The sequence below is a fragment of the Flavobacterium tructae genome (genome assembly GCF_002217475.1).
Classification (GTDB): domain Bacteria; phylum Bacteroidota; class Bacteroidia; order Flavobacteriales; family Flavobacteriaceae; genus Flavobacterium; species Flavobacterium tructae.
Map to the genome: position 1 here is coordinate 1 of NZ_MUHH01000021.1, position 41,660 is coordinate 41,660.

Annotated in this window: 28 protein-coding genes; 16 read left to right on the forward strand and 12 right to left on the reverse strand. The window is 35.7% G+C overall.

Going from position 1 to position 41,660, the window contains the following annotated elements; genetic code table 11:
- Window positions 1-34: 34 nt before the first annotated feature.
- The 4 genes from B0A80_RS09450 to B0A80_RS09465 all read left to right on the forward strand — a co-directional run bounded on the left by B0A80_RS09450 (window position 35) and on the right by B0A80_RS09465 (window position 7,621).
- Window positions 35-1,462, forward strand: a complete 1,428-nt coding sequence (locus B0A80_RS09450) for a S41 family peptidase (protein WP_089077125.1) — start codon at window positions 35-37, stop codon at window positions 1,460-1,462.
- A 169-nt stretch (window positions 1,463-1,631) separates the two neighbouring features.
- Window positions 1,632-4,628 carry an amidohydrolase family protein gene (locus tag B0A80_RS09455; protein ID WP_089077126.1) on the forward strand — a complete coding sequence of 999 codons (2,997 nt, stop codon included), beginning with the start codon at window positions 1,632-1,634 and terminating at the stop codon, window positions 4,626-4,628.
- Window positions 4,629-4,668: 40 nt separating this feature from the next.
- Window positions 4,669-5,976, forward strand: a complete 1,308-nt coding sequence (locus B0A80_RS09460) for an amidohydrolase family protein (protein WP_089077127.1) — start codon at window positions 4,669-4,671, stop codon at window positions 5,974-5,976.
- 328 nt (window positions 5,977-6,304) lie between these two features.
- A complete protein-coding gene (locus B0A80_RS09465; protein WP_089077128.1) occupies window positions 6,305-7,621 on the forward strand; it encodes an ammonium transporter in 1,317 nt (438 codons plus the stop codon).
- A gap of 183 nt (window positions 7,622-7,804) precedes the next feature.
- On the opposite strand, the gene B0A80_RS09470 is transcribed toward B0A80_RS09465, so the two are convergent.
- From B0A80_RS09470 to B0A80_RS09480, 3 genes are all read right to left on the reverse strand, one after another.
- Window positions 7,805-9,907 carry a protein-disulfide reductase DsbD family protein gene (locus B0A80_RS09470; protein WP_089077129.1) on the reverse strand — a complete coding sequence of 701 codons (2,103 nt, stop codon included), beginning with the start codon at window positions 9,905-9,907 and terminating at the stop codon, window positions 7,805-7,807.
- A complete protein-coding gene (tilS, locus tag B0A80_RS09475) occupies window positions 9,907-11,217 on the reverse strand; it encodes a tRNA lysidine(34) synthetase TilS (RefSeq protein ID WP_089077130.1) in 1,311 nt (436 codons plus the stop codon). The genes B0A80_RS09470 and tilS overlap by 1 nt, the downstream gene beginning before the upstream one ends.
- A gap of 158 nt (window positions 11,218-11,375) precedes the next feature.
- Window positions 11,376-12,662, reverse strand: coding sequence for an anthranilate synthase component I family protein (locus B0A80_RS09480; protein WP_070907064.1), 1,287 nt, complete (start codon window positions 12,660-12,662; stop codon window positions 11,376-11,378).
- 277 nt (window positions 12,663-12,939) lie between these two features.
- Here B0A80_RS09480 and B0A80_RS09485 point away from each other — a divergent pair, with 277 nt between their 5' ends.
- The 3 genes from B0A80_RS09485 to B0A80_RS09500 all read left to right on the forward strand — a co-directional run bounded on the left by B0A80_RS09485 (window position 12,940) and on the right by B0A80_RS09500 (window position 15,653).
- Window positions 12,940-13,836, forward strand: a complete 897-nt coding sequence (locus B0A80_RS09485; protein WP_089077131.1) for a DUF4349 domain-containing protein — start codon at window positions 12,940-12,942, stop codon at window positions 13,834-13,836.
- 207 nt (window positions 13,837-14,043) lie between these two features.
- Window positions 14,044-14,418, forward strand: coding sequence for a DoxX family membrane protein (locus B0A80_RS09490; RefSeq protein WP_070907066.1), 375 nt, complete (start codon window positions 14,044-14,046; stop codon window positions 14,416-14,418).
- A 581-nt stretch (window positions 14,419-14,999) separates the two neighbouring features.
- Window positions 15,000-15,653 carry a hypothetical protein gene (locus B0A80_RS09500; protein WP_089077132.1) on the forward strand — a complete coding sequence of 218 codons (654 nt, stop codon included), beginning with the start codon at window positions 15,000-15,002 and terminating at the stop codon, window positions 15,651-15,653.
- A gap of 52 nt (window positions 15,654-15,705) precedes the next feature.
- Here B0A80_RS09500 and lpdA read toward each other — a convergent pair whose 3' ends face one another.
- A complete protein-coding gene (gene lpdA, locus B0A80_RS09505; RefSeq protein WP_017495487.1) occupies window positions 15,706-17,109 on the reverse strand; it encodes a dihydrolipoyl dehydrogenase in 1,404 nt (467 codons plus the stop codon).
- Between the two features lie 284 nt (window positions 17,110-17,393).
- Between lpdA and B0A80_RS09510 the strand changes: the two genes are divergently transcribed.
- Complete coding sequence (locus B0A80_RS09510; RefSeq protein WP_089077133.1) at window positions 17,394-17,852, forward strand: SRPBCC family protein; 459 nt, start codon at window positions 17,394-17,396, stop codon at window positions 17,850-17,852.
- A gap of 61 nt (window positions 17,853-17,913) precedes the next feature.
- Here the strand turns inward: B0A80_RS09510 and B0A80_RS09515 are convergent, their stop codons facing one another.
- The gene (locus B0A80_RS09515; RefSeq protein ID WP_017495489.1) at window positions 17,914-18,372 is read right to left on the reverse strand and encodes an Lrp/AsnC family transcriptional regulator; all 459 of its coding nucleotides are present in this window, start codon (window positions 18,370-18,372) and stop codon (window positions 17,914-17,916) included.
- A 288-nt stretch (window positions 18,373-18,660) separates the two neighbouring features.
- Between B0A80_RS09515 and B0A80_RS09520 the strand changes: the two genes are divergently transcribed.
- Window positions 18,661-19,887 carry an aminotransferase class I/II-fold pyridoxal phosphate-dependent enzyme gene (locus tag B0A80_RS09520; protein WP_089077134.1) on the forward strand — a complete coding sequence of 409 codons (1,227 nt, stop codon included), beginning with the start codon at window positions 18,661-18,663 and terminating at the stop codon, window positions 19,885-19,887.
- Window positions 19,888-20,285: 398 nt separating this feature from the next.
- On the opposite strand, the gene B0A80_RS09525 is transcribed toward B0A80_RS09520, so the two are convergent.
- From B0A80_RS09525 to B0A80_RS09550, 4 genes are all read right to left on the reverse strand, one after another.
- A complete protein-coding gene (locus tag B0A80_RS09525) occupies window positions 20,286-22,226 on the reverse strand; it encodes an amino acid permease (RefSeq protein ID WP_089077135.1) in 1,941 nt (646 codons plus the stop codon).
- A gap of 602 nt (window positions 22,227-22,828) precedes the next feature.
- A complete protein-coding gene (locus B0A80_RS09535; RefSeq protein ID WP_089077137.1) occupies window positions 22,829-25,735 on the reverse strand; it encodes an FAD-binding and (Fe-S)-binding domain-containing protein in 2,907 nt (968 codons plus the stop codon).
- Between the two features lie 886 nt (window positions 25,736-26,621).
- Window positions 26,622-27,035: a DUF6896 domain-containing protein gene (locus B0A80_RS09545; protein ID WP_089077139.1), complete on the reverse strand. Its 414-nt coding sequence runs from the start codon at window positions 27,033-27,035 to the stop codon at window positions 26,622-26,624.
- 74 nt (window positions 27,036-27,109) lie between these two features.
- Entirely contained in the window at window positions 27,110-27,346 is a 237-nt protein-coding gene (locus B0A80_RS09550; RefSeq protein WP_070907075.1) for a helix-turn-helix domain-containing protein, read from the reverse strand.
- 152 nt (window positions 27,347-27,498) lie between these two features.
- Between B0A80_RS09550 and B0A80_RS09555 the strand changes: the two genes are divergently transcribed.
- The gene (locus B0A80_RS09555; RefSeq protein WP_089077140.1) at window positions 27,499-27,732 is read left to right on the forward strand and encodes a hypothetical protein; all 234 of its coding nucleotides are present in this window, start codon (window positions 27,499-27,501) and stop codon (window positions 27,730-27,732) included.
- A 158-nt stretch (window positions 27,733-27,890) separates the two neighbouring features.
- Here B0A80_RS09555 and B0A80_RS09560 read toward each other — a convergent pair whose 3' ends face one another.
- The 3 genes from B0A80_RS09560 to B0A80_RS09570 form a co-directional block, all read right to left on the reverse strand.
- Window positions 27,891-29,327 (reverse strand): Fic family protein, encoded by a 1,437-nt coding sequence (locus B0A80_RS09560; protein WP_089077141.1) that lies wholly within the window; start codon window positions 29,325-29,327, stop codon window positions 27,891-27,893.
- Between the two features lie 337 nt (window positions 29,328-29,664).
- Window positions 29,665-30,339: a hypothetical protein gene (locus B0A80_RS09565; protein WP_089077142.1), complete on the reverse strand. Its 675-nt coding sequence runs from the start codon at window positions 30,337-30,339 to the stop codon at window positions 29,665-29,667.
- A gap of 254 nt (window positions 30,340-30,593) precedes the next feature.
- A complete protein-coding gene (locus B0A80_RS09570; RefSeq protein WP_089077143.1) occupies window positions 30,594-31,343 on the reverse strand; it encodes a DeoR/GlpR family DNA-binding transcription regulator in 750 nt (249 codons plus the stop codon).
- A gap of 225 nt (window positions 31,344-31,568) precedes the next feature.
- Between B0A80_RS09570 and B0A80_RS09575 the strand changes: the two genes are divergently transcribed.
- The 6 genes from B0A80_RS09575 to B0A80_RS09605 all read left to right on the forward strand — a co-directional run bounded on the left by B0A80_RS09575 (window position 31,569) and on the right by B0A80_RS09605 (window position 41,562).
- Window positions 31,569-34,628, forward strand: coding sequence for a SusC/RagA family TonB-linked outer membrane protein (locus B0A80_RS09575; RefSeq protein ID WP_089077144.1), 3,060 nt, complete (start codon window positions 31,569-31,571; stop codon window positions 34,626-34,628).
- Window positions 34,629-34,643: 15 nt separating this feature from the next.
- The gene (locus B0A80_RS09580; RefSeq protein WP_089077145.1) at window positions 34,644-35,921 is read left to right on the forward strand and encodes a RagB/SusD family nutrient uptake outer membrane protein; all 1,278 of its coding nucleotides are present in this window, start codon (window positions 34,644-34,646) and stop codon (window positions 35,919-35,921) included.
- A 259-nt stretch (window positions 35,922-36,180) separates the two neighbouring features.
- The gene (gene murQ / locus B0A80_RS09585; RefSeq protein WP_089077146.1) at window positions 36,181-37,002 is read left to right on the forward strand and encodes an N-acetylmuramic acid 6-phosphate etherase; all 822 of its coding nucleotides are present in this window, start codon (window positions 36,181-36,183) and stop codon (window positions 37,000-37,002) included.
- Window positions 37,003-37,335: 333 nt separating this feature from the next.
- The gene (locus B0A80_RS09590) at window positions 37,336-38,841 is read left to right on the forward strand and encodes a sodium:solute symporter (protein ID WP_089077147.1); all 1,506 of its coding nucleotides are present in this window, start codon (window positions 37,336-37,338) and stop codon (window positions 38,839-38,841) included.
- A 228-nt stretch (window positions 38,842-39,069) separates the two neighbouring features.
- Window positions 39,070-40,278, forward strand: coding sequence for an anhydro-N-acetylmuramic acid kinase (locus B0A80_RS09600; RefSeq protein WP_089077149.1), 1,209 nt, complete (start codon window positions 39,070-39,072; stop codon window positions 40,276-40,278).
- A 15-nt stretch (window positions 40,279-40,293) separates the two neighbouring features.
- The gene (locus B0A80_RS09605) at window positions 40,294-41,562 is read left to right on the forward strand and encodes an acyltransferase family protein (protein ID WP_089077150.1); all 1,269 of its coding nucleotides are present in this window, start codon (window positions 40,294-40,296) and stop codon (window positions 41,560-41,562) included.
- Window positions 41,563-41,660: the final 98 nt, after the last annotated feature.

The window sequence follows — 41,660 nt, forward strand, 5'->3', positions numbered from 1 at the left end:
TAAATTAGCGTTATAAATAAAAATCCGAAACATTATGAAATATCTCACTAAACCATTTTTACAACAGATTTTTATTTTTAACAGCAAACTCGTTTTTTTATTCGTGCTCACTTGTCTCATTCTCCCAAATGCCAATGGTCAGCAAAAGAAAATAACGGAAAAATTCAAAAAAGAAACTATCCTAAAAATAGATTCCCTCATTCAAAAGGAGTACATATTTCCTGATCAGGCAAAACTGATCGCAGCACATTTAAAAAAGAGTTATAAAGAAAATAAATTCAAAAAATACGATCTTCTGGATTCTTTCGCTGTAGCGCTAACGAAAGAAATTCGTTTAGTCAACAACGACAAACATCTTAGAGTCAAGCCTAAATTTGTTCCGGATAATAAAAACACAAATGCAGCTAAAGATTCCTACGAAATTTATCTTCATAATTTAACCGACAATCGCAAACTTGCCGATGGTTTCCGAGAGGTTAAGATACTTGACGGTAATATCGGCTACCTCAATTTTAAATATTTCATACACGAAACTAACCCCACTATTGATTCTTATATGCAATTGCTTTCTAAAACGGACGCCATTGTTATTGATTTAAGAACTAACGGAGGTGGAAGTCCTAAAACCGTACAGTACCTGTGCAGTTACTTTTTTAAAGAACCTCTATTGCTAAATACCTTATACTTTAGAAAAGACAACTTTACGGAAGAATTCAGAGTTACAGAAGTTAACGGTAAAAAAAGAATCGATGTTCCCCTATTTATTATCACAGGTGACAGAAGTTTTTCGGGTGCAGAAGAATTCAGTTATAACATGCAAACACAAAAAAGAGCAACCTTAGTTGGTGAAGTGACTGGTGGCGGAGCAAATCCCGGCGAAATTCTTGAAATTAACTCTCTTTTAGAAATATTTATTCCTACCGGAACTGCAATAAATCCAATCACTAAAACAAACTGGGAAGGAATTGGTGTAATCCCTGAGTACAAAACAACCAAGGAACTTGCCTACGACAAAACCATAGAATTGGCAAAAAAAGCAGCAGAGGACTACCGAAGTAAAATTGCAGCTGAATCAAAAAAACTTTATCTGGAATTGCAATCTACTGTTGACCAGCAAACAAAACCATCAAACGAAGCTGATTTAGCAAAAATGGATCAGCAAATTCAAACCGTTATAAAAAAACTAATTGAATCTGATTGGTTTACGGAAGAGGATATTACTAACCTGTCGTCTGATTATACTCCTACAAAACCATTTATTGCAGAATCAATTTTAAAAAGCAATGCAGAATTACATCCAAAATCTCCGATAGCCTTTTTAAAATATGGTGATCTTTTGGAACAAAACGGGAAAAAAGATACTGCAACGGCTGTCTTAAAAAAAGCGGTAGAACTCGCCACAGAAATCAAAGCGCCCTATCTGGAAGGGATAAAAAACCGATATGAGAAGATCCTAAAATAAAAAGAGATCTTTAAAAGTAGTACTCAAAAAAACAGTGTAAAACATCAAAATCAGAAGAATTACTAAATCGTTTTTGGTACTTAACGCGGAATATAAAAAATTAATTTTCATTAAAACTTGTTCAAATATTAATATTTCCTATTTTTAATGAAAATTTTATTAATTATCCATGAAAAGAAAACTACTACTACTGTTTTTGAGTGTTTTTTTAACAAAAACGTACGCTCAAGATTACTTTCCCGTTAATGAAAGTGTCCACAACAAAAACAACAATTACACTGTTTTTACCAATGCCACGATTTATGTAACCCCAACACAAAAAATCGAAAAAGGAACTTTACTTATTCAAGATGGCAAAGTAGTTGGTGTTGGAAATAACATCACCATTCCTAAAAATAGCGTTGCTATTGATCTTGCAGGAAAAACTATCTATCCTTCGTTTATTGATATCTACACCAGCTTTGGGGTTGAAAAACCTAAAGCCCCTGCCGGACGTGGACGTGACCGTAGCCCTTTATACGACACTAAAAAAGTAGGCTACTACTGGAACGAAAGTGTTCGTCCTGAAGTAAATACTTATGAGACTTTTAAATACGATCAGCCGAAAGCTGAGGAATTACTAAAAGCCGGTTTTGGAGTAGTAGGAACCCATATTGCTGACGGAGTTGCTCAGGGAACCGGAATTTTAGTAGCGCTGAACAACACCGAAAACAGCAAACAAATTATTGCCAATAAAGTAACCAACCATTTTGCTTTTACAAGAAGTGCTCTGACCAATCAGGCTTATCCAAGTTCTTTAATGGGTATGACAGCTTTGTTACGCCAAATGTACCTGGACTTAGACTGGTACAAAAAAGGAAATTCAGAAACTAAAGATTTATCATTAGAGGCTTTAGCTGATAACGAAAAACTGGTTCAGATTTTTGCTACAGAAGACAAACTAAACAGCTTAAGAGCTGCGAAAATTGCCAAAGAATTTGGATTAAACTATGTTCTGAAAGGAAGCGGAAATGAGTTTGAAAGAATCGAAGAAATTAAAGGTACCAATGCCAAATACATCATTCCAATTAGTTTCCCTGAAGCGTATGATGTTTCTAATCCTTATTTGTCCAATCAAATCGAATTGGCCGATATGCGTTTCTGGAATCAGGCGCCTACCAACTTAAAAGTTCTTTCGGATAATGGAGTTGTTTTTGCTTTAACAACAGACAAATTAAAAAAGACCGAAGATTTTAAAACTAATCTACTAAAAGCCATTAAATATGGTTTCGATAAAACAAAAGCTCTGGAGGCTCTAACCACAGTTCCAGCGGCTATTTTAGGAAAAAGTAATGAAGTAGGAAGTTTGAAAACCGGTGCTTTTGCCAACTTCATCATTACTTCAGGTGAAATTTTTGACGAAAAAACTGTTTTATACGAAAACTGGGTTCAGGGAACGAAATACGTTGTGAACGATGTTAACGCAAAAGACATTCGTGGTAACTACGACTTAACGGTTGGAAAAGATACCTACAAATGGAAAATCGAAGGAACGGTTGATGCTCCAAAATCTGAAATTACAACTGCAGATACAAAGAAAGTAAGCAGCACTTTTGCTGTTTCTAAAAACTGGATTACTCTTTTAATTAAACCAACCGATTCAATCAAATCAAATTTTTCACGTTTGACAGGATTGATCGAAAAACCGGAAAACTTATCCGGAAAAGCGGTATTGGCAAACGGAACGGAATTGTTTTGGACTGCTACTAGAACAAGCCCGTTTGTAGCGGTAAAAGATTCAACTAAAGTTGAAAAACTAAATCCGATTATCCCGATAACTTATCCAAATATTGCTTTCGGTGACTCAAAAAGACTAACTGCTCAAACTTTACTTTTCAAAAATGCTACGGTTTGGACCAACGAAAAGGAAGGTATTTTAACTGAAACTGACGTTTTAATTAAAAACGGAAAAATTGCTGCTGTAGGTAAAAATCTTTCAGATGCTTCCGCTACAGTTATTGATGCTAAAGGTAAACATATCACAAGCGGAATTATTGACGAACACTCCCACATCGCCATTTCAAAAGGGGTGAACGAGATGGGACATAACTCGACTGCCGAAGTTACGATTCAGGATGTTGTAAACTCTGAAGACATCAATATCTACAGAGACTTAGCAGGAGGTGTAACCACTTCGCAATTATTACACGGATCTGCAAACCCAATCGGAGGACGTTCTGCCATTGTAAAATGGAAATGGGGTGCTGCACCAGACGAAATGTTATACAAAAACCAGCCAAAGTTCATCAAATTTGCTTTGGGAGAAAATGTAAAACAAGCGAATTGGGGAATTGATAATCCTACCCGTTTTCCACAAACCAGAATGGGAGTTGAACAGGTTTTCACTGATTATTTTCAACGTGCAAAAGAATACGATGAAAGCTGGAAAAAATTCAACGCAGGTTCTAAAAAAGGAAAAGCGCCAAGAGTTGATTTAGAAATGCAAACGATAGCTGAAATTCTAAACAAAGAGCGTTTTATTACCTGTCACTCTTATGTAGAATCTGAGATTTTAATGCTTATGAATGTTACAGAGAAGTTCAATTTCAAAGTGAATACTTTTACGCACATTCTGGAAGGATATAAAGTTGCTGATAAGATGAAAGAACACGGTGTTGGAGCTTCTACATTCTCTGACTGGTGGGCTTACAAATTTGAAGTAAACGATGCGATTCCGTTTAACGGACCAATCATGCACAATCAGGGATTAGTGGTTGCTTACAACTCTGATGATGCCGAAATGTCAAGAAGATTGAATCAGGAAGCTGCAAAAGCGGTGAAATACGGAAACATCTCTGAAGAAGAGGCGTGGAAATTTGTAACCTTAAACCCTGCCAAATTATTACATATTGACGATAAGGTAGGAAGTGTAAAAGTAGGTAAAGATGCTGACGTTGTATTATGGAGCGAAAATCCGTTGTCTATTTATGCTAAAGTCGAAAAAACAATGATTGAAGGTGTAGTGTATTTTGATCTTGAAAAAGATGCTGAAAAACAACAAGCTATTTCGAAAGAAAGAAGCTTATTGATTGGGCAGATGTTGCAGGAAAAAAACAAAGGAATGAGCACACAGCCACCAACCAAAAAAGAGAAGAAAGAATATCACTGTGATACTTTAGAACAATAATAACGGCTTTATAAAATTCATAAAGATAAAAACAGATAACATGATTAATAAAAACATATATATAGGTCTGCTTGCCTTTTGTGCATCATTGCAAATAAAAGCACAGCAAATACCGGCACCTCAACAAACCAAATCGGTTTTGATTTTAAATGCTACTGCACATTTAGGTAACGGAAGTGTTATTCAGAACAGTGCCGTTGGATTTAAAGACGGAAAATTAACCCTGGTAGCAGATGCAACGACCGTAAGACTTGCTGCTGATGCGTATGACACAACCATTGACGCCAGCGGAAAACACATTTACCCGGGATTTATCGTGGCTAATGCAACATTAGGTTTAGTAGAAATTGATGCCGTGAAATCGTCAGACGATCAGGAAGAAATTGGAACTTTTAATCCAAACGTAAGAAGTATTATCGCTTACAATTCTGAATCGAAAGTAGTAGAAACCGTTCGTCCGAATGGTATTTTAATGGCGCAGATCACTCCTCGTGGAGGTAGAATTTCAGGAACTTCTTCTGTGGTGCAATTAGACGCATGGAGCTGGAAAGATGCCATTATAAAAGAGAATGACGGAATTCATCTTGATTTCCCTTCTAATTTCAGAAGATCCGGATCATGGTTTGAACCGGGAGTTATTGAAGCCAACAAAGACTATCCAAAACAAGTAGAAGAAATCGCAGCATTCTGGGGTAATGCAAAAGCTTACAATCAGGCTGCTTCAAAAGAAAGAAACATTGTTTTTGAAGCTACAAAAGGGCTTTTTGATGGAACGCAGACGCTATACATCCATGCTGATGAAGAAAAACAAATCGTTGATGCTATTCAGTTAGCGGCAAGCAATCAGATCAGGAAAATAGTTGTTGTAGGAGGTTTTGAAGCTTATAAAGCTGCTGATGTATTGCAAAAATATAATGTTGGTGTATTCTTAAGACGCGTGCATGACATGCCAACAAGTGATGACGAAGATGTAAATCTGCCTTATAAAATGGCCAAAATACTTACTGATAAAGGTATCGTGGTAGGGCTTGAAAACAGTGGTGATCACGAGCGTATGAGTGTAAGAAACCTGCCTTTTTTAGCAGGAACCTGTGCAGCATATGGCTTAGACAGAGAAAAAGCATTACAGCTTATCACTTCAAACACAGCAAAATTATTAGGTATTGATGCCACTTGTGGTACTTTGGAAACAGGTAAAGATGCTACTTTATTTATCTCTGAAGGTGATGCACTTGATATGAGAACGAATAAGCTAACAACTGCTTTCATCCAGGGAAGAAAGATTAACTTAGAAACTTTTCAAACCAAACTGAATGACAAGTTCAAAGCAAAGTTCAATCAGAAATAAACAATAAATTTTACAATAAAAGGCGTCATTTGAAAATTCATCTGACGCCTTTTTTATTTACAATTCACAACAAAAAAGTAAATTAATCGGGAATTAATTCAAAAAAACATCAAAAACTCCTCTACACAACATTGATTTTTAGTTAACAAACTGACAAAAACACAAATCAATTTTACCAAATCATAAATTTAAAGTCAATATTATCCAATTGACACAAAATACAAGGGGTCAAAATAAAAAATTAATAAAAATAAAGCACCTACCCCTATTTTTTACATGGTTATTACTTGATTTTATACATTTATAAAAAATTTAAAACTAAATAACTATGCGAAAAATTATTTTAAGTGTGATTCTTATCACGATTTTAGTACTCACCTTTTTATCCAACTTTATATTATCCGATAATCCAATTCCGGCAGAAGCTGTAAAGTTTGACACAGGAGACACAGCCTGGATGATCGTAGCCACTGCTTTTGTTTTGCTTATGACACCCGGATTAGGATTTTTCTACGGAGGAATGGTAGGTAAGAAAAACGTTATTAGTACCATGCTGCAAAGTTTTATGTCAATGGTAATTGTTACGATCTTATGGGTTATTGTCGCTTTCGGATTAGCATTTGGCCCTTCTATTCGCGGAATCATTGGAGACCCAACTTCCAATTTATTCTTTCAGAATGTAGGTACCAGCACTGCCTGGAGCCTTGCCCCAACAATACCTTTTATGTTATTCGCATTGTTTCAGGCAAAATTCGCCATTATTACACCTGCATTAATCACTGGTGCATTTGCAGAACGTGTGCGTTTCTGGGCTTATTTGTTATTCATGGTTTTATTTATCCTAATCATATATTCTCCTTTAGCACATATGACATGGCATCCAGACGGAGTATTCTTTAAAATGGGAGTATTAGATTTCGCGGGAGGAACAGTAGTGCACATGAGTGCCGGATGGGCCGCTTTAGCAGGAGCAATGTTCTTAGGAAAAAGAAAAGTTCAAAAAGTAAATCCGGCCAGAATTACTTACGTTTTACTGGGAACAGGTTTGTTATGGTTTGGATGGTTTGGCTTCAATGCCGGCTCTGCATTAGGAGCTAACGGATTAGCTGTTCAGGCTTTAGGAACTACAACTGTTGCTGCCGCAGCTGCTGCTATGGCTTGGGTTTTCCTGGATAAAATCTTAGGACACAAATTATCAGCTCTGGGCGCTTGTATCGGAGCGGTCGTAGGACTGGTTGCCATTACTCCTGCCGCAGGTTTTGTAAGCATCTCTCACGCTATTTTCATCGGAGCATTCTCTGCCATTGTTAGTAATCTGGTAGTAAGCAAATTCCCTAAAGGAAAAATCGATGATGCGTTAGACGTTTTCGCCTGTCATGGTGTTGGTGGTATGGTAGGAATGCTGTTAACCGGTGTTTTTGCCTCGAAAGCAATCAACCCCGCTGTTGGAGACAATCAAGGTTTAATTTTTGGAACTCCAACATTATTTATCAATCAATTAACTGCTTTGGTAATCGTTTCTATCTTTGCTTTTGTAGGTTCTTATGCTTTATTCTTTGTCGTAAACAAAATTACCCCACTAAGAGTTACTGAAGAAAAAGAAGAATTAGGATTAGACATTTCTCAACACGGGGAATTCTTATAAAAACAAATTTCCGCCTTTGCCCATAAAAAATCCCTCTAAATCTGACCTTAGAGGGATTTTTGTTTTGAATTAACTTCACCTTTGTTTATTATAGATGTAGACTTTAGATTGTAGATTGCAGATTTTAAATTGTACTCTTTACTCTATTCTCTTTACTCTATTCTCTATGTTCTAGAAAAAAAATTACTTAAAATTAGAAATTCCTTCTTTCAGCCATTGCAAATATTCTTCTGCGCTTACATAACTGATAGTAGGTTTTGAAGAGTTTAAATTCTTCCCTTCCAAATCTGTAATCACATATAATGGCTGTGTATTGGTTTTATATTTTGAAATCATAAAATCGGTCCATTTATCACCCACCGTTTCGATTTTATCTCCTTTTGCCGTGACATACTGCTCTTCTTTTGGCAAGTCACGTTTATCATCCACATAAAGAGAAATCAAAATGACATCATTTTTCAGGATTGGCAGAATCATGGGTTCCGACCATACATTGTTTTCCATTTTTCTGCAATTCACACAGGCATAACCTGTAAAGTCAAGCATAATCGGTTTGTTGATTGATTTTGCATACGCTAAACCATCTTCATAATCATGAAAAACCATGATGCCATGAGGTCCTAACTCCGCTCCTTCCGGTAAACCCGAAACGGTTTCAGTACTGCCGCTATTTGAATTTGCAGATCCCCCTACTCCAAACGGACTTTCGCTATATTGCGGTGGTGGCGGGAATGCACTGATTAATTTTAATGGCGCTCCCCAAAGTCCCGGAATCAGATATACCGTAAACACTAATGTAAGCAATCCTAAATACAATCTTCCAACTGAAATATGATTTAAAGGACTATCGTGAGGCAATGTAATTTTTCCGAATAAATATAAGGTCAGAGCTGCAAAAATAGCGATCCAGATAGCGATGAATACTTCTCTTTCCAGAAAATGCAACTGAAGTACCAAATCAGCATTTGATAAAAATTTAAACGCTAAAGCCAATTCTAAAAATCCTAAAACTACTTTCACAGTGTTCAGCCATCCACCGGATTTTGGCAACGAATTTAACCAGCCCGGGAACATAGCAAAGAACATAAATGGTAACGCTAACGCTAATGAAAATCCTAACATTCCAACAATTGGAGCAATTCCACCATTCGAAGCAGCTTCCACTAATAAGGTTCCTACAATAGGTCCGGTACAAGAAAACGACACAATAGCCAAAGCTAAAGCCATAAACAATATACCAATTAAACCTCCTCTGTCTGCTTGCTGATCTGCTTTATTCGCCCATGAATTTGGCAGCATAATTTCGAAAGCTCCCAAAAATGAAGTAGCAAAAATGATCAGGATCACAAAGAAAATCAGGTTAAACCAAACATCTGTAGACAGTGCATTCAAGGCATCCGCCCCAAAAATTTTGGTAACAATCAATCCTAATATTACGTAAATAGCAATAATAGAAAAACCATAAATGACTGCATTTCTTATTCCTTTTGCCCTGCTTTTACTTTGTTTGGTAAAAAAACTTACCGTCATTGGGATCATCGGGAAAACACAAGGAGTCAACAAAGCTGCAAATCCTGAAATAAAAGCGATAAAAAAGATCGACCATAAACTTCTTGAAGGCGTCGACGCTGGAATTTCTTCACTTGCTTCTGCCAAAGCCTTATCTGTTTTTATAACTTGCTCTACTGCTGAAGCGGCTACTTTTTTTACTGTATCAACTGCTATCCCCTCCACTTTTGTTTCATCTAATTTAGATTCAGATACTGCCGCAACAGCATCCATTTTAAAATTGGATGGAATCGCAATAGAAAACTTTTTACTGGAATTGATACAAACTTCTTTACAAACCTGAAAGTCAAAATCAACCTCAACCGTTTTTAAGTTCGGATTGATAATGGTGATTTCCTGTTCGATATGTGCTTTGCCTTCAAAGAAAGTTTCATTTACACCAAAAACATCATTAAAAGCTGTTTTGGTTTTTCCTTCTTTAGCCTTTCCAACCAAATTGTAATTCCCTTTTTGATTTTTAAAGGTAATCTCTAAAGCAAGCGGTCCACCTTCCGGCGTAAACTGCGAATACATGTGCCACTCTTTTTCAATTGTTCCGTCAAAAATCAAAACAGCATTATTTCCGGCTTTCTTTTCAATTTTTGAAGTCCATTTTACCGGTTCGAGAATTTGAGCGTTCCCTTTTGCAAATGCAAAAAGAAAAAACAGTAAAAAAACAATGGATTTATTCCAGACACTTTTCGACGTTATCGTTTGATGGTAGTAGTTAGGGTTCATTATAATAATTCTATTTTAATTATTTCGTTTGTTGTATTCTCGATTTTAAAGCGTTCATCCTGTCTGATTCCGATAACCCACACAATCTGATTATCTGAGCATAAAATCCAAATTTTTTCCTTTTCAATCAGCGATAATTTTTCATCCTTAAAAAGTTTGCTGAGCTTTTTAGATTTCCCATTCATTCCAAAGGGATGAAAAACATCTCCCTCCTTCCATTTACGCAAAATAAGAGGAAAACGGATTTTTTCAGCGTCCACAAATATAGCTTTATTTGAATCTATTGTAATGTCGTCTACCTGACAAAGCCTCAATTTTAAGGGAAAATTAACGTCTTGCTCCCCTGCACTAATTTCGAATACTTCATTTTCTTCTAATTCAGAAATTGGACTCAAAATCAGAGTATCTCTGTTTTTCAACAATCGAAAATCAGCCGAAAAAACCTGTTTACCGGATTGTCCCTCTACCAAATCATAAATATCATTCCAGGCCACGAAACCAAATTCATTTAACCATTGATACAAATACGATTTGTAATTGGGTAATTTCTTTAGCTGATTCAAGTCAAAGTGAATATCTTCTCCCTCTTCTTTTGCTACTTGCTGGTAAATCATGATCGAAGCATCCTCAACCATTTCTTGTGATTCCTGCAAATACTCTTGCGTTTTTTGAAAGGCATTTAAAAAATTTGGATTGATTTCTTTCAAGATCGGAACAAGATCATGGCGAATTTTATTTCGAAGGTATTTATTGGACGCATTACTGCTGTCTTCCCGCCACAGTATATTGTTTTGCTTTGCATATTCTAAAATTTCGGCTCTGGAAAAAGGTAAAAGTGGACGAACAATTTTATCATTTTGCTCCGGAATCCCAGTCAGCCCGTCTAATCCTGTCCCTCGGGTTAGATTGATTATGAAAGTTTCGAGATTGTCGTCGGCATGATGTGCCGTTAAAATATAGTCGAAATTTTCGGTTTCCAGAAGTTCATAAAACCAGTTGTAACGCAATTCCCGAGCTGCAACCTGAGTGGATAATTTATAATCTTTGGCAAAAGCCTCGGTATCAAATTGAGTACTAAAAATCGAAATACCATTCTCGTCACAGTACTTTTGAATAAAATCCTGATCTCCAAAACTTTCTAATCCACGCAATTGAAAATTACAGTGCAAAACGGCGATCTCAAACGGTAATTGCTGAAACAGATGGAGCAAAACCATGCTATCCAATCCTCCGCTTACTGCCAGAAACAGCTTTTTATCCTCCAGAAATGGAAATCTTACAGCGAGATGATTTTGAAATTTTAAAAGCATTTATAAATGTAAAAATTTAATTCAATATAATAGAGAAAGTTTTTTTAATCTTAAAATTGTACGAATTTACACTATATTTACAAACTGCAACTAAAATTGTACGAATTTTATTTATTTTAACATTCCCACATGCAATACATTAATCGAAAATATATTGGTTATTGCAAAACTTCGTGCATTGCTTTTGCCTTTAACAGACATTCTTCGTACTCTTTTTCAGGAATCGATTGAGAAGTAATCGCACTTCCAACTGAAAACGAAACATATTTATTTTCCTGATTGTACAAGATACTCCTTATCACCACATTAAAATCGAAATCACCTTCAGGCGTAAAATAACCGACAGCACCACTGTACAGACCTCGTTTGGTTTCTTCCACATTTTCAATAATCTTCATGACCGAAATTTTTGGTGCTCCCGTCATGCTTCCCATTGGAAAAGTGGTTCTTAAAACATCTATTGGTGAATACTGCGGATCTATTTTTGAAGTGATGGTTGAAATCATTTGGTGCACCTGCAAAAATGAGTAAATTTTACAAAGTTCCGTTACTTCAACAGAACCTTTCTGTGCCGTATGCGACAAATCATTTCGTACCAAATCGGTAATCATAATGTTTTCAGCACGTTCTTTCGCATCTGATGCTAAAAACTGCTTTAATTTTTCATCTTCAACCGAATCTGAAGATCGTTTTGAAGTTCCTTTTATTGGTTGAGAAATTAAAGTTTCACCAACTTTTTTCAGGTATCGCTCCGGAGAAGCCGAAAGCAAATATTGTTTATGATTCTTAAAAAATACCGAAAACGGAGCCAGTGATATTGCATTTAACTTCTGAAATTTCTCTAAGGGGTTAATTTCGGCAGTCTCAGCAAAAAATTCCATACAAAAATTGGCCTCATACATATCACCTACATGAATGTGCTCCAGCATTTTGTTTACTTTTTCAACGTAAGCTTCTTTTGAAATACGTTGTTTGACTTCAATGCTACTTACCGTTTCAAAAGCATCATATTTACTATCAACGACTTCTTCATAATCCTCTTCCAGCTCATCATCACAAAGCAATAAATATTGTATCTCAAGTTTATTTCCTTTTAACGTAAAAATCTTTTTAGGCTGAAAGAAAAACAAATCCGGAAAATCTAAACCGTCAAAATTTGATGATGTGAGGTTTTCCGTATCATTTTTTAAATCATAGGAAAGATATCCAAAAAGCCAGTCTTTAGTCGTTTGCTGATATTGTTTCAGATCTTCAAAAGCATTATGAAAATCTGTTTTTAAAGAGGTAAAAGCATCCACTGCCAAAACAAAATCAAAGCTTGAATATTCCTGTGGATACGAATTACTATCCAAAAAAATTACCTCTCGAAATTGTTGTGACCAGCTTAAAAGCTGCTGTTTAAAATGCTCTGGATCTGAAATGTCTTTGTAAATGGTAACTCTCAAAAATAGGTAAATTTTAGGCCTCAAAATTACAACAAAAAAAATCCTTCAATAAAATATTAAACAAAAAATATTGGCACACTTTTTAGTATATCGAATTAACAAGAATACTCAAACCTTTTTTGCCTATTGATAAAATACACTTCTAAAAAACACAGCCGGTAAAGACTAACACAGATTGAATTCGTTATACCAAAAAATCGATAAAAATTTCCCTAGTCTCTCCCTGAAAAACGGATTCTCTAAATTATTACTCAACCCATTAAATCTAAAAAACTTTATGAAAACAATTGCCAACCTTGGATTGACTTCCTTAGTGCTTATCATCTTATTCTTTTCCTGCAAAAAATTCGATCCCGCTACATCAGAAAACCCTGCAGACCAACAAACTACAACAGACAGCACTGCGGTTTCTTCATCGGCAGCAGTGGAAAAAAAAGACGGTAAGCAAAAATTTATTCGCACTGCCGACATTAAATTTAAGGTAAAAAACGTCGTTAAATCTACTTATGCAATTGAAAACGCCACTCAGAAATTTGGAGGTTTTGTAACCTACACCAACTTACAAAGCACCATTCGTGATCAGGTTAAAACCAAAATCAGTCAGGATAGCACTCTAGAAACCACTAAATATACGGTACAAAACGACATTACAATCCGTGTTCCTAATACACAGCTCGATACCGTTATTAAAATCATAGCCAAACAAATTGATTTTCTGGACTTCAGACTTATCAAGGCCGATGATGTTTCTTTAAAGTTATTATCCAACCAGCTTTCGCAAAAAAGAAACACTGTTACACAAAAAAGGGTCGAAAAAGCAATTGATGCTAAGGGCAAAAAAATCAATGATGTTATGGAAGCTGAAAATGCGCTGGCGAACCAGAAAGAAGCCAATGATAACAGCATTATTGAGAAATTATCCTTAGAGGATCAAATCAACTTCAGTACCATAACTTTACAACTGTATCAAAACGAAACGATAAAACAGGAGATAATAGCCAGCGAAAAAGACAGCGATGCTTACAAACCTAATCTGGGAATTCAAGTCATCGATTCGCTAAAAAATGGCTGGTACATTCTTGAAACGATCTTTGTTTTTCTAATTAATTTGTGGCCATTTCTTTTGATTGGTTTTGGAGGATTTTTCCTTTACAAAAAATACTTTAAGAAATAAGAAAAGTGTTAAAAAACAACAATTTCATAAGAAAAAAATCGTTATATTTGATATAGCATTCTATTTATCTCAAAATAGAACGATAATGACTGTCAAATTCTCAATATAAAAGTCATACAAATTACTTTTTATCATTGGTGAGTTCAGATTATAACGTTTTCCAAAAATAAATTAGACTTTTTTAACCCATTAAAAATCTTACGTATTATGAAAATTGCTACCATTATTGTCCGTGTTTTAATTGGCCTTTTGTTATTATTCGCTTCTCTTAGTTTTTTCTTCAAACTGGCTCCGGAACCAGAAACTACCGGTGATTTTAAAGCTTTTAATATGGGGCTTGTTGCCTCAACTTATTTATTACCATTAGCAAAATCAATCGAACTACTTTGCGGAATTGCGTTTGTAACAGGACGATACGTAACACTAGCCAATATACTGATCTTACCCATTACGGTAAATATCTTGTTTATTAATTACTTTCTTGCGCCACAAGGATTGCCGTTGGCAATATTACTATTCCTGGCTAACTTGTTTTTAATCTACAGATATTGGGATAATTACAAAAGCGTTTTCACCAGATAATCTATTTTTCACTTTAGATTTAAAAAGCAAACCCGACAGATTTAAAAACCTGTCGGGTTTGCTCTTTTTACTACTTACACTATTTTGCTTTAAAATCAGAATAAAAAGGACCAAAAAATGAGACCTTAAGCATACCAATATTATCTTTTCTGATAAAGCTGGCTTTTCCCGATACTTTCCTCTCACTCGTCTTTTATGACATTATAGCCCCTGTTATTTACCTTATCTCTATATTATTACTTAAAAGAATAATAACAACCCTTATTTAGAATCTGATCTGACAATTTTAATATTTACTAAAAAAATTTTAGCCCTTCAAAACTACCTTTTTTGAATTCTTCAGTGCTCTTAAAACAAAGTATCTCTACCATTTTTTGGCTTCTGTAAAAACAAAACTACAAGCTTAATTATCAAACAATTAAACCATATACATCTGCAAATACAACCTCAGAATCATACCTCTAATTTACGAAATTTTTTCTGAACTTTTTCATTTTTAGACTCAAATATTACAAGAATAAAATTCAATTCTCCGAATACTTTTACTAAACAATTATATTTGATGAAAATTTCCATTTTACATGAAAAAATATTTACTCGCCTTCTTATTATTGTTTGTTCATTTTTCCAGATCACAATCTATAAAATCTGTAGATTCGCTGACGACCGAAATCTGTAAATCATTGGTTCAAAATCAGGCTTTAGACAATGAAATCAGAATTAATACCATCAACAATTCTCATATCACTCCTTACCTGACAAAATTTAAGGATAGTATAGTTCAAAGAAGAGTATTTGAGCAGTTATTTTTCAGGTTACATAAAAACTGTAACGAATTTGTAGCTCTTTTTCCAAACGAATCCGAGAAAAGCAACTGGTCCATGCAGAATGAAAAACCTCTTGATGAAATATCCAGAGAGGAATGTAATCATTTTGATGAATCTTCAAAATATTATTACATAGAAAATAGCGGCGCTAAAGTAGAAGTCACTTTAAGCGATCATTTATGGACAGAAAATTTCAATGATGGTACATTCTCAAAATTGCGTTACAAAAAGAAAGGCAGTTGCGAATTTGAACTGGAATTTATTGAAAGTAATAATCTGTCACGAAAAAATTTAAGTATTAAAGGCGACAAATATTTGTACCATTTATATAAAGAAGAAAATGGAACTTATAATGTCTATTTAAAAAATAAAGAAACGTATTATATTTTTACCATAATAAGGCAATAAAAAACCCGTCAGAAATAATTCTAACGGGCTCTTAAGATATATTTTACGTAAATTATACGTGTAATGCTCTGTTATCAGTAGCTGCTAAAGCTGCTTCTTTTATTGCTTCAGCAAAAGTTGGATGCGCATGGCTCATTCTTGAGATATCTTCAGCAGAAGCTTTAAATTCCATAGCTGTAACAGCTTCGGCGATTAAATCTGCTGTACGGGCTCCAATCATGTGAACACCTAAAACCTCGTCTGTTTTTTCATCAGCAAGGATTTTTACGAATCCATCTAAGTCAGCACTTGCTCTTGCACGTCCTAAAGCTTTGAATGGGAAGCTTCCTGATTTGTATTTAACTCCTGCAGCTTTCAATTGCTCTTCAGTTTGTCCAACTGCTGCAACTTCCGGCCAAGTGTATACAACACCAGGAATTAAGTTGTAATCGATATGCGGTTTTTGACCCGCTAAGATTTCAGCAACCATAGTTCCTTCTTCTTCTGCTTTGTGTGCCAACATTGCTCCACGAACAACGTCACCGATAGCATAGATATTTGGAACGTTAGTTTGTAGATGATCGTTTACTTCTACTTGTCCCCTGTCAGAAATTTTTACTCCTGCTTTGTCAGCGTTCAATCCGTCAGTATACGGACGACGTCCAACAGAAACTAATGAATAATCTCCTTCTAAAGTGATTGTTTCTCCTTTTGCATTTTCAGCCTGAACCACAACAGCATCACCGTTTCTTTCTACTGATTTTACTTTGTGAGAAACGTAGAATTTCATTCCTTGTTTTTTCAATACTTTAGTCAATTCTTTAGACAAAGAACTATCCATTCCCGGAATGATTCTGTCCATGAATTCTACTACAGAAACCTGAGCACCTAAACGAAGGTAAACTTGTCCAAGCTCAATTCCGATTACTCCACCACCAATAATTACTAAGTGTTTTGGAACTTCTTTTAAAGCCAAAGCCTCAGTAGAAGTGATGATTCTTTCTTTATCAATTTTAATGAAAGGCAAAGAAGATGGTTTTGAACCTGTAGCAATTATAGTATATTTTGCTTCAATAGTTTCGGATGTTCCGTCAGCTTTTGTCACAGCAATGTGTGTTGCATCTACGAAAGAACCTAAACCATTAAAAACAGTAACTTTATTTTTATCCATTAAGTAGTTAACTCCACCTGCAGTTTGATCAACAACAGCTTGCTTGCGCGCGATCATTTTCTCTAAATTGATTTTCACATCACCTGAAACTTCGATTCCGTGATCTGCAAAATGTGCAATTTCCGCATAATGATGAGAAGACGATAATAATGCTTTTGAAGGAATACAACCTACATTAAGGCAAGTTCCACCTAAAGAGTTATACTTTTCTACAATTGCAGTTTTAAATCCCAATTGTGCGCAACGAATTGCTGATACATATCCGCCAGGACCTGAACCTATAATGACTACGTCAAATGAACTCATAGTTTGTCTATTTTATTTTTAGCGTTACAAAATTAAGGAATAAAGTTTTGTTTGAAGTTTAATTTTCAATGTTTTTTGGGTGAAATTTTAGATGGAGTTTTAACCGTTAAGAGCACTAAGATTTACGCTAAGTTCGCAGAGATTAGCTATTTTTTGGTTTGTGATAAATCTTACTTTTATATATTTTAAAAACACGAAAAATAAAAAACACTGATAATCAGACAACAAAAAACATAAGCCAAAAATAAAATGTAAATTTGAAATCTAATCAATGCTAATTCAAAATGGAAAAACTACAATTCAAAATAGAGATAAATGCAACGGCTCAAAAAGTTTATGAGGCGATGCTGGGTTTGAAAGATAAAAACACCTATGAACATTGGACAGCAGCATTTAACCCAACTTCTACCTATGAAGGAAGCTGGGAAAAAGGCAGTAAAATTTATTTTGTAGGCCTGGATGAAAACGGAAAAAAGGGCGGAATGGTTTCTGAAATTGTAGAAAACCAACCAGCTAAATTTATATCTATAAGACATTACGGCTTCCTGGATGGCGAAACTGAAGTTACTACAGGGGAACAGGTTGAAAAATGGACTGGCGGACATGAAAATTATTCCTATCAGGAAAATAACGGTATAACTACTGTCACTGTAGATCTGGATACAGTAGACGAATATTTAGATTATTTTAAAAGCACCTATCCAACGGCACTAAATAAACTAAAAGAAATTTCGGAGCGATAATTCCCTTAAATAATACTATTAAAAAAAACTAAACCCCTTAGCCTCTCAGAATCTTAGCACCTTAAAAAGAAATCACCGTTGAATTCTTCACTTCGCTAATCATAAACATACTTTGTGTGCTGCCAATATGTTGAAGCGAAGTCAGTTTTGTGACCAGGAATTCACGATACGCTTCCATGTCTTTTACCAAAACTTTTAAGATATAATCATAATCGCCGCTTACGTGGTGACATTCCAACACTTCGTTTAGCTTGGTTACTTCACTTTCGAATTTAGTTAGGAATTCCTTGGTATGCTGAATTAGTTTTAAATGACAGAAAACCACAAATCCTTTTTCAATTTTAGATTTATTCACAAGAGCGACGTAGTTTTTTATGATGCCTTCGCGCTCCAGTTTTTTAATTCTCTCATAAACCGCCGTCACAGAAAGATTGAGTTTTAAAGATAATTCTTTGTTTGTTTTTTTACTGTCGGTTTGTAATAAAACCAGAAGTTTTTTATCTGTGGCATCTAAAGTCATGGCTTCAGTTTATGGTTTATAGTTGATGGTTTGTTCTTATTGTTATAAGATGAAAGAAAATCTATTAACTGATCTTACATCCATCAAATTTAGATTAAAAATCAGGATAAACACATTTTTATAGTTTTAAAATCTAATTATTCATTTCGTGATTGATTTATTTTCCAATTAGCTCTTATTTTGAAAAAGATTTCTTTCAAAAAAGAATATACGAGGTTCTTATTTTAAAGTAAAAGTCAAAATAGTGGTCTCAAAAAACCACAAACTATAAACCATAAACCACCAACTATGAACCACTTTAACCCGGCAGACAAAATTCAGGATTTGCAATACTTTGGTGAATTTGGCGGTGTAAATCCATCGATTTCCGATTCTTCTACTTATACTTTTCTTTCAGCCAAAACCATGTTCGATACTTTTGAAGGGAACATGGAAGGTTGCTACTTATATTCCCGTCATTCTTCTCCAAGTAACTTGTATCTGGATCAGGCACTGGCAGCGATGGAAGGAACGGAAACCGCCAATGTTTCGGCTTCCGGAATGGGAGCTATCACTCCTACTCTTTTACAACTTTGTGGTGCGGGTGATCATATTGTTTCAAGTAGAACTATTTATGGCGGAACGTATGCCTTCCTAAAGAATTTCATTCCTCGCTTTGGAATCGAAACGAGCTTTGTCAACATTACCAAACTTGATATTGTAGAAGCAGCGATCACCTCTAAAACTAAGGTTCTATACTGTGAAACGGTTAGCAATCCATTGTTGGAAGTAGCTGATATCGCAGGCCTGGCTAAAATTGCCAAAAAACATAATCTAAAATTGGTAGTAGACAATACGTTTTCACCTTTATCGGTTTCTCCTGCAAAATTAGGGGCCGATATTGTGATTCACAGTTTAACCAAATACATAAACGGAAGCAGTGATACTGTTGGCGGTGTAACCTGTGCTTCGAAAGAGTTTATCAATTCGCTAAAAAATGTAAATTCAGGCGCCAGTATGTTATTAGGACCTACGATGGACAGTCTGCGTTCGGCTTCTGTGATGAAAAACCTTCGTACGCTTCATATTCGCATCAAGCAGCACAGTCATAATGCGCACGTTTTGGCTGACAAATTTGAGAAAGACGGTTTAAAAACGGTTTATCCGGGATTAAAAAGTCACCCAAGTCATGAATTGTACAAAACAATGATTAATCCGGAATATGGTTTTGGAGGAATGCTGACCATAGATGTGGGATCATTGGAAAAAGCCAACGAATTAATGGAATTGATGCAAACCAGAAATTTAGGTTATCTGGCGGTGAGTTTAGGGTTTTATAAAACATTATTCAGCGCACCGGGGACTTCTACTTCAAGTGAAATTCCGTTAGAAGAACAAGCCGAAATGGGACTGACGGATGGTCTGATCCGTTTCTCTATCGGTCTGGACAATGACATTGAACGTACCTACAAAATGATGAAAGCCTGCATGACAGAGCTTGACATCTTGCAAAATAAAACAATTCTTTATAAATAAATTTGCACGATTTTTTTTTAGTTTGTTTAAATCCGCTGAAGGTTTTTCTTTTGGCGGATTTTTTTTGTTCCTGTTTAAAATGAAAAGATCATTTTACCTTATACAAAATAATAAAACCGTTCTGAAAACATTCTCAGAACGGCTTATCATCTATATTTTTTTTATTTCAATGGACGGATTAAAAATCTATCCCTACAACATATTTTGTTCCGATGACGGACGGATTAAAATCCATCCCTACAATATATTTCGTTCCGATGGAACTCTTATAACGTTTAACTTGTAACGTTCTCCATGTTTAGATCAAATCCATCTCTACAATACATTTCGTTCCGATGGCGGACGGATTAAAATCCATCCCTACAATATATTTCGTTCCGATGGAACTCTTATAACGTTTAACTTATAACATTCTCCGTGTTTAGCTTGCTGTTTTTTCGGCTGAAGCCAAAATAGATACAAAGACCGATAAGCAACCAAACTGTGAAATAAATCCAGTTCCAAACACTTAATTCAGCCATCATGTACAAACAACAGATTAGGCCTAAAAGCGGAATTAAGGATAGATTCTGTTTGAAAGCCCAAACCGTTAAACCAACCAATACCAATAAGAAGATCCACATTGGAATTTTATGTTTGAATAAACTCAGTCCGCTTTCAAATTTCGCAGTCTCTTTTATAGGTAAACCTTTTACAACCTCAACATATTTTGCTTCGTCATCCTGATACTGACTTAATAAATGCTCTAAATCGGATGTTTCTGAAGTTTTATTCTGAACGTCTATACTTTTTAAATAATTGAAAACTTTTTCAGAATCGCTTTTATCCAATGAAGTAATAATATCTGCCGGACTATTCACCTGGGTCTCATTGGTGATAAAACTCATCGTAGCTTTTTTATTGTACCCAAAGGCAAAAACTAATCCTATTATCAATAAAGCTGGCATTATATATTTTGAATTGATATAAGGCGTTTTAAACTTTCCTCTTGGAATCTCTGGCTTATTTTGCAATACCAAAACTCCGGCACAAACTAATACAAATGCAAATAAAGTTCCGATACTGCATAAATCCGTTACCATGGTAAGATTTAAGAATAAGGCGGGTACTGCAACCACAAAACCAGTTACGATAGTTGCATAAGATGGTGTTTTAAATTTTGGATGTACTCTGGAGAAACGCTTTGGCAACAATCCGTCACGACTCATACTCATCCAGATACGAGGCTGTCCCATTTGAAAAACCAATAAAACGCTTGCCATCGCTACTACCGCACTTACTGCAATAATTCCGGACATCCATTTTAAATCTAATTTTTCAAATACAAATGCTAGCGGATCACCTACATTTAATTCATTATAACGTACCATTCCGGTTAAAACCAAGGCAATGGCGATATACAAAAGCGTACAAATAATAATCGCCCACATCATTCCGCGTGGTAAATCTCTTTGCGGATTTTTACATTCTTCCGCTGTAGTTGAAATAGCATCAAAACCAATGTAAGCGAAAAATACCGCGGATACTCCTTTTAAAACGCCACTTACTCCATTTGGTGCAAACGGATCCCAATTAGCTGTATCTACGTAAAATATCCCAACCGCAATTACCAAAAGTACGATACAAAGTTTTACCACAACCATAATATTACTGGCATTACGGGATTCTTTCATTCCGCGGTAAATCAATGCAGTAATCAAAATGATAATTAATAAAGCCGGAAGATCGGCAACAAAATGAAACGAGCCAAATAAAACCGGAGAACTTGTCCAGGCCGTATAAGCAGACTGCAGAGCTGGTTCTAAATTTTCAAAGGCTTTTCCACTATGCATCAAAGCTGTTGCGTTATTAAATCCGTTTGAAGCCGTTAAGTAATCCATCTGAACCCACTGCGGGAGATGAATCCCTCCACTGGCGAGAAGTCCTGTAAAATAATCACTCCACGATATCGCAACGGTTATATTTCCAACGGAATATTCCATGATCAAAGCCCAGCCAATTACCCAGGCTATAATTTCTCCAAAAGCAACATAAGAATACGTATAAGCACTTCCTGAAACAGGCACCATTGAGGCAAATTCTGCATAGGCAAAAGCGGCAAAACTACAAGCTACGGCTGTAAATAAAAACAAAAATATAACGGCTGGCCCACCGTCTGCACTGGCTTTTCCGATCGTACTAAAAATCCCGGCACCAACGATAGCAGCAATTCCGAAGGCAGTTAAATCTCTGGCAGTTAAGTGCTTTCCTAATGCGTTATGACCGTCCGCATCGTTTTTTGCAACCTGCTTCAGAATATCTTGTACCGTTTTCTTTCGGAATAAACCTGATAATGCCATATATGATTTTGCTTTTAAAATTAATTTAATTCGGTCTTTGTGGTTTTATTTTGCAAATAATGCAAAAATTATCCTGATTTCAAATATATAAAACGATTTTGTTTTGCATCACTTTTTGCGATGAATTATTTTCACCACAGATTATAAGGATTAAACAGATTTACGTTATTTTTTCTTTTGCCACGAATTTCACGAATTAGCGCGAATTATTCTTTTTGCCACAGATTAAAAGATTAAAATGATTTAAAAAAACTATAAAAATCTTTTAATCTGTGACAAAAATCCATCGACTTTAGCTGCGTGGAAAAAATTTGTGAATTCGTGGCCAACAGTTCCTACTTTAAACAGTTTCTCAAAATACTTACCGAATTTATTTATTCCAATCTCCAGAATCTGCAAAAAACCTTTTTTTAGCACTTCAAATACTTGACTAATTTTCTTTCGCAAATACTGCAGATTTAGCAGATTAATGCCCATTTCTTTTGTTCTAAATCATTTAATCCTCATAATCTGTGGCAAAAAGAATAGAATCTATTTTTTTTTACAAAGATTAGAAACAAAAAAATTTGCGTCAATTCGTGAAATTCGTGGCTAACAACATTCTACTTCAAACAGTTTCTCAAAATACTTACCGGATGCTGTGCTTCTCTGCTTGTTCCGTCATAAATTTGGTGACGGCAGCTGGTTCCGGCTGCAGCGATTTTTACCTCTTGGGCGGTCGCTCTTACTTTTGGGAATAGAGTATCTTCTCCCATTTGCATGCTCACCTGATAATGCTCTTTTTCGTAACCAAATGATCCCGCCATTCCACAACAACCTGAATTGTAAATGGTAACCACATTATTCGTTGGTAAATTCAGCATAGCAAAAGTTGCTTCAACAGAACTAAGGGATTTCTGGTGACAGTGTCCGTGAATTTTAATTTCTTTCTTTTCTGCCGAAAAAGAATCAGCTGTGATCTTACCATCGATAATTTCTCTTTTAAAGAATTCTTCTATCGTAAAAGCATTTTTAGCTACTTTTTCAGCTGCTTCTTTATTCGCTGCAAGACGCAGATATTCGTCTCGGAACGTTAATATTGCCGAAGGTTCAATTCCTATTAAAGGTGCTTTCGCAGAAACTAAATCCTTAAAAATAGCCACATTGACATCTGCAATTTTCTTGGCTTCTTCTAAGAATCCTTTGGACAAATACGTTCTTCCGCTTTCTTCATGATCGACGATTAAAACTTCGTAGCCTAATTTTGTCAATAGTTCAAAAGCATCTATACCGATATTAACATCGTAATAATTCGTGAACTCATCATTAAATAAATACACTTGTCCGTTAGGGAAATTATTTTGTTGTGGTTTATGATTTTCGTACCATTTTCTGAACGTCTTTTTTGCCAATAACGGAACCTGTCTTTCCGTAGCAATTCCCATGCTTTTTTTCACGAGAGACTGGTTGGAAATAAAATTCGTAATCGACGGAAACAAACTTCCCATCTTATTCAGTTTGGCATTGTGTGCAAAGATTTTGTTTCGGGTCGAAAAACCGTTTGCTTTTTGATATTGGTATAAAAATTCTGCCTTCAAAGTGGCTACATCTACATTACTCGGACATTCGCTGGCACAGGCTTTACAGCTCACACACAATTCAAAAACTTCGTAAAGCTCTTTCTGGTCAAATTTGTTTTCTTTCTCCGAATACGTTAAATATTCGCGTAAGGCATTCGCCCTGGCACGCGTCGTTTCTTTTTCATTTTTCGTCGCGCGGTAACTCGGACACATGGCTCCTCCTGCCGATGGCAATTTTCTGCAATCACCGGAACCGTTACATTTTTCAGCGGCACGTAAAATCCCCAAACTATCCGAGAAATCCTGAAATGTCTTAATATCCGGTTCAACTCTGCCCGAAACCACACGATGATTCTCGTCCATTTTTAAGGCATTCACAATCTTACCAATATTCAAGGCTGAATTTGGGTCAAACGCCAGCTTGATTCTTTTTAGCAATTCATAATTGGATTCACCAATCATATAAGGAATAAATTCACCACGCACGATTCCGTCGCCATGTTCTCCACTCAGAGATCCTCTGTATTTTTTAACCAAAACGGCCACATCCGTCGCTATGGTTCTGAAAAGTTTTAAATCGGATGTTTTTTTCAAATTCAACACCGGACGCAAATGCAGTTCTCCTGCTCCGGCATGTGCGTAATAAATTGCCTCTTGTCCGTGACGCTTCATCATGGCCGAAAATTCAGCAATATAAGCCGGCAAATCGCTCAATTCAACCGCAGTGTCTTCGATTGAATCGGCTGCTTTATTGTCACCAACGATACTTCCTAAAAGACCCAGACCGGCTTTTCTCAGTTCATTGGCTTTGTCAATATCGTTCCCGTAAATTTTTACCCGTGCATAACCAAAATTGTTTTTTTCCAAATCAGCAATCAAAGCATCTGCCTGTTTTTCAGCATCTTCTAAAGTATGCGATGCGACTTCAAACAACATAATGGCTTTGGGCTCTCCCACCAAAAAGAAACGGTTTTTAATATGTTCCCGATTCGTTTTGGTACAATCTAAAATCGTATCATCAATCATTTCTGCCGTGTACAAATGATGCTTCATCGCTACAACAACAGATTCTAACGATTCCTGAATCGTGTGATAATGTCCCACAACCATAATGCTGTGAGGCGGAGGCAGGTCGTCTACTTTCAGCGTCACTTCGGTTGTAAAAGCCAGCGTTCCTTCGCTCCCGCAAAGCAGTTTGCCTAAATTGATAGTAGGTTCAGTTCCACCAAACAAATCCGATTTCAGCAGAATATCAACAGCATAACCTGTATTTCTTCGGTGAATCTCGGGTTTCGGGAACTCTTTTACAATTTCTTCCTGAGTGGCAACAACAGAAAGCTCGTCGTAAATGGTTTTGTATATTTTATTTTCTAAGGTATCTCCTTTGGTTTTTTCGATAAATTCAGCCGAAGTCAGATCTTGAAATACCACTTCCGAACCGTCGCTTAAAAGAGCTTTTACCTCAGCAATTTTATCGCGTGTCACTCCATATCGAATCGAAGTTGTTCCTGAAGAGTTATTCCCCACCATACCGCCAATCATTGCCCGGTTTGATGTTGATGTAATTGGGGCAAAAAATACGCCGTGTGGTTTTAAAAATAAATTGAGTTCGTCGCGAATTACACCAGGCTGAACCGTTACGGTTTTCTTTTCGGCATTGTACGAAATAATTTTAGTAAAATGCTTCGACACATCAACCACCAATCCGTCTCCTACTGCCTGTCCTGCCAACGAAGTTCCGGCCGTTCTTGGCGTAATCGACATCTGATGCTGTCCTGCAAATTTTATCAGCTTGGCAATATCTTCAATTGTTTTGGGGATCGCTACCGCATTGGGTTTAATTCGATACACAGAAGCATCGGTCGAATAAAGCGTTTTATGAAGATCATCATATAAAAGGGTTCCTTCTAATGATGCTGATAATTGTTCTAACTCTTTAATTATTGACATTATAACTTGGTTTATAAACTAAAACGAATTCAGTGAATTACAAAAATAGTTTTTTTTGAGGTTCTAAGGTTCTTTTTTTGAGGTTCTGAGTTTCTAAGAAACTAAGGTTCTAAGTTTTTTACTTTGATTACTCCTTTTTGAATTGGAATTTGGAATTTTTGAGTTAGAATTTCACCTCAATGGTCACCCTGAGCGGAGTCGAAGGCTTATGAAACTTTGAGGTTCTAAGTTTCTAAGAGGCTAAGCTGCTAAGTTTTTTTCTTTAACCGTGCCTTTTTGAATTGGAATTTGGAATTTTTGAGTTAGAATTTCACCCCAATGGTCACCCTGAGCGGAGTCGAAGGCTTTTTAGAAATGAAATAACTAGTTACGATTTTCTTCTTCCAGATTCAATTTTGCACTTTTTCTTACGTTATAATACTTTATCGAAAGTGTAATAAAACTCGAAAAAGTATTAAGCAAAATCATAGCCAAATAAAATTGAATCCACGATAAATTCTTACCAACAATTAAATCTAGTTTGGTTGAAATTATTTGTTGATGATTATAAAACTGCCAATTCTCGTAGTTTTCAAATTCATCATAGTTGCTATTGACAATTTTTAAAAGCCAAGCACTTATTATAAAAATTGCGAGCGAAACAAATACTGACACCTTATTGTTCAAATAATACAAAACGCCCGAAAATATTAAGTTTACCAAAGTGCAAAAAAACACTGTCGGTACAATTATCATTTTTAGAAATACAGAATTACCAAAAAAGGCTAGTAAAGCCACTGCTAATATTAAACTGGTTGAAATTATAAATTGTGTTCTAAACTCTTTCATTCATTTGATTAATTTTTACTATTAGAACTTTCGTCTTAAATAAATTATTGGTTAATAATTAGGATTCCTGAAGTACCCTATATAATTTAAAAACACATCCAAAAGCAGTTCCTTCTACAATCACCCAACCTAATATTCCTTTATTTATAAGCTGATACAATTCATATTCGATATGTTCTGGACTATAATTTAATTTTTGATACTCCAGGTGCGTTCTAACAAACTCCGAAAATTTCCATTGTGAAAACGTAATTTCATTTACCGAAATATCATAGTCATAAATAACACCATCTTTTTTGACTGTGCAGCCACTTCCGTGAAACCAATATTCAACTCCCTCGATCGCACCTTTTCTTTCAAAAAAAGTGCTCGAAAACGAACATGGATTTATATCCTTTTTATATTTCTTTTTTAATAAAGTTTCAAATGTTCTTATAAAACTGATATACTCTGCTACTATTTTTTCAATCATAATTATGCCAAAATTAAATTGAAAATACGGGATTCGCAACCCTCTCCCCGAGCGTGAGGGAGAGCAATTATGCTTTATAAGTCTTTAATTAAATCACTTGGATCTACTTTTAAAGATTGAGCAATTTTAAACAAAGTACTTATCTTCATTTCCTGAGAGCCTTTGATGTATTTCCTTAAATTTTCCACATCCATTTCAGCATCATGAGCAACCTCCCTTTGTTTCAACTGTTGCTCTTCTATGATATCTTTTATCCTGATTCCTAATTGTTTGACAACTTCCGGAACTTCACTTTTTCTTGTCCTTTTCATGGAAATGAATTTACAAGTAACAGATTGTTTTTGTATGATTGTAAACAATCGGTTGTATTCAACTGTTTATTTTATATATTTGTATTCAGCTAATTAAACATAGCTCAATAACGGAAGTTGCAATCATGTATATTTCCCTAAAATTTTAGATTATGAGTACAACCAATCTTTCACAAGAAACCGAAACCAGGCTAGCCAATTTCTTCAACAACACTATTGACCCAAAAGAAATGGCGAAAGCCATAAGACAAGTCAATTATATTGTTGCCTTAGGTGTTTTAAGAGAACATGAAACACTTCAAAATGAGATAAGCAATCTCGAAAACAGCTTTTACTGGCTCAATGAATTAGCCGAAGTTTTGAATCCTTATTTGGATGAGGAGTAAGATTTTATCACGTTTCTAGACATTATAGTAAACAGAAAACCTCGATTTTTAAAAATCGAGGTTTTCTGTTTACTTTTTTTGATTTACTAAATTACTACAAAGTTAGGAAGACTTCGAAAAGCAGGATTTTTTTATGCTATGTAGCGATGGCTATATTGTTATTTTCTTATTTTAATATCAAAATATAAGTTCAATAACTGGTCAATGAATTGTCTAATTACAATACCTGGGTTCTCTGTTTTAGATTGAAGTTTTGCTTTTTGCCATGCTTCTCTTTTTATTCTTCTATCAACAATACCAAATGACAATTGGTCTTTATAAGTCCCAATATTTACAAGATCAACATTTTTATCTAAATCCAAAGTCATACCATTTCTCCTTGCAGATATATACAACTTTATAGCTGGAGGTATAAACTTGTCTTTAAAACTGTCTTTAGGAGTATTTCTTTCTGCCTCCAGAAATTTCAAAATTTTAGATTTATACAACCTTTCAAAATAGAAAACTAAGGTTAAACTTTCATTATTTTTAGAATCGTGAATTTTTAAGGACATATACCAAGTATTGGTTACTTTTCGGTCTTCTAATAAATCAAGATATTGACTAAATGAAATTAAATCATAGTCCTTAAAAGAAATGCCAAGGTTAGGTAAATGTTGACTTACGTCAAGTACACTTTTCTTTAATAAAGCTTTGAAAACTGACATTTGATTTTTCCATACTTCATAATCATATGAATGTTTTGATTTTGCTTCTTCGTATTTATCTGCATTGATATCCTTATATTTTGACAACCATGCTTTTTGTCTTTGGTCTTCGTTTATTAATTCTTCATAAATAGAAATAGATTCTCTGATGTTTTCTGTGAAAAGATCAATCAGTTCTAAAAGTTGACCTTTATCTCCATTTATTAATGCATTATAGTAAGTGTCCCTATCAGAAATTTTAACAATAACTTCCGGGTATCCCTTTTGAAGTAGAAAAAAATTTAAAAATAATCTTGATACACGGCCATTTCCATCACTAAACGGGTGAATCCACGTCAACCAATGATGAAGGATTGAAGCCATGATAAGAGGAGGGAATTTATGTGAATTCCTATTCATCCATTGAAAAAGTTCATCTATATGATGCTCAATATCATAAAAACTAGGCGGTTTATGTTCAGAACCTTTAATTTGAACTTCATCTGTTCTAAACTGTCCAGCGTTTATACCTGGAATGTTATTCATAATGAGGCTATGAAGCTCCAACAGAGTCCTTTTGGTTAATGGTTCCCTTCCATCAATTAATTTATATAAATATTCTGTAGCATTGGCAAGTGAACGAGCTTCTATTTCGTCCTTTAATGGTCTTTCATTAATAACCATTCCGTTCAAAATTAATTCTGTTTCTCTTAATGAAAGCTTATTTCCTTCAATTGCATTACTATGATATACTTGTTTTATTAATAGCTGTTTTTTTAAATTATCAAGCAACTCTTTACTTAATCCATTATCACGTTTTTCATTTAGTTCATCTATGACCTTTTCAATTTTTTCAAGATTTTCTTTTAATTCAAACGGTAACTCAATATTTGGTACTCTATATATCATATTTGTTATTATTTTTTACAATAAACTATAACTTTCTGCAACTTGCCAAGGTTACAAACTTTGGAATTACTTATTTTTTACATAAGATAATAAATCAGGAACTAGTATCGTACAATGTCTCCCATTATCATTATAAATAAAACTAAATATTTTTTCATAATCATCAGTGGTCAAAATATCGAAATGATTCTTGGTTTTCCTTAAAAAAAAAAACTTACTCATAATCAATAAATTAAAACTCTTACTGCATTTCATATTTTTAATAAAAATCGTAAAATAAAAATTTTCGTTTTATATATTTCACAATAATAAAAAGGTCAATAACTTAATTACTAATTTAAAATTCCTTCAAATTATCTAATGTTGAATCAATCAATATTGGAATATCTCCATTCTGAATTTCAACATAACTCACTTCTTGTCCATTATAAAGATCAACCGCAATGCAATAGTCTGGATTCACATAAAAATCTTTTGAATAATGTTTGTCTAAATATCTATAAATCATATCAGTAAACATTCCTAATTCACTTTTTTTAAAGCCTTCTAATTGAGCCACAAACCAAATCCCACCAATTTCTTCACTACTGTTATTTGAAAATGTAAAAATATGACATGGTTTTGCCTCAATTGGAAACCCCTTAATATTAAGTACAGTATGATCTTTTCGTTGTGTCAGAAAAATCAAATTAACATTTGGTTTTAAATGTTGAAAATCATAATCCTTAAAATTACTTACAATATCAAGGTTTCTTTGAAATTGATCTTTTATTCTTCCATCTTCTTCAACTCTAATCTTATCTTTCAGTTGACTAATTTTTTCTTCTAACAAATCTACATTGTCATACTTAAAAGTATTTCTAATTGCACTCAAACAACTAATCCAATAATCTCCCCCAGAATCATCAGCAGACTTCACTTTCTCCTTTTTAAGATTATTTACAAAAGTTATTTTTGTTTGGTCATTCTTTCCTCGAAATTTAATTAGATTTTTTACCGTTATTTTATCCATGGTTATATATAGATTACGTTTTATACTAAGTATTAGATAATGAAACAAATATCATAACTCAATAATTCTTCTTTTTACGGAAAACCATAATTCACAGAATTTTTATTATTAAACAAGTATATCAATAAATAAAAACCAAACAATACGTATAAATACCTGTTTATTCAAATAATAATAAAAATATGCTGTATAATTCCAACATTAATTAGAATCACACAGCAATACAAAAATACCGCACAAAAACGCAATTTTACTCACACAACCCTCACCCCAGCCTCCACAAAACTTCTAATTTTAGCACTCTTTGGATTCAGTTCGGTAACGATAGCATCCACTTTATCGAGACCACAAACCTGATGTGGCATTTTACCATTAATTTTATCAGAAGTCGCGAGCACAATCACTTTATCGGAAGCTTTAATCATTTCTTTTTTGATGATTGAAACTTCATATCCCATTTCGGTAAGTCCCTGATTCACATCTAAGCTACTCACTCCCAAGAAACAAACATCGGCTTTGATTTTAGACAACACCTGTACCACATCGATGCCCACAGTTACCATGGCTTTTTTCTGTAGTTTTCCGCCAATAAAAATCAATTCGATATTGGGATGCTGAGACAACTGCATGGCAATAGGAAGGCTATACGTATATATGGTAGCCGAAAAATCAATTGGAATGAGTTTGCAAAAAGACAAATTGGTAGTTCCTCCGGTCATGATAATCACCTGACCTTCATTCAGAAACGCTAAGGCTTTCTGCCCTACTATTCTCTTTTTATCTTCATTGATTATATGGATATCAAAAACGTTATTGGATTTCTCCTTTACCGGAAAAGCCGCTCCATAGACCTTATTGATCAGGCCTTTGTTGTGCATTTCGTTAAAATCTCTACGTATGGTATCCTCAGAGATACTGAGCTCCGTGGCAAGATCGATCGTGTTTATCTTTTCGACACTCTTGAATTTATCCATGATAAACTGATGTCTCTCTTTCTTCAGCATTTTAACTTTTTTAAACAAATATAAAAATATATTGCATGATCATGCATGATTATTAAACAATTATTTCAAAAACACCTTCTAAAAACCTTATAGCATTTACAAAATGATAATTTAATGCATTTTTATGCGTTTTTTAATATTTAAATTAAATATGTTGCAAAAAATTGCATTTATAAAAATTAATTCTTTACATTTAAAATCTCTAACCAAACAAATATTTTAAAAATGAAAAAACTATTCTTTTTATTTGGAATTATTTTGTTTGCGCAGCCCATTTTTGCGCAGTCAAAAACCGTAACCGGTACGATTATCAGTACTACCGACGGACTTTCTCTACCAGGAGTATCCGTTTTGATTGAAGGTACTTCTAAAAGCACTACAACTGATCTGGACGGAAAATTCAGCATCACTGCAAATGAAAACGAAACACTCGTTTTTAGTTTTGTAGGATTTGCTTCGAAGAAAATCAAGATCTCAGCAAACACGACTACAATCAACCTTAAAATGACCGAAGAAACGAACGCTCTTTCTGAAGTGGTTGTACTGGGTTCCACCGTACGCGCTACCCGTAAAGAACTCGGAAATGCCGTAACCAGTTTAAAAGGGGAAGATTTAGTTAAAGCACAGCCCGGAGGTCTTTCTACGGCTCTGCAGGGAAAAATTGCCGGTGCTCAGGTTTCTCAAAACTCGGGTGATCCGGCAGGAGGTTTCAGCATCAAACTGAGAGGAACTTCTTCGATATTAGGTTCTTCAGATCCTTTATATGTTATTGATGGTGTGGTTTTAAACAACGCCACTACCAACGTAACCAACCTAAACGTGACTACCGGAAACTCCAACATGCAAATTGGTCAGAACAGATCTGCGGACATTAACCCTAACGATATTCAAAGCGTTGAAGTCTTAAACGGAGGTGCTGCCGCAGCCATTTACGGATCGAGAGCGGCCAACGGCGTGGTTTTAATTACGACTAAAAAAGGCGTTGCAGGAGAAACCAGATATACCTTTTCAACCAGCGTGACTTCTAACCAAATCCGAAAAAAACTGGACATGAACATGTCTGACAAACAGTTTGTAAGCACCTCTCCGGCCCTGTTCCCAATTCAGGGAAATCCAGTAAGTCCAACCACAGTTACGGTTTTAGGCAGAAACCTTGAAACCAGAACGACTAACGTACAGCGACACGACTACCAGGATGATATTTTTACTACGGGTGTCGGAACTGATACTTATTTCTCGCTGCAAGGCGGAGACGAAAAAACCAAATACTTTGCTTCTCTTGGTTATTTGGTAAACGAAGGGATCATAAAAAATACCGATTTTAAAAGAGCGGGGGCTAAAGTGAGACTGAAACATGACTTCAACTCAAAACTATCTGCTACTGTGGGATTAAATTATGTAAACTCCAGTTCGAATGAAAAACCGGACGGGAATGTTTTCTGGAGTCCGATTAATGCCATCAACATTACCAATAATATCTACGACATCAATCAAAGAGACGTAAACGGCAATCTGCTGGCGGTTGATCCAAACAGGGTGAATCCGCTTTCGATTATCGAAACTTTCAAAATCAAACAAAATACAGACCGTATTATTTCGGATTTACAATTGAACTACACACCGTTTAAAAATTTCAATGCCGATTTGATTTTTGGTATCGACAACTACAATCAGAGAGGAAATGTATTCATTCCGAGATATCCGTATGTCGTGAATCCGGCTTACTACAATGACGGATATGTTTCTGAGGCTACTAACAGAGTGGTACAATTCAATAACGATTTGAACTTAAGATACCTTTGGAATATTAATGACAAATGGAAAGCTACTACTTATGGAGGTTACAATGTGCAGACGTATCGTGATAATTTTGCAGCAGTTGAAGGACGTAACTTAAAACCTTTTATCGAAACCATCAATGCTTTTAATACTTTGATTCCGGGTTCGCCAAGTTCCAGTCAGTCCAAATATAATTTATGGGGATATTATCTTCAGGAAACTGTTGGTTACAAAGACAAATTATACCTGACAGTTGCCGGAAGACAGGATGCTTCGACTATTTTTTCGAGTGCTAACCGTTCACAATTTTATCCAAAGGCGAGCGTGAGTTATGTATTTTCAGATGAACCTTTCATGCAAAGCATTCACGATGCTGTAAGTTCAGTACGTTTTAGAGCTTCATGGGGAAAATCAGGAAGTTTAACGGCAATTAAACCTTATGCCCGTTTTACCAATTATTCTACCGGAACACTTTTAGGAAACAGTGCTTTTACTATTGAAGGATTTAAACAAGGAAATCTGGATTTAAGACCGGAACAAAGTGTTACGTATGAAATTGGAGGTGATTTTGGTTTTATCAAAGACCGTCTGAATTTATCGTTCAGCTATTACAATGCTGATATTGATGACTTGTTATTGCCGGTTCAGTTGGCGGCTTCTGAAGGCGCAACAAATACGATTAAAAACATCGGACAAATGAACAACAAAGGGTTCGAAATCAATTTGAAATACGATCTGATCAAAAAAGAAAACCTACATCTTGATGTATTCGTGAATTACAGCAGTAACAGAAACAAAGTGACAGGATTACCGCAAACTCGTTTCAAACTGGACAGTAACTTAGCAGGAGCTCCTGTTTTTGTAGAGATGGACAAACCTATCGGAATTTTCTACGGAACTTATTTTGCCCGAAATCCTGATGGTAGTTTGTTGTTAACTCCAAGCGGATATCCACAAACCGAAAAAGGAGATGTCAATACCGGAGCACCACAAAGAGATGCTTCAGGACAGCCAACCGGAACTATTCTGAACAAACAAATTGGGAATCCAAACCCGGATTATATTATAGCTTTCGGAGCCAACCTGAATTACAAAAAATTCGGTCTTTCTATATTGTTTGACGGTGTTCAGGGCGTAGATGTTTTTGATGCCGATTACAGAACCAGACAAGGTGTAGGATCAGGAAAAATAGTTACTCAAGAGCTTAACGGTGAATTACCGCGTGGGTACATCTGGTCGGTTTATAATGTGGAAGAATTTAGAGTGGTAGACGGAAGTTATCTGAAGTTAAGAGAAGTTTCTTTGAATTATTCTTTCGGAAAATTAAACAAATTCTTTGACGATCTGACGGTTACAGCCAGTGGAAGAAACCTGATCTCCTGGGATCACTTTACCAGTTTCGATCCGGAAACCAACTCGGGCGGACAGTCTTCGGTTGCGAGATACAATTTTGGAACCGTGCCAATTCCAAGTTCTTATTCCTTGGCGGTAAAAGTTCAATTCTAACCAAACTAAAACATCATGAAAAAAATATTCATCCCTATAGTAGCCCTTACAATGCTTTTAACAAGCTGTAACGAAGATTATCTAGACCCTACCAAGCCCTCTCAGGAATTAGTTTTTGGAACCCGAGAGGGAGTTATTGGTGCTGCCAACGGACTACAGCTTCTTTGGAGTGTTGACCGAACAAGTCCCGTTTACAACACCATTACCGGAAACGGATTTACCACAAAAGAACTGCGATTACTAAACGCCGGAAATGTCGACGAAGGTGAACTTTCTGTGGGCGGCGGCGTACTTTCGACCAAAAATCAGGTCGTAAACAATCTGTGGTCACAATGTTTAGTAATTAAATCTGAATCGCAAAAAGTAATCGATAATGTTGGTGTATTAACTTCAGATACCGAAAAAGCCAGCATTCTGGTTCATGCTTCTATTTTTAAGGCAATGGCACTTACCACTCTGGTACAGTATTTTCAAAGCGTACCGCTAAAAACAGGTAAAAATGCCACTTTTGATTCCAGAGCAGATGTATTAACCGAAGCAATCAAAATTTTAAAAGTAGCAGAACCACTGCTGGACAAAGCGACCGGAGCAACAGGATTGGTTACTAGCATTAATTACAAAAATACCGTTTATGCCTTATTAGCCAGAACGTATCTGATGGCCGGAGATTACGATAACGCCATTACCTATGCCGGTATGGTTGACCTCTCAGTAAAATCGGTTTTTGCTTTTGACCAGATTAGCGCCAACCCTATTGCTTATATCTCAATCACAACCAATAATGTTTTTCAGCCTGTTGATCTGACTTTGGGATTACCTCCTGCTTTAGCTCCTTCAAACTCAGACGGAAGATTGAATTTTTACATCAAACCGGGTTCAAACCCAACTGTTGCCACAGGATTCTTTGATTCGAATACCAAATCGATTCCATTGTATTTACCGGGCGAAATGATACTGATTAAAGCCGAAAGTTATGCCCGAAAAGACAATTTACCGCAAGCACTTATCGAGCTCAATAAGGTTTTAACTAAAACAGCCGGAGCAGATACTTATGGCATTGGTGCTAATCTTCCTCCATATGCAGGAGCTGTAACCAAACCGGCTATCTTAACCGAAATTTACCGCAACCGCTGTATCGAAATGTACATGTCAAGTCTAAAACTGGAAGACAGCAGAAGATTTGACCGTCCGGGAGCAGGAACAGCCGGTGCCGAAAGAAATCGTAACTGGTATCCTTATCCGGATTCTGAACGAAACAACAATACAAATACTCCTGCTGATCCGGCTATTTAAAAATTGTCGGTCTTCGACTTCGCTCAGACTGACAATTTTGGCTTCGCTCAGACTGACAATTTTAACTTAGATCAGACTGACATTCTGTGATTATTATTTTTTGATTTATAAATTGAGTCTGTCAGTCTTCGACTCCGCTCAGACTGACAGACTTTGATTATTATTTTTTGCTTTCCAAACAACAAACAACAAACCATAAACTATAAACAGCTTAACGGTTAAACAAATAAACGATTAAACAATACTACAGCTATGTATTATGAAAAATAAAAACCCCGAAACCGAACAAGAGTCCCTTTATAAAAATCTGGATCAGATGAGCACCAAAGAACTGCTGATCAATATGAATACAGAAGATCAAAAGGTACCTCATATTGTTGAAAAGCAAATTCCGAAAATTGAAAAGCTGGTCAAAGCCATTGTAAAGAAAATGCAGTTGGGCGGACGATTATTTTATATTGGTGCCGGAACTTCAGGGCGTATTGGAATTTTAGATGCTTCTGAATGCCCTCCTACTTTTGGAGTATCCCATGATATGATTATCGGAATTATTGCCGGAGGTGATACCGCCATTCGAAAAGCCGTAGAAAATGCCGAAGACGATACCGAGCAGGCCTGGAAAGATTTATCGAAACATCAGATCTCGAGTCTGGATTTTGTTATCGGAATAGCCGCTTCCGGAAACACTCCGTATGTATTGGGAGGACTCCAAAAAGCCAAAGAAAACAATATTAAAACCGGAAGCATTTCCTGTATCAGTAAAGGACTGATTGCCGAAGTCGCCGATTATCCGATCGAAGTCGTGGTTGGTCCCGAATTCCTGACCGGAAGTACCCGCATGAAAGCAGGAACAGCACAAAAACTGACTTTAAATATGATTTCAACTTCGGTTATGATCAAATTAGGAAGGATCAAAGGCAACAAAATGGTCGACATGCAATTGTCTAACGAAAAATTAGTTAAAAGAGCTATTAAAATGATCGTGGAAGAACTCCAAATTGAACACGATCTAGCAGCTGAACTACTGGAGAAACACAAAAGTGTGAGGGCCGTTTTACAAGAAAACAACGCTAAGAAATAAACCAACTGAGTGTCGCTTAATACATAGAAACATAGCGTTTGGAATCTATAGAAAAACGCCACAGATTAAACGGATTAAGGCGATTAAAAAATCTGCTATATCTGCGAGAAAAAAATTAAACACATAGTAACATAGATTTTATACCGTAGTTCTAGTATAATCAAAAAAAATCAAGATTTCTTCACATAGCTATATGACAGCTCTATGCGATACTATTAAAAGTGAAATGCCTTTATTCGGAATCCACAAACTATATTTCTATGTGCTTAACAGACCTTTTATCAAGCTCATAACAACTTAAAAAAATAATCTCATCACTAATTCAAAACCAAAATGTCTTCAAGCACCATCTTAATCTTCATCATCGTATATTTTGGCATACTATTACTGATTTCTCAAATCATCAGCAAAAAAGGACAGGACAACGATTCGTTTTTCAAAGCCAATAAAAACTCCAAATGGTATTTAGTAGCTTTTGGAATGATTGGCACTTCGCTGTCCGGACTAACGTTTATCTCCGTTCCGGGTGAGGTTGGATCTCCAAACGGAGAGCAGTTCAAATATTTTCAGTTTATATTAGGACAGGCCGTAGGGCTTATTGTAATTGCAAAAGTATTACTCCCTTTGTATTACAGAATGAATCTTACCTCGATATACAGCTATATCGAAAAAAGAATGGGAACAAACAGTTACAAAACGGCCGCCTCTATTTTTCTGGTAAGTCGTACCATAGGTTCTGCCTTGCGCTTTTATTTGGTTGTACTTGTACTGCAGCGTTATGTTTTTGATTACTATCACATTCCGTTTCCGCTCACCGTATTTTTAGGTCTGACCTTTGTTTTTTTATATACTTACCGAAGCGGCTTAAAAGCCATTATTATCACAGACACTTTACAGACTTTCTTTTTGGTGTCCTCTGTTTTTATTACCATATATTTTGTTCTAAACAGTTTAGATTTAACCGTTTTCGAATCGGTTTCAGCAATTCGAAACAGTAATTACTCTAAAACTTTTTTCTTTGATGATTTCCTGACCAATAAATATCATTTTGCCAAGCAATTTTTAGGAGGGTTACTAATCATGATTGCGATGGTAGGACTGGATCAGGATTTAATGCAAAAAAACATCAGTTGCAAAAACATTAAAGAAGCACAAAAAAACATGTACACTTTTACCGTTATTTTCGTCACGATCAGTCTTCTTTTTTTAAGTCTTGGAGCTTTACTGTATATGTATGCTGCAAAAAACAACATTTCCGTACCGCTGGATTTGATAACCAACAAACCCAGAACAGATCTTCTATTTCCGGAGATTGCACTGAATCATTTGGCTACTGTTCCCGCTCTGGTATTTTTGTTAGGAATCATTGCAGCCACTTTTGCTACAACCGACTCTGCTTTAACGGCTCTGACCACTTCTTTTTGTGTTGATTTTCTGGGAATGGATAAAACCGAAAACATTTCAAATCCTAAAAATGTAAAACGAAGACATCTAGTGCACCTCGCCTTTTCGTTTCTGTTCTTTTTGGTCATTATAGTTCTTAATTCTTTTAACGACAGCTCCGTTGTTGCATTGGTTTTCAAGGCCGCTTCCTATACTTATGGGCCGCTGTTGGGCTTGTATGCTTTTGGATTACTTCAGAAAAACAGAATTGTAACCGACAAACTGGTACCTTGGTTTTGTATCGTAGCTCCTATTTTAACTTATATACTAAGCGAAAATTCGAAAGCTCTTTTGGGTTATGTCTTTGACAATGAATTGATCCTTATAAATGCACTAATTACCTATACAGGCCTTTATTTTACCAGTAAAAAATCCGACAAAAAAATATACTTTTAAGCCGATTAATGCCAAAATACTCTAATTTTAACCCGTTAACAAATAAATGATACATCTTTTACATACGATTTGTGAATAAAAAATTCCGCCACGAATTCACGAATTATTGCTTTATAATAATTCGTGAATTCGTGACGAAAAACAAATCTATCTGTTAAAACAATTATACCTAACGAGTTCATTTTATAACTTTTACAATTCAAATCGTCTTTATAAAATTCAATTTTCATGAATAAAAATATAAACGCTCTGTACCAAATTGCTCAAAAAGAAACCCGCAGCATTATTGGGTTAATGTCCGGCACTTCCCTTGACGGGCTCGATATTGCCTTATGCGAAATTTCAGGTTCAGGGCAAAATAGCACTGTCAGAATAGCTCAATTTGAAACCATTGATTATTCGGAAGACATTAAATTTGAAATCCGTAAAGTTTTTGCGAAAAAAGAAATTGATTTTCAACATTTGGTGATGCTCAACGAATGGATTGGTTTGCTTCATGCCGAAATGATCAATAATTTTCTCAAAAAACGAAATATTCCCTCCGCCGAAATCGATTTGATTGCTTCACACGGGCAAACGGTTTTGCACGCTCCTAAGTTTTTACACCAGCAGGAAAAATTTCCAAACGCCACTTTACAAATTGGTGATGGCGACCACATAGCTGTGAAAACAGGTATCATTACCCTTTCCGATTTCAGGCAAAAACACATTGCTGCAGGTGGCGAAGGCGCTCCATTAGCCGTTTATGGTGATTATTTTTTATTTGGAAAAAAGGGCGAAAACCGCATCATGCTCAATATGGGGGGTATTGCTAATTTTACTTTTTTACCCGCTTCATTAAATCCCGAAGAAACCTTCGTAACCGATACCGGAACAGGAAATACACTGATCGATCTTTTTACGAAACGGTATTACCCTGAAAAAAGTTACGATAAAGATGCCGAAATAGCCCGAAAAGGAACTGTAAATCAGTTATTGCTCGATCATTTAAAAGACGATGCTTTTTTCCGTCAGGAATTTCCAAAAACAATAGGTCCGGAGCTTTTTAGTGCCGAATACGTAAAAGCAGCTTTGACCAGAAGTTCCTCTGAAACCATTGCTGCTCCCGATTTACTGGCCACTTTAACCCGTTTTAGTGCCGAAACAATCGCCGAAGCCATTCATTATGCCGTAAACAACTCCGTCGACAAACTCGAAGATTTCAAAATTTACCTGTCCGGCGGAGGCATGCACAATCCTTTACTAGTGCAATGGCTTAAAGAATTGTTGCCTTGCGATTTTCACAAAACAGATGAACTGGGTATTTCAGGCGATGCCAAAGAAGCCGTTTTGTTTGCTATTTTGGCTAATGAAACTATAGCTGGCGAAGATTTTAATTTTGGCTCACACAAAGGAATTCCATCCGTAACCATGGGGAAAATTTCGTTACCTGATTAAATAATACACCAAAAAATGAAAGACCGTATCATTTCAGTTGATGTTTTAAGAGGCCTTACCGTCTTATTAATGACCGTTGTAAACAATCCGGGAAGTTGGGATTATGTTTATCCCATTCTCGATCACGCAAAATGGAACGGCTGTACCTTAGCCGATCTCGTTTTTCCGTTTTTTATACTTGTTGTAGGAATCGCAATTCCTTTGGCCATGCCCATTAAACAAGACAAACCCGAAAACATCTTAAAAATAATCACGCGTTCTCTGCGCATCATTTGCCTTGGATTTTTTCTGTACTTTTTCAACAGTATTTATTTTCTCGGACTTGACGGATTTCCGCTTCTTATAGTACGTTTAATTCTCACCGCTTTAGTTGGATATGCTTTAATTGGAAACTTCAACCTAAGAATTAAAACCATTTTAGCCGTTGGTCTTTTCATTATTTTTCTTGCTTTAGCTTATGGCGGACACGAAAATTTCAGCGATGTCAGACTTCCCGGTGTACTACAGCGTATCGGAGTTGTTTATCTACTAGTTTCACTCGTCTATTTAAAAACAAACGTAAAAACCCAAATCATTCTGAGTGCTCTTATTTTATTGGGCTATTGGGCGATCATGACACTGGTTCCAGTTCCCGGAATTGGTCCTGCAAATCTGGAACCGGGTACCAATTTAGCGTCATGGCTCGATAGTATTTTACTCAAAGATCACATGTACATCGCTACCAAAACCTGGGATCCGGAAGGCATTTTGAGCACCGTACCCACTATAGCAAACGGATTAATCGGACTACTAATAGGACAATTGCTTCTAAAACCCATACCAAAAATCGAAATTGCCAAAAAAATGGGAATCCTTAGTGTTGCGCTCATTATCTCAGGATTACTGTGGTCTCTATTTTTCCCAATAAATAAAGCACTTTGGAGCAGCTCGTATGTTTTATTTACTGCCGGGATTGGTTTATTTCTCCTCACTCTGGTCTATTATGTAGTAGATATACTCAATCACAAAAAATGGACAACCTTTTTACTCAGCTGGGGCGTAAATCCAATGATTGTATTTTTTGTTTCCGGCATACTGCCTCGTGCATTTGCGATGATTAAAATTCAGAATCCTCAAAATATTTCCGAGACTATAAACGTTAGAGACTATGCGTACCAGTACTGGATCAGTCCTCTTTTTGAAAATCAATTGTTATCATCCCTTACCTATTCTGTACTGTATGTACTATTATGGAGTTGTGTTTTAGGATATTTTTACAAAAAAAGGCTCATTTTTAAGGTATAAATCCTTTTGATTTTAGAATTAACTATTTTGAATTATAAAATTAAAAAAATCTATTACTAATGTCCGGCTGAGCAGAATCGAAGTATTGTCGGGCTGAG

Coding starts and splice junctions, on each gene's coding strand:
- B0A80_RS09545 (WP_089077139.1), bottom strand. CDS start 27,035: ATGATTGAAAAAATAGTAGCAGAGTATATCAGTTTTATAAGAACATTT.
- B0A80_RS09550 (WP_070907075.1), bottom strand. CDS start 27,346: ATGAAAAGGACAAGAAAAAGTGAAGTTCCGGAAGTTGTCAAACAATTA.
- B0A80_RS09560 (WP_089077141.1), bottom strand. CDS start 29,327: ATGATATATAGAGTACCAAATATTGAGTTACCGTTTGAATTAAAAGAA.
- tilS (WP_089077130.1), bottom strand. CDS start 11,217: ATGCTTTTAAAATTTCAAAATCATCTCGCTGTAAGATTTCCATTTCTG.
- B0A80_RS09515 (WP_017495489.1), bottom strand. CDS start 18,372: ATGACTTTAGATGCCACAGATAAAAAACTTCTGGTTTTATTACAAACC.
- B0A80_RS09600 (WP_089077149.1), top strand. CDS start 39,070: ATGAATAAAAATATAAACGCTCTGTACCAAATTGCTCAAAAAGAAACC.
- B0A80_RS09465 (WP_089077128.1), top strand. CDS start 6,305: ATGCGAAAAATTATTTTAAGTGTGATTCTTATCACGATTTTAGTACTC.
- B0A80_RS09520 (WP_089077134.1), top strand. CDS start 18,661: ATGAACCACTTTAACCCGGCAGACAAAATTCAGGATTTGCAATACTTT.
- B0A80_RS09470 (WP_089077129.1), bottom strand. CDS start 9,907: ATGAACCCTAACTACTACCATCAAACGATAACGTCGAAAAGTGTCTGG.
- B0A80_RS09500 (WP_089077132.1), top strand. CDS start 15,000: ATGAAAAAATATTTACTCGCCTTCTTATTATTGTTTGTTCATTTTTCC.
- B0A80_RS09590 (WP_089077147.1), top strand. CDS start 37,336: ATGTCTTCAAGCACCATCTTAATCTTCATCATCGTATATTTTGGCATA.
- B0A80_RS09460 (WP_089077127.1), top strand. CDS start 4,669: ATGATTAATAAAAACATATATATAGGTCTGCTTGCCTTTTGTGCATCA.
- B0A80_RS09490 (WP_070907066.1), top strand. CDS start 14,044: ATGAAAATTGCTACCATTATTGTCCGTGTTTTAATTGGCCTTTTGTTA.
- B0A80_RS09535 (WP_089077137.1), bottom strand. CDS start 25,735: ATGTCAATAATTAAAGAGTTAGAACAATTATCAGCATCATTAGAAGGA.
- B0A80_RS09565 (WP_089077142.1), bottom strand. CDS start 30,339: ATGGATAAAATAACGGTAAAAAATCTAATTAAATTTCGAGGAAAGAAT.
- B0A80_RS09575 (WP_089077144.1), top strand. CDS start 31,569: ATGAAAAAACTATTCTTTTTATTTGGAATTATTTTGTTTGCGCAGCCC.
- murQ (WP_089077146.1), top strand. CDS start 36,181: ATGAAAAATAAAAACCCCGAAACCGAACAAGAGTCCCTTTATAAAAAT.
- B0A80_RS09580 (WP_089077145.1), top strand. CDS start 34,644: ATGAAAAAAATATTCATCCCTATAGTAGCCCTTACAATGCTTTTAACA.
- B0A80_RS09485 (WP_089077131.1), top strand. CDS start 12,940: ATGAAAACAATTGCCAACCTTGGATTGACTTCCTTAGTGCTTATCATC.
- B0A80_RS09605 (WP_089077150.1), top strand. CDS start 40,294: ATGAAAGACCGTATCATTTCAGTTGATGTTTTAAGAGGCCTTACCGTC.
- lpdA (WP_017495487.1), bottom strand. CDS start 17,109: ATGAGTTCATTTGACGTAGTCATTATAGGTTCAGGTCCTGGCGGATAT.
- B0A80_RS09525 (WP_089077135.1), bottom strand. CDS start 22,226: ATGGCATTATCAGGTTTATTCCGAAAGAAAACGGTACAAGATATTCTG.
- B0A80_RS09570 (WP_089077143.1), bottom strand. CDS start 31,343: ATGCTGAAGAAAGAGAGACATCAGTTTATCATGGATAAATTCAAGAGT.
- B0A80_RS09555 (WP_089077140.1), top strand. CDS start 27,499: ATGAGTACAACCAATCTTTCACAAGAAACCGAAACCAGGCTAGCCAAT.
- B0A80_RS09510 (WP_089077133.1), top strand. CDS start 17,394: ATGGAAAAACTACAATTCAAAATAGAGATAAATGCAACGGCTCAAAAA.
- B0A80_RS09455 (WP_089077126.1), top strand. CDS start 1,632: ATGAAAAGAAAACTACTACTACTGTTTTTGAGTGTTTTTTTAACAAAA.
- B0A80_RS09450 (WP_089077125.1), top strand. CDS start 35: ATGAAATATCTCACTAAACCATTTTTACAACAGATTTTTATTTTTAAC.